A 57,671-nucleotide genomic window follows, 5' to 3' on the forward strand; every position below is an offset into this window, starting at 1 on the left:
CTCTCCTCATCCTGGGACAAGTGCTACAGCAAGGCCGCCACGGCCTGCAGCACACGCGGTTACAAGGTCATCGCCCGTTCTGGAGACACCGACGAAGAGCCGGGTGATTACCTCTTCGGCATCAACCCAGCCGGGTATACCAGCCGCAGCATGATCGTCATCTGCAAGTAAACAGAAAGGGCAGCTCGTGAGCTGCCCTTCTTTTATCTACTGCCCACCCCGACTGCTCACAATGCTGCTGTGCGAGCTTCAAGCCAAGCCAATGCGTCGCCTGACAGCAGGGGAGCAAGGCGCTCGCGAACCGTCGCGTGGTAGCCGTTGAGCCACGCCAGTTCATCCTTGGTGAGGCACTCGGTGAGCAGGCAGCGTGCATCGATAGGGCATAACGTCAGGGTCTCGAAATCGAGGAAATCACCGAACTCACTTTTGCCCGATGCCCGGTTGACCACCAGGTTCTCGATGCGCACCCCCCAAGCGCCAGGGCGATAGGTCCCTGGCTCGATGGAACTGATCATCCCTTCCTGCATAGCGGTCTGCGGCGCGGTAGCAGCCTGATAGGCAATGACCTGCGGCCCTTCATGCACATTCATGAAATAGCCGACACCGTGCCCGGTACCATGGCCATAGTCGACCTGATCCGCCCAAATCGGCGCCCTCGCGATAGCATCGAGCAAGGGCGAAAGAATACCGCGCGGGAATGTGGCGCGTGACAGAGCGATCATACCCTTGAGCACCCGAGTGCAATCCTGCTTCTGCTCAAACGTCGGAGTGCCCACCGGAACCATCCGCGTGATGTCGGTGGTTCCGCCCAGATACTGCCCTCCCGAGTCGATAAGCAGCAAGCCATTGCCTTCAATGACCGCGTGAGATTGCTCGGTGGCACGGTAATGGGGCATTGCACCATTGGCATTGAAAGCTGCAATGGTCGAGAAACTCAGCGAGACGAAGCCGGGGCGCCGTGCACGCGCAGCACTCAGTTGTTCATCGATGGTCAGTTCGGTGATGGGTTCCTTACCTTGACTCGCCTCAAACCAGGCGAAGAACTCACACAGCGCTGCGCCATCCTGCTCCATGGTGTGGCGTATATGGACCAGCTCATCTTCACCCTTGCGTGATTTGCTCAATGTGGTCGGGTTCGGCCCTTCAATCAGCGAAACCTGGGGGCCTAGGTTCTTGAGCAGGCCACAGGTCACGCGCGCAGGATCGACCAAAAGCCGGCCGCCGGCAGGTACCTGTGACAGCGCTTCGCCGATCTCCGAATAATCACGCACCTCGATACCATCGGCTTCCAGTACATGGCGCAAATGCGCGTCAAGCTTTCCAGCGCCAACGAATAAAGCGGCGCGCCGCTGGCTGATCAACGCAAAGGAAACGAATACCGGGTTGTAGGAGACATCACTACCGCGCAAATTGAACAGCCAGGCGATGTCATCCAGGGTCGCAATGAAGTGCCAGTCTGCGCCCTTCTCTTCCATGGTGCGGCGCAACTGGGCAAGCTTTTCCGACCGACTGACTGTGGCGTGAGGCGGCAGGTGCTGATACACAGGGTTACTCGGCAGCGCAGGGCGCTCTTCCCAAACCTCGGCAAGCAAATCCTGGCTGGTTACCAAGCGAATGCCGCGCCCCCTGAGGCGCTCCTCGAGCTGGCGCGCAGACGCCAGCGCCATGACCGCCCCATCCACGGCCACTGTTCCTTTGGCCGGGACATTGTCGCCCAGCCATTCCAGCGCACCCGGCTTACCCGGCTGCAGCTTCATGAGTTCGATGCCGCTACCCGCCAACTCCTTGATAGCTTGCTCCCAGTAACGGCTATCGGCCCACACCCCTGCAAAATTTGCAGTGACCACCAACGTACCCACCGAACCATCGAAGCCCGACAGCCACCGCCGCCCCTGCCAATAGCCCGGCAGGTACTCAGAAAGATGAGGGTCGGCTGAGGGCACCAGCAGGGCATCGACCCCCTCCCTGGCCATTACCTCGCGCACACGCATCAGGCGCTCGGGAACCCTCTGCTCACGGGTGGTATGAACGTTCATTCGCACTCCTGCGGTAACATCTTGGTTGATCCAGATGCACGATAATGGAACAGCCAACCTCACCCTGCAATCGCGACGACTGACTCGCGGCCTGCAAGCCATCGTTGCGCGTGCAAAGGAACAGCGGTTCCTGCCACTACGAACCATCGATCGCTTCCACCTGAACTTCCCCAAACCATGGGCTTCACAATCAGTACATTCATTGCAGACAGGCTGATGCCCATGCCCAGCACCTGCGAATCAAAAGCGGGGGTCGTCCTCCTCGATGCTCGCGATCACACCCCTGAGCACGAACACGCAGTGCACCTGAAGCTGGCTGATGGCCTGGCCGAGCTTCTAGGGTGCGCGCGAGCAACCCCTGATCTGCCACCCAAAGCCGCCGACCACTATTACTACCTACCCACTGAAACCCTCATCGACCCGCAACGTTATGCCCACCTCGGCATCCGAACGGAACATGACCTGTTCGGGGGCTTGGTCAGTCATCCTTATATGGCAACCAAAGCGATCTCCCACCCGCTGCCTGCCAATGCCACCTTCCCCCCAGGCTGGACTGACGACTTCGCCCGCCAGGCCAGCGATGCCCTGCTGTGCGGTTACACCGTATTCAGCAAAGCCGATGCCCGGCGGGCCGCGCAGTTACTGCTGCGCGATGGCGCAGTACGGCTCAAGCCGGTGCTGGCATGCGCGGGGCGTGGGCAACAGGTGATCGTTCAACTGGATGAACTGGAACCATTGTTGGCCAACATTGATGATCAGGGCCTGGCCTTGTGGGGGCTGGTGCTGGAGGAGGACCTCAGTGAAGTGGAAACCTTCAGCGTTGGCCAAGTGCGTGTCGCCGGCCTGACCTGCAGCTACCTCGGCACCCAGCAGTTGACCCAGGACCACCAAGGTACCGAGGTATACGGAGGCTCCGACCTGCTGGTGGTGCGCGGCGACTACCAGGCCTTGTTGCAACTGCCACTGGAGGACCACCTGCGCCTTGCCATCAACCAGGCCCTGACCTATGAGCATGCAGCCGAGCAGCACTTCCCAGGCTTCATCGCCTCCCGGCGCAACTACGACATCGCCCGCGGCAAAAACCCTGAGGGCCACCTGCGCAGTGGCGTACTTGAACAATCCTGGCGTTTGGGTGGGGCCAGCAGCGCTGAGCTGCTGGCCCTGCAGGCCTTTGCCGATGACCCGGCACTGCAACGGGTGCGAGCCTCCACCCATGAAATATTCGGTACACCCAACCTTCCCACTGACGCCACCCTCTTCTATCAAGGAAACGACAGTGAACTCGGACAATTCTGCAAGTACGCGCGGATTCGCGAGTATGGCCATTCAGAGTGAAACCGTCGAACTGCAGGTCGACGACGACAGCATCGCCGGTACCTTGGTCAGCCCCGGAAGCAAGATGCCCGGGATCCTTTTCGTACATGGCTGGGGCGGTAGCCAGCAACGCGACCTTGCACGGGCCCGGCATATCACAGGGCTCGGTTGCGTGTGCATGACCTTTGACCTGCGGGGCCACGAAAAAACCGAAAGCCAGCGCCTTACGGTTACACGCGAGCAGAACCTCAAAGATTTGCTGGCTGCTTATGACCGCCTGGTCAGCCACCCCGCGGTGGACAACAGTGCGATCGCCATCATCGGCAGCAGCTATGGCGGCTACCTAGCCACCTTGCTGACCCTGCACCGCCCAGTGAAGTGGCTGGCTCTGCGCGTACCTGCGATGTACTGGGACGACGAATGGGACAAGCCCAAACAGACCCTGGACCGTCAGCGCCTGAAAGCCTACCGCCAGCGCCTGCTTGGCCCAGGTGACAATCGCGCCCTGGCTGCCTGCGCGGGGTTCGCTGGCGATGTGCTGCTGGTCGAGTCGGAACAGGACGACTATGTGCCGCACACCACGCTGATGAGCTACCGTTCGGCTTTCGTCAGCGCCCACTCGCTTACCCACCGCATCGTCGACGGCGCCGACCACGCACTATCGAGCGAGCAAAGCCAGAAAGCCTACAGTTCGATCCTCGCATCGTGGATCAGCGAGATGGTGATAGGCGCGCGCCTGGACCGCTATCCCCACTATGCCCCTTGGTATGCCTGAGGCGCGCCGACCTGGCAGTGCAGGCCACCGTCGACACCCCGCGCCAGGCTTCGTAACGCCTGATAAGCGGCAAAGTTGACGCTGCGCGCCTGATGTCGACGCACGATTTCGAGGAAGGGCTCTTCGACAAAAGACGCAGTTGCCGCTACCCAAGCCTGTCGTGATTGCCACTGTAGACACTGCAATACGCGGCTACCGTCATCGCTGGCCTGGATGCTGACTTCTTGCAGTCCCTCAAAACGCGAGGCCAGCTCCTCAGCGCGAATTACCAATGCGTGGGCAAGTGCCTCCTGGCGGGTGGCAGGCACTTCATATTCGATCATCTGGGTGAACCACAGCGGTTGCGGCATGGCCAACATGGGCAGTCTCCTTGCTCCGGACGCTTGCAGCGCGATGATCGGCAGGGTAAAACCTCCAGTTAACTCAAGGTCAAGAGCTTTTTCGCATGCCCAGACATACGCCGACCACCCACGAAAAGCTGCTCAGTGTCGGCCAACTGGCCGCGCGCAGCGGTGTGGCGGTAACAGCTCTGCACTTTTATGAAACCAAAGGCCTGATCCAGAGTTCCCGCAACGCCGGCAACCAGCGCCGTTACCCGCGGGCGATGCTGCGCCGCGTGGCGGTGATCAAGATGGCTCAGCGCTTGGGCATCCCGCTGGCCAACATCGCCAGGGCCCTGGCGACGCTACCAAATGATCACATTCCTACCGCCGAGGACTGGCGACGATTGTCCGAAGGCTGGCGCGAAGACCTCGATCGGCGCATTGGCGAAATGATCCTGTTGCGCGATCAACTTGACGGCTGCATCGGCTGCGGTTGCATGTCGCTGAAGGACTGCCCGCTTCGCAACCGCCAGGATCACCTCGCCGGCGAGGGGCCCGGGCCGCATCTGCCCTGAACTACGCATTCATCCCGCGCACCGCCTATAACTAATGGCACCCGATGCTACTGACCCAGGAGGCAACATGAGCAAGCAGGCGCTGATCATCATCGACATCCAGAACGACTATTTCCCGGAGGCAAGTGGCCCCTGGAAGGCGCCAACCCGGCGGCCGACAATGCGGCAAAGCTGCTGGCCGCGGCACGCCAGCGAGGCGACCTTGTGGTGCATGTGCGGCATGAGTTCGAAAGCGAAGACGCGCCGTTCTTCGCTCCCGACACCCAAGGCGCTGCGATTCACGCAAAAGTCCAGCCGCTGGAAGACGAGCCCGTCGTGCTCAAGCACAAGGTGAATGCATTTCTTGATACCGATCTCAAGCGCACGCTCGATGACCAAGGTGTAAAAACACTCACCATAGTCGGCAGCATGAGCCACATGTGCGTCGATGCCGCCACGCGAGCAGCAGCTGACTTTGGCTACGATGTCACGGTGGCGCACGATGCCTGCGCCACCCTGCCTCTTGAGTTCAATGGCAAGCAAATACCGGCAGCCCAGGTGCACGATTCGGTGATGGCTGCACTCGCGTTTGCGTACGCCAAAGTGGTGAAGACCGATGAGCTTCTGAAAAACTGACCGTTCAAATTACCACGTTGCGTACGAAGCGCGTCGGCACGGCACCATCGTTGCGGTAGGCATAGCGGCAGTTACTGGGAAATACATGGAACTGACCGACGTGCAGGCAGTGCTCGATCTGCTCGATGATCAGCGTCAGTTGCCCTTCAGCCACATAGATCTGCTCGCTCCAGCCCTCGGCATCGGCTTCACTGGTGTAACACTCACCCGGCGCCAGGGTCCACTCCCAGATCTCCACCTCTCGCCGAGCGGTGCTGCTGGCCAGCAGCACCGCCTTGCTCTGGGGATGCTCACCGGCCCAGGCCAGTTCGTCGATGCGGCTGGTATCGCGCTGGTCGGGCGCCTGGATCAGCCGGCTGAAGGCAACCCCCAACGCTTCAGCTATAAGGTCGAGCGTAGTCAGGCTGACGTTCTTCTCACCGGCCTCGATCGCCACCAGCATGCGCCGGCTGACACCTGAGCGCTCGGCCAAGGCACTCTGGCTCATCCCCACTGCATTGCGCAGACCACGAACGTTGAGGCTCACATGCTGGAGCACCGAAGCACGGTGCGCGGAATCTTTGTGCACTATATTGCTCACTTTTAAAGGTTGCGCAGTATACTGCCCACTTTGCGGCGATTGTGCGCTGCCACTTCCGAGTAAGCAAGACCATGAGCCAACCGATCAACCGCCAGCAGACCACCGTATCCTTGCGCCTGAGCAAGGCCGAGGTGGTACTGGTGTTCATCACCATGCTGTGGGGCGGCACCTTCGTGCTGGTGCACAACGTCATGACCGTGAGTGGCCCGATGTTCTTCGTCGGCCTGAGGTTTGCTGCAGCCGCCTTGTTCGTCGGCCTGGTCTCGATACGCGCGCTGCCCGGGCTGACATTCACCGAATTGAAGGCCGGCGCGCTGATTGGTGCGACCATCATGCTCGGTTATGGTTTGCAAACCATGGGCCTGCAAACCATCAGCAGCAGCCAGTCGGCCTTTATTACTGCACTGTATGTGCCCTTCGTACCGCTGTTGCAGTGGCTGGTGCTTGGCCGTCGGCCAGGGCTGATGCCAAGCCTGGGAATCTGCCTGGCGTTCCTCGGCCTGATGCTGCTCGCTGGCCCCGAGGGCGGTACCCTGCGTTTCAGCGAAGGCGAAATCGTGACCCTGGTAAGCGCCGTGGCCATTGCGGCCGAGATCATTCTGATCAGCCGGTATGCCGGGCAGGTCGATGTGCGCCGCGTCACCGTAGTGCAACTGGCCACCGCCTCGCTGCTGTCGTTCCTGATGATCGTACCGACTCAGGAGCGCATCCCCGACTTCTCCTGGCTATTGTTGCTAAGTGCACTGGGCTTGGGTGCCATGAGCGCAGTGATCCAGGTGGCGATGAACTGGGCGCAGAAATCGGTATCGCCAACCCGCGCCACACTCATCTACGCCGGCGAGCCGGTGTGGGCTGGCATCGTCGGCCGTATCGCAGGCGAGCGTCTGCCCGGTGTGGCACTCATAGGCGGCCTGATGATCGTCATCGCCGTGGTGGTCAGCGAACTTAAAGTTCGACGCCTACGCAATGAAAGCGAAGAGCTCGAGGTAGAGGGCGAACGCGAAGGCGGGCTGTAAAGTAGTGAACGGCAGCTATGCTCTGTAAAAAACTGTTATAAAAAAACAGCTTGTCACACCCTGTTTGTATGATTCTGCGACAGCTTGCGTGTTGGTGATCAACTGCACGGCACGTATGATCCTTGGCAAACCTTTCCAGAATAGAACGCTATGTCCTTGATAGTGCTACTGCTTCTGCCGTTCTTGGGCAGTTGCCTGGCAGCTGTGCTGCCGCACAACGCACGTAACGCCGAGTCCATCCTGGCTGGGCTCGTGGCCCTGGTCGGCACCGTCCAGGTAGCACTGCTGTACCCCCAGGTTGCCCACGGCGGTGTCATCCGCGAGGAGTTTCTCTGGCTGCCCAGCCTGGGCCTGAACCTGGTCCTGCGCATGGACGGCTTCGCCTGGCTGTTCTCGCTGCTGGTACTGGGCATAGGCACCCTGGTGTCGCTGTACGCGCGCTACTACATGTCGCCACAGGACCCGGTACCACGCTTCTTTGCCTTCTTTCTGGCGTTCATGGGCGCCATGCTCGGCCTGGTGATCTCGGGCAACCTGATCCAGCTGGTGTTTTTCTGGGAGCTGACCAGCCTGTTCTCGTTCCTGCTGATCGGCTACTGGCACCACCGCGCCGACGCCCGACGCGGCGCCTACATGGCGTTGATGGTTACCGGCGCCGGCGGCCTGTGCCTGTTGGTCGGCGCGTTATTGCTCGGCCATGTGGTGGGCAGCTATGACCTGGACAAAGTGCTGGCTGGCGGCGAGACCATTCGCCAGCACGCGCTGTATCCAGTGCTGCTGCCCCTGATCCTGGTCGGAGCATTGAGCAAGAGCGCGCAGTTCCCCTTCCAGTTCTGGCTACCTCATGCCATGGCAGCACCGACCCCGGTTTCAGCTTATCTGCACTCGGCAACCATGGTGAAGGCCGGGGTGTTTTTACTGGCCCGGTTGTGGCCGGTGCTTTCGGGCAGCGAGGAGTGGTTCTGGATCGTCGGTGGCGCGGGGGCCATAACCCTGCTGCTGGGGGCCTTCGCAGCGATGTTCCAGAATGATCTCAAGGGCCTGCTGGCTTACTCGACCATCAGCCACCTGGGCCTGATCACGCTTCTATTGGGTTTGAATAGCCCACTCGCCGCAGTGGCCGCCGTGTTTCACATACTCAACCATGCCACTTTCAAGGCCTCGCTGTTCATGGCCGCCGGCATCATTGACCACGAAAGCGGCACCCGTGACATCCGCCGCCTCAGCGGGCTGATCCGTCTGGTGCCCTACACCGCGACCCTGGCGATGGTGGCGAGCGCCTCGATGGCCGGCGTGCCATTGATGAACGGTTTCCTGTCCAAGGAAATGTTCTTCGCCGAAACCGTGTTCATCAGCTCCACCGCTTGGGTCGAGGCCGCGCTGCCGGTAATAGCCACCTTGGCCGGCACTTTCAGCGTTGCCTACGCTTTGCGCTTCACCGTTGACGTGTTCTTTGGCCCTGCCGCCCAAGACCTGCCTCACACACCTCACGAGCCACCACGCTGGATGCGCGCGCCAGTCGAACTGCTGGTGCTTACCTGCCTGGTGGTGGGTATTTTCCCTGCCCAGTCGGTCGGCCCGTTACTGGCCGCTGCAGCCCTTCCAGTGGTGGGTGGTACTCTGCCGGAGTACAGCCTGGCCATCTGGCACGGCTGGAATGCCCCGCTGATCATGAGCCTGGTGGCCATGAGCGGCGGCATCGTGCTCTACCTGCTGCTGCGCAACCAGTTGCGCCGAGGGCGCTTCCCGTATCCACCCCTGCTTGAGCATTTCAATGGCAAGCGCCTGTTCGAGCACGGCCAGGTGCACCTGATGTTACTGGCCCGGCGCATCGAGGGGCTGCTGACCACTCGCCGCCTGCAGGCGCAACTGTTCATGCTGGTGCTTGCCGCCTTCCTCGCGGGGCTCACACCAATGCTGTACAGCGGCCTGAGTTGGGGCGAGCGCCCTAAAATCCCGGGCTCAGGTGTGTTCGTCGCCCTTTGGCTGATCGCTATCGCCTGCGCCATTGGCGCCGCCTACCAAGCCAAGTATCACCGTTTGGCCGCCTTGATCATGGTTGGCGTCTGCGGCCTCATGACCTGCATCACCTTCGTATGGTTCTCCGCACCTGACCTGGCGCTGACCCAACTGGTCGTCGAGGTTGTCACGACGGTACTGATCCTGCTCGGCCTGCGCTGGCTGCCGCGGCGTATCGAGGGCGTCTCACCGCTGCCCGGCAGCCTCGACCGTGCCCGCATGCGGCGCGTGCGCGACCTGCTGCTGGCAATCCTGGTCGGCGGCGGCATGGCGCTGCTGTCCTACGCCATGCTGACACGACCAACGCCGAACGACATTTCCTCGTTCTACCTGAGCCGAGCCTTGCCACAAGGTGGCGGTACCAACGTGGTCAACGTGATGCTGGTTGACTTCCGCGGCTTCGACACCCTGGGCGAGATCACCGTGCTGGTGGCCGTCGCCCTGACCGTATTCGCCCTGCTGCGCCGCTTCCGCCCACCCAAGGAGAGCATGCAACTGCCAGCTCAGCAGCGCCAGCTTGCACCCGACGTGGTCACCGACCTGATCAACCCGCGCCATGCCACCGACACAGCTTTGGGCTTCATGATGGTGCCTGCGGTGCTGGTACGACTGCTGCTGCCGATCGCCCTGCTGATCTCGATGTACCTGTTCATGCGGGGCCACAACCAGCCTGGCGGTGGCTTTGTCGCTGGCCTGGTGATGTCGGTGGCATTCATCCTCCAGTACATGGTCGCAGGGACCCAATGGGTCGAAGCCCAGATGAGCCTGCGCCCACTGCGCTGGATGGGCACCGGGCTATTGTGCGCAACACTGACAGGGGTCGGCGCCATGCTGCTGGGCTACCCGTTCCTGACCACGCATACCGCCCACCTGCACCTGCCAGTGCTGGGCGATGTGCATGTGGCCAGCGCACTGTTCTTCGACGTGGGCGTGTACACCGTTGTGGTCGGCTCGACCCTGCTGATCCTCACAGCCCTGGCACACCAGTCGGTGCGAGCCTACCGCCCGGGTAATCCGTCCAAACCCAGCCAAGCAGGAGCCGCCTGATGGAAGAAGTCATCGCAGTCGCCATCGGCGTACTGGCAGCATCGGGCGTGTGGCTTATCCTGCGCCCACGGACCTATCAGGTGATCATGGGCCTGTGCCTGCTGTCGTATGGCGTCAACCTGTTCATCTTCAGTATGGGCAGCCTGTTCATCGGCAAGGAGCCGATCATCAAGGAAGGCGTGACACAGGACCTGCTGCACTACACCGACCCACTGCCCCAGGCGCTGGTTCTGACGGCCATCGTCATCAGCTTTGCCATGACCGCCCTGTTTCTGGTGGTGCTGCTGGCATCTCGCGGCCTGACCGGCACCGACCACGTGGATGGCCGGGAGCGTGATGAATGAGTGAGATGAGCCGACTGATCATCGCCCCCATCCTGCTGCCGTTGCTGACCGCAGCAGTGATGCTGATACTGGGCGAGAAGCACCGCCTGCTCAAGGCGCGCCTCAACCTGCTGTCCACCTTCAGCGGCCTGGTCATCGCCGTCAGCCTGCTGCTGTGGGTGCGCGTCCAGGGCCAGGCGGAATCGATCGGTGTGTACCTGCCGGGCAACTGGCCCGCGCCTTTCGGCATCGTGCTGGTGGTTGATCACCTGTCGGCGCTGCTGCTGACTTTGACCGGGGTCATCGGCATCAGCGCCCTGCTGTTCGCTCGCGCCCGCTGGGACAGCGCCGGCGCCAGCTTCCACGCACTGTTCCAGATCCAGCTGATGGGCCTGTATGGTGCCTTCCTGACAGCCGATCTGTTCAACCTGTTCGTCTTTTTCGAAGTGCTGCTAGCGGCCTCTTATGGCCTGCTGCTGCACGGATCGGGGCGAGCGCGGGTGCGGGCCGGCCTGCACTACATTGCCATCAACCTGTTCGCTTCTTCGCTGTTTCTGATTGGCGCCGCGATGCTTTACGGCGTAACCGGCACCCTCAACATGGCCGACCTCGCGCTGAAAGTACCGTTGGTGCCCGAAGCCGACCGTGGTTTGCTGCACGCGGGCGCGGCAATCCTGGCCATAGCCTTCCTGGCAAAGGCCGGCATCTGGCCGCTGAATTTCTGGCTGGTTCCGGCCTATGCCTCGGCCAGCGCACCCGTAGCCGCATTGTTCGCCATCATGACCAAGGTTGGCCTGTACGCTGTGTTACGGCTCTGGTCCCTGTTGTTCTCGGGTCAAGCCGGTGCATCGGCGCATTTCGGCGGGCAATGGCTGATCTATGGGGGCTTGGTCACGCTTGCCATCGCAGCCGTGTCGATACTTGCCGCACAACGCCTGGAGCGCATGGCAGCACTGAGCATACTGGTTTCGGCAGGCACCCTGCTTGGCGCGATCGGCTTTGCTCAGCCAGCCCTGACCGGAGCAGCGTTGTTCTATCTGGTCAATTCAACCCTGGCACTGTGTGCATTGTTCCTGCTCGCCGAGCTGGTGGAGCGCTCTCGCTCGGCCAATGAGCCACCACTGGAGGACGAAGAAGGCAGCATGCCCTCGCCACTCGAGTCGTTGCACCCACCTAAAGGCATAAACCTCGACGATGAGCAGAAGGCAGTCATAGGCCAGATCATTCCCTGGACCATGGCGTTCCTGGGCCTGAGCTTCATTGCCTGTGCGTTGCTGATCATCGGCATGCCACCGCTCTCCGGCTTCGTCGGCAAACTCAGCTTGATCAGCGCGCTGTTCAACCCACTGGGGTTGGGCGTGCCGGCCGAGCAACCACTGTCAGCAGCCGGCTGGGCGCTGGTAGCCCTGCTCATCCTGTCCGGCATGGCCTCGTTGATCGCTTTCGGCCGCGTGGGCATCCAGCGCTTCTGGAAGCCTGAAGAGCGGCCCTCCCCCGCGCTGCGACACTACGAATGCCTGCCGATCGTCATTTTGCTGGGCCTGTGCATCATGCTCAGCTTCAGAGCCGAGCCGCTGCTACGTTACACCCAGGACACTGCAGCCAGCCTGCAGACCCCTGACACCTACATCAGGGCCGTAATGGCTGTACAGCCTATCCCTGGCCCGACCACGCTCGACGCACAGGTGCAGCCATGAGCCGACTTTTCCCCGCACCGCTGTTGTCTGTAGCACTGTTCATACTGTGGTTGCTGCTGAACCTCTCGGTCAGCCCGGGTAATCTGCTGCTCGCAGCCGCGCTTGGCTTTCTGGCGCCACTGCTGATGGCACCGTTGCGCCCCCAGCACGCCCAAGTGCGCAGGCCGCTGGTGATAGCGAGCCTGATTGGCCGGGTGGGTATCGATGTCATCCAGTCCAACCTGCAAGTAGCCCTGCGCGTGCTGCGCGCCGGGCAACATCCGCCTCGCTCTGCCTTTGTCCATATCCCGCTGGACCTGCGCGACGCCCACGGCCTGGCGGCACTATCGATGATCACTACCGTAGTGCCCGGTACCGTCTGGTCAGAACTGGCCCTGGACCGCAGCGTCCTGTTGCTGCACGTGTTCGACCTCAAGGATGAGAACGCTTTTATCGAGCACTTCAAACACACCTATGAACGACCGCTGATGGAGATTTTCCAATGACAGGCCTGCTAGCCTATGCAGTGCTCGCCAGCTTGTTCATCTTCGCCTTGGCCATGGGCCTGACGCTGATCCGGTTGTTTCGCGGCCCCTCCGCCCAGGACCGGGTACTGGCACTGGACTACCTGTACATCCTGGCCATGCTCATGATGCTGGTATTGGGAATCCGCTATGCCAGCGATACCTACTTTGAAGGTGCTCTGCTGATTGCGCTTTTCGGCTTTGTCGGCTCGTTTGCCCTGGCCAAGTTCTTGCTGCGTGGTGAGGTAATAGAATGACCGAAGTTCTTGAACTACCGCTCTGGCTCGAGCTAGTTACCGCTGCCCTGCTGCTGCTCGGCAGCCTGTTCGCGTTGATCGGGGCCATTGGCCTGCTGCGCCTCAAGGATTATTTCCAGCGCATGCACCCACCAGCACTGGCCTCGACCATCGGGGCCTGGTGCGTTGCCTTGGCTTCGATCATCTACTTCTCATGGCTCAAGCAAGGCCCTGTACTGCACGCTTGGTTGATCCCAGTTCTACTGTCGATCACATTACCGGTCACTACGCTACTATTGGCCAGGGCGGCACTGTTTCGCAAACGCATGTCCGGGGAAGCAGTACCCGAAGAAGTCAGTAGCGGCCAAGCGGGGGGCAATTGATGTGCGGCACGCTCATTCCTGGGTGATCCGCTGCAACTCCCGGCGCACCATGGCGACGTAGGGAGGCGGGCCTGATTGATAGAGCTGGGCCGCCACCCAAGTCAACCAGGCGGCCTGCATCTCATCGCGCCGCGCCAGCAAACGTTCTGCCTGAGCCACGGCCATGGCCTTATGTTGTCGATGGAACGCGGCACGGCTGCCATCCGCCTCCTGCCCCTCGTTCATTCACTCGCCTTGAACGTGGTCAACTCGCCCTTGCGCCATTTTGCGACCTTACCGGTCACGGCCTTGAGCAGCTTGCCAAGGCCCTCTTGGACTTGCTGTTGAGCCGCGAACACCAGCATTACGCCTTGGCCTTCACGGAACACGATACCTTCACCCTCCGGCACCGAGACAAAGGCATAGTCCCCCACGCCGTAGACGTTCAGTTTGATCTCACGAAAGCGCATTTCCAACTTGCCGCCTTCACGACTGGGCAATACGGCAGCACGAAAGTGGTCACCCACCTTCAATTCCAAACGCTGCTTGTCATCGACCACCAACGCACTCTCGGTGTCGATTTCGGCCATATAGAGGCCTTCAGGGTTCTGCTCGGTGACATAAACGAAGCGGCCCTGAAACAGCTTGGCCAACTTACCGCGCAAATCGCCAAGGGCGAACAAAGCGTGGGTATCCAGAGTACTGACTGCCAATGAAGTAATCCTCAAACCGGTAACATCCGCCCCCACTCACCACCGGTGAGGCACGGCCCTTTCATTTCGATAGGCGAAAAGAGTAATGAAGCGATGTGCATAACGTCTGTGCCTTCTGGCTATACAGCATGGAGGAAACTTTACTCCTGCTTGCCAGACTTTGCCCAAATGGCGGGTTTAGGCACATTCCCCAACCGGGAAGCGTAATGCCCTACAACTATTCCGTCAGAAAAGATGCGATAGATAACGCCAGGCCCTTCGGCAGAACGGGCTCTGCAATCCATCAGCGCATTACTGGGAAAGAAATATGCACGAAAACACAGAAACACGTCGAGAGGCAAAGCGCATTTATTCTCGCTCCATACCGCGTTACGTCGTCATACCTGCCGGCATCGAGTTCTTCCACGTCACTGAAAGCGCTACCGGCAGAGTAAAGGGGTTTCGACGTCGTCACCATGAAGCCTGCGAACTGGCCCGTAGCCTCGAAAACTGAACCACAGTCAGGCAGCGCGGCCTTTCTCCAGCTGTTTAAGCCAGGCCGCCTGACACTCCAGCGCCTCACCACGTGTTGCATACGCAGTGCCGCGACGCTCGCCATTCACCAGCACCACCCAACATACTCGGCGGCCCAGCGCCTGCAGGGTAGCGGGCACACCTGAGCCAATCATCACGGCCACATCGACTCGGCTATTCATCATTCCCTCCGGAATTTACTTAGCAACCTAACGATAGAGCCATGATACGCCCGCCAACACGCCGGAGAAAGCCAACATTGGTACAGCAGTATTGCGCCAGCAGCAACAAAGTGGCCGGTACAAGGTAGCAAGCGCAAAAAGCCCCAAGGATCGCTCCGTGGGGCCTGGCACACAACGCTCGGTCAGATCTGGCGCTGGTGGCGATCGAGCTGCTCGTGGCGCTCCTGGGCTTCGATGCAGTACTTGGTGGTCGGGCTGATCAGCAGGCGCTGCAGGCCGATCGGCTCACCACTGTCGTCACACCAGCCGAAGCTTTCGTCAGCGATACGGCCCAAGGCCATTTCCAACTGCGGTAGCAGGCGCTGGTCACGCTCGATGGCATTTACCAGCCAGTGACGTTCTTCTTCGACCGAGGCCACGTCGGCAGGATCCGACGGGGTATCCAGGCTTTCGATAGTGGCACGGCTCAGCTCGATGCGTTCATGGGTTTCTACTTTCATCGCCTGCAACAGGCCAGTGAAGAAGGCCAGTTGTTCAGCGTTCATGTAGTCATCGGCCGACATGGCCAGCAACTGTTCCTTGGTCATCGATTTCTCTATGAAAAAATGTGCATTTGGGCGATTCGTGTGTCGCCGACACCTGGGCATCGGCACCAGAATTCTTCAAGCGCCAATCGGCACTCTTTTGCAGGGGGCGGCAGTCTAAGGCCCCTCGTCGCAAGGGGCAACACCAATGACGGGGTAATTGAGCGAAATGACGTGGTTTGCGCCTGACGGGGGCGGTTTGCCGATTCGCGGTACTGCTGGCAGTACATCTGTATAGCCCCGACCCATCCCTCAGACGGTTTCATGGCGCCCTTCTCACACAAAGATCCCAGCCATGACGCCCTCTATCAGACTCCCACGCAGCCCCACATTGCCTTGCGCCGTTGCCGACAGGTTCGCAAGCCGCCCCACTCTGTTCGAAGTGGCTGCACGACTGTTGGTCGAGCACTGGCATGACTATGGCCTGGATACCCGCCTCGACCCATTGTCCCTGCAATTGGCCAGTTTCGGGCAGGTGGAGGATACAGCCTACATACGCCCTTTGTACCAGGTGCTGGTAGAGCGCTATTGCCGGCGCGAAACACTCAACCTGACTGCAAAGCAGGACGTACTCTGTCGCAACCATATGGTCGACCCGTCTCACCCCGTTCCGGTTGACCTACATGCGCTCGAAAAGCTCTTGAACGACTGCGGGCCCATCCTACTGGATACCTACCGCAGCGCGATCATTGACTACTGGTGCGACGCAGACAACCAAGGGGAAACCCCTTGGTTGTGGCTCGCCCGGCACCTGCAGGGGCTGCTGCGCAGTGCCGCCGAACAAGCCAGCGCCGAGGACCGGCTGGTCGCTGCAGAACCAGCACTCAAGTCCTTGTCCAAAGGAGCGGCCGGGCCTGCCGACCTGCTCACCCTTTCCAGCAGCCAAGGCATTTCCATCAAGACACTGGCATGCAACTTTTCCGCCGACTGGCAGCAAGACCCCTTCCTCGCCAGCGCTCTGCTGATCGAACGTGCCGAGGCACCTGGCCAACAGCCCTTTACCCTGTTGTTTACCCCAGTGGGGCGGCTACTGTCGTTTTCTTCGCGCGCACAGTTGCTGGAGGGCATCGCTCGGCACTGGCCAACAGTCTTGGCCAAGTCGCCGCCAACCGTGCACCTGGGCACTCCCGAGGGGCAGTTGTTCCACGCCCAAGCCGCAAACCTGCTGCAGCAACAACTGGAAGGCATGGACCTGGCCGCCTCTGCCTTCAATGACCAAAGCAGCGCGCAGCAGCTTGCCGACGCCCTGGATCGCCTCACCTCCATGGCGCATATATGCAGCATCAAAGACCAGGCCCGCCAGGAAGCGCTAGCCAACCAGTTGCCACGCTGGATACAGAATGCAGCGCCCCTGGCCTTGATCGTTTATAGCTCGATGCTTAGGGATGTCGCTCGTAACACCTTCCAGGCCGAGGGCAGGACTTGGTTGAGCGGCGTGCCAAACGCACAGGCGTTTGCCTGCGAGCGCCTGGCCGAACTGATCCGCCGTGATCACCCGGAGTCCACCTTGGTTCCAGCAGCTGTGCGCGTGATCAATCATCAGGTTACCTCGACTGGGATCCCGCTTCCTGGCGAAATATCCAACGGTGGGGCCATCAAACCTGTCAGCTTTACCCTGGCACAGCTGGCCATCGCCAATCTAGGGCTGCTCCGACCTGGCGAAGTCACATTGGAAACCACAGACGGTCAAGCCATACCTGGCTGGCTCGACACGCTGGCACTGCGCGCCCTGATAACCGAGGCGGACATTGGTGCCACCTACCCTGCGCGGTTACGCGCGCTGCTGCTCGATGACGTGAAGACGCGCGCCAGCCGCGAAAGACTGTTCGCAAAACAGCTGAGCACACAACTGCCAACAAAGATCATGAGCAGTTACCTTGAGCATGGTCGGCCCACGCCGACGGCAGTGCTGGCAACGGAGCAGGTCTTCGCGCCCCTGCCCAACGAGCACAGCACGTGGGTATTGCGGCCCTTGGGTCTGCTGCGAACGATGGACGCGGCCGCCGATCATCCGCTCAACACCTGGCTCATCGAGGATGACTCCCTGAAATGCACACGTTGCCTGCTGTACCGCCCCCTGCACAGCGAGCCAGTAGTGGAATACGCCGACCGCACCGCTTTACTGGTGGCTATCGGGGAGGCCGGCGAGCTGCAGGATGATGTGCTTCATCGCCTGCCTGAGCTGGACCAGCGCATCTATGCCCACGGTGGCTTCAGGGAACCACACCTGTTCCACCCTCTGGACGATGACTGGGCGGTACCGTGGGGCAAGCCAGCACCCGTTACCTTGTCGCGCGAAGCCGCCATAGCCAATCCTGCGCGTGTCATTTACCAGGCCTGCGTGCTGGAGACCCTGAGCAACTTCAAGGCGCAATCGGCAAGCAGCGCGCAATCCCGCTGGCAGCGCTGGGAGGAACTGGGCTGGTTGCTGCTCAACACCGTATTACCGTTTGTCGAAGGGCCGCTGGCCGAAGCAGCCTGGCTGGCTCAGATGGAAACTGCATTCGCTCGCCTGTTTGTTGCCAGTGATCAAGCCGGGGCAGATAACCACACGGGCGACTGGATCCAACTGTTGGTCAATGTTGCTTTTCTGATCTTCACCCATACCATGAAGCGGCAGGAACTGGATCACCCGCTGGACGCACTTCATGCGCCTGGCCAACCTGATGTATCAGTATCGGTTCCTGTGGTGCTTACCCGCCCGACTCCGGCACAACTCGACTTCAGTTGGGCTCAGCCCACGCTCAGGCTTGACAACAACCAGGCCCGAGCGCTTGCCGCCCTGCGTTCAGATGTATCACCAACGGCGCTCGGCTCGCCGACTCCGAGTGGACCGATGCGTGGCTTGTACGTGCATGGCGGTCACCTCCTGGTGCAGATCGAGGCCGCGGTGTTCAAGGTTCAGTTGGACACGACGCTTGACCAGTTGCGTATTGTTGGCGGCGAGAAGGATGAGAAACCAGGACCATTGCTAAGACGCGACGAGGCGGGGCGCTGGCAACTGGACCTGCGCCTGCGTCTGCGTGGCGGCATGCCGCCTTCCAAGCGGATCGCCCAGCTTCGGGAAGCGCGTAAACAGAAGACTCAGGAGATGATCGAACGCGTGGCGAACGACTCTAAGAGCATCGCAGACCAATTGCCTTATCTGGACAAATTGCGCGATCTGGCAAAGCGTTCAGATGAACGGAGGGTGCTACAAAACTGCCTCGCCAAATTGCAGGCCTTTGAAACGTTGGTAAATGAACATATTCAGCGCTTTGAGCAACTGAATGAACTGGCGCCTGTGGCCGACTACAAGTCCAAGCGCGCCGGCACGCTCTATCATCACCTCAATTGCCAACTGCAAGTCAGTGATGTGCTAATGCGCCTATACAAACCCGAGCGAGCTCATCTGTTGGACATGATCGAGCACAAAAGCAAGGAGACACCGCAGGACCAGGCCATTCTTGCAACGCGGCTGGGTAACTTGGCACCACTGATCGATAGCCTGTTCGACAACGCCACCGCGTTCAATCTGACCCTGGAACAGCTACGGCAGCTGGCCAGCCCTTCGCTACCCAGTGCAATGAAGATGGTGGAAAAACTGCAGCAGTTGAAGCAAACCCCGCAAGGCAGATCGTCGCCCTTGCACTGGCGCCTGATGCGCATCGAAAACTGTATCAACCGCTTGGCGCTGGAGCCACTGGACGATGCGGGCCAATACTGGCTCAACCGTACATGGGGCAACCTGGAGTTGGCCATCGGCCAGCAGTTGCAGTTGAACAAACGGATCAACGCCAGTGACGAAGCCAAGCGTCGCTTGCTGGAAAATATCGTACAGCATCTGCAAAGTGCCAAACGCCAGGGGCTGAACCTGCAAAGTCAGTTCGACGAGCCTGCGATCCCCCCGGCCTTGATTACTTTACGTAGTGATATCAGGGAGTTGACCACAAACACGGTCAGCGAGCTCGCAGAATACCCCGAGCTGCCCCAAAGTAGCTCCGTAAGGCAGCTCAGCCAGCATTTGCCCGGCCTTATCGAAACCCGCGATGATGGGTTGCTGCTGGGCCAACCGCGTACCGACGACAACACCATCATCGATATTCCTGGCAGCGATGACGGCGCGGTTGTACGCAGTTACAAGCGAGAGAATGAGCAATGGCTGCCTACTCCTGCAGAGCAGCACAGGCCGGGGCCTCAGCCCCCCAGGAAGCTCAAAACACTGTTCAAGGAAAGCAACAAGCGCCTGGCCAGCGCCAGAAAGAGCCTGGCCGTCATGCAAGGCATCAGGGCCGACACCTGCCTGCCAGTGGAGATCGAGGAGATACTACTGCAGCATCGCGATGAACTTGACCGTCAACGCGCGGCGATCGAGCTGCGCTTGACCCGCGACAACCAGACTGACGAAAGCACTCACGGTGAAGATGCCGCACTGATCATAAAAGACATCGAAGACGTGTCGGCTACGCTGACGAAGCAGGCGGTCGAGCAGCGAACACGTGTAGCGCTTTTGCAAAAGCCACGGATGGGTGAGCTAAGCTTTTTGCTCGAACATCATCAGGTACTAATCCGTAGCACTGGACCTAGGCGGCAACTGGCAAAGGTTGCAGGGCGGCCTGCTGATTACCTGCAAGAATACGCCATCAGCCATGATGGCACTGACCTCTGGTTCGCACATTTCCATTATCCGGACATTGATGCGGAGCGAACCGCCTACACCGCCGGGCATCTGAAAGCGGCAGAACAGCGCTATGCACAGGGCCGCCTCATAAAGGACGCGTCCGGGCCTGCGGTCGAGGTGTACCGCAGCCCGATCGACCTGGCTGCGGCCAAGCAGTACTTCTTCAACCATTAGCCGTGATCTCCGGCAGGGGCAGTTTCGCTGCACCTGCCGGCACTGGTCAGCAGTCCTTGAACTGCGCATCACGCTTGGCAATGAAGGCAGACATACCTTCCTTCTGGTCTTGAGTTGCAAACGCCGCATGAAACACCCGACGTTCGAAGCGCACGCCTTCACTGAGAGTGACTTCAAAGGCCCGGTTGACGCTTTCCTTGACCATCATGCTCACCGGGATCGACTTGCCAGCAATGGTGGCAGCCACCTTCAATGCCTCCTCGACCAGTTCGGCCTGTGGCACCACGCGCGCAACCAGGCCTGCACGCTCCGCCTCCTCAGCCCCCATCAGACGCCCCGTCAGGCACAGTTCCATGGCCTTGGCCTTGCCCACGGCCCGGGTAAGGCGCTGGGTACCACCCATGCCCGGCAGTACGCCCAGATTGATTTCCGGCTGCCCGAACTTTGCGTTGTCGGCCGCCAGAATGAAGTCGCACATCATCGCCAGCTCACAACCACCGCCCAACGCAAAACCCGATACCGCAGCGATGATCGGCTTGCGGCGATTGGCAATACGATCGGCATCACTGAACAGGTCATCGACGTAGATCTGCGGGTATTTGAGCTCGGCCATTTCCTTGATATCGGCACCGGCGGCAAAGGCTTTGGCAGAACCGGTCAGCACCACGCAGCCGATATTCGGGTCACGCTCGAGCTGGTCCAGGGCCTGGTTGATCTCACTGACGATCTGCGCGTTGAGCGCATTGAGCGCCTGGGGCCGGTTAAGGGTAATCAGGCCTACCTTGCCGTGGATATCCAACAGGATGGTTTCGAATGCCATGCAGACTGCTCCTTCAAAGATTGCGCGCAATGACCATGCGCTGAATGTCGCTGGTGCCTTCGTAGATCTGGCAAACCCGCACGTCGCGGTAGATCCGCTCCAGCGGGAAGTCACTCAGATAGCCATAACCGCCTAATGTCTGCAAGGCATCCGAACAGACCTTTTCGGCCATTTCCGAGGCGAACAGCTTGGCCATCGACGCTTCCACCAGCGCAGGGCGCCCGGCATCGCGCAATGCTGCGGCGTGCAGCACCATCTGCCGTGCCACGGCGATTTTGGTAGCCATGTCCGCCAAGCGGAAGGCTACCGCCTGGTGCTCGATTAAGGGTTTACCGAAACTGCAACGTTCCTTGGCGTAGTCACGGGCCACTTCGAACGCAGCACGGGCCATGCCCACCGACTGCGAGGCAATGCCGATACGCCCGCCCTCAAGGTTGGCCAGGGCGATCTTGTAACCCTGCCCCTCCTCGCCCAGACGATTGGCAACTGGAACGCGCACATTGTCGAAAACGATCTGGCAGGTGTCGGATGCGTGCTGGCCGAGCTTGTCTTCGACCCGCGCCACCTGGTAACCCGGTAAGTCGGTGGGCACGATGAAGGCGCTGATACCACGCTTGCCTGCCTCTGGGTCGGTGACAGCGAAAACGATCACCACACCGGCGTTCTGCCCGGAGGTAATGAACTGTTTGCTGCCGTTGAGCACATAGTGGTCGCCATCCAGCCGCGCACGGGTTTTCAGGCTGCTGGCATCGGAACCGGCCTGGGGCTCGGTGAGGGCGAATGCACCGATCATCGACCCGCTGGCCAGCGGTGCAAGGTACTGCTGCTTTTGCAGCTCGCTGCCGAACTTGAGGATGGGCACGCACCCTACCGAATTGTGCACACTCATGATGGTCGAGCAGGCGCCATCGCCAGCAGCGATTTCTTCCAGGGCCATGGCATAGGCCACGTAGCCGGTGTCACTGCCACCATACTGCTCGGGTACCAGCATGCCGAACAGGCCGAGTTCGGCCATCTCCTGGATCGCTTCCCAGGGGAAGCGGTGTTCCTTGTCCCATTGTTCGGCAAAAGGCTTGAGGCGTTCCTGGGCAAAAGCCCGGACCGCATCGACGATCTGTTGTTGCTCGTCAGTTACCAACATGGTTCACCTCAATACAGACATTCGACAGCCATGGCCGTGGCCTCGCCACCGCCGATGCAGATGGCCGCAACGCCGCGGCGTAGGTTGTTCTGGCGAAGGGCCGACAGCAGGGTTACCAGGATCCGCGCGCCCGACGCGCCGATCGGGTGCCCCAGGGCGCAGGCACCGCCATGAATGTTGACCTTCTCGTGAGGCAGGTCGAGTTGCTTCATGGCGGCCAAGGTGACCACGGCAAAGGCTTCGTTGATCTCGAACAGGTCGACCTCGGCCAGATTCCAGCCAGTGCGCTTCATCAGTTTGTCGATAGCGCCGATAGGCGCCGTGGGGAACAGTGCCGGCGCGTCGGCGAAGGCAGCGTGCCCATGGATCACAGCCAAGGGCGTCAAGCCGCGCTGCTGCGCCTGGGAGCGGCGCATGAGCACCAGTGCCGCAGCGCCGTCGGAGATTGAACTGGCGTTGGCGGCAGTTACGGTGCCGCCCTCACGGAACGCCGGCTTGAGTTGAGGGATCTTGTCCAGGCGCGCCTTGGGAGGCTGCTCGTCGTCCTTGACCAGGCGCTGTTCCTTGCCTTCGCTGACCTGTACCGGAACGATCTCGGCGCTGAAGCGGCCTTTGCTGATCGCCTCTTGGGCGCGGGTCAACGAGGCGATGGCGAACTGGTCCTGGGCTTGGCGGCTGAACCCGCCGGCCTGGGCGCAGTCCTCGGCAAAGGTGCCCATCAGGCGGCCCTTGTCGTAGGCATCTTCCAAGCCGTCCATGAACATGTGGTCGATGATCCTGCCGTGGCCCATGCGGTAGCCGCCACGGGCTTTGTCCAGCAGGTAGGGCGCGTTGGACATGCTCTCCATTCCGCCCGCCACGACTACATCGGCAGTGCCGGCCAGTAGCAGGTCATGCGCCATGATCGCGGCCTGCATGCCAGAGCCGCACATCTTGTTGAGGGTCGTGCACGTGGTGTGCTTGCCCAGGCCGGCGCCCAGCGCAGCCTGGCGCGCGGGGGCCTGGCCCAGGCCTGCCGGCAACACACAGCCGAACAGCACCTGCTCGACACTGGCGGCATCCAGCCCGGCACGCTCGACCGCAGCGCGAATCGCTGCAGCGCCCAATTGCGGCGCGGTAAGGCTTTTCAGGTCGCCTTGCAGGCCGCCCATGGGCGTGCGCACGGCGCTGACGATGACAATCGGATCATTGGCGAGGGTCATTAGGGTCTCTCCTTACTTGGCAGCCATGCGCAGCGCACCGTCGAGGCGGATCACCTCGCCGTTGAGCATGCTGTTCTCGATGATGTGGCGGGCCAGCGCCGCGTATTCGCCTGGCCGCCCCAGGCGCGGCGGGAACGGCACCCCGGCGGCCAGGGAGTCGCGCACTTCCTGGGTCATGCCGGCCATCATCGGGGTTTCGAAAATACCCGGGGCGATGGTCATCACACGAATGCCGTAACGCGCCAGCTCGCGGGCAACCGGCAATGTCAGGCTGGCGATGGCGCCCTTGGAGGCGGCGTAGGCAGCCTGGCCTATCTGACCGTCATAGGCGGCGATCGAGGCGGTATTGATGATCACCCCGCGCTCGCCGCTTTCGTCGGCAACGCCTTCGGCCATCGCAGCAGCGGCCAGGCGCAGCAGGTTGAAGCTACCGACCAGATTGACGTTGATGACCTTGGCGAAACTGGCCAGGCCGTGTGGCCCTTGTTTGCCCAGCACTTTTTCGGCACCGACGATGCCCGCACAATTGACCAGCCCGTGCAGGCTGCCAAAAGCCGTTACAGCGGCATCGACGGCGGCCTGGGCCGCTTGCTCGTCGCTGATGTCGGCGACCGCAAAGCGGGCGTTGTCACCCAGCTCGCGGGCCTTGGCCTCGACGGCCTGGGCATTGAGGTCAACCAACATGACCTTGGCGCCGGCCTCGACCAGCATCTGCGCGGTGGCAGCCCCCAGCCCGGAAGCTGCGCCGCTGACGATAAAGTGTTTGTTGGCGATGTGCATGATCGGGTTCCTTTCAGGCGCGGGCAGGGGTGGCCTGTTGCGCTTGTTGTTTGGCAACTTCCTGATTGCGCAGGATGAAGCGTTGCAGCTTGCCGCTCGGGGTCTTGGGCAGCTCGCTGACGAATTCGATTTCCCTGGGATAGGCGTGGGCATACAACCGCTGGCGAACGTGCTGGCGCAGGGTCTCTTCCAGCTCGACACTACCGTGCACACCGCTGGCCAGCACCACAAAGGCCTTGATCAGTTCGGTGCGCTCCGGGTCCGGTTTGCCGATCACTGCGGCTTCGATCACCGCCGGGTGCTCGATCAGTGCGCTCTCCACATCGAACGGCCCGACGCGGTAGCCAGAGGTGGTGATCACGTCGTCGCTGCGGCCGACGAAGCTGATGCTGCCGTCGGTGTTCAACTCGACGGTATCGCCGCTCAGGTAATACTTGCCGACGAAGGCCTTGGTGGGCAGGCCGTGATAGCCACCGAACCAGCAAAGCGGCGACTGCTCCCGATCCACTGCCAGAATGCCAGGCTGCCCGGCGGGCAATTCGGCGCCCTGCTCGTCCAGCACCACGATGCGGTGACCTGGGATGGCGAAGCCGGCAGACCCTGCCCGCACGGGATGCTCAAGGCCGTGGTGGTTGCACAGCACCATGCCCAGCTCGGTCTGCCCGTAGTGGTCATGGATGGTCACGCCCAACTCATCGGCGAACCAGCGGATCACCTCGGGGTTGAGCGGTTCACCGGCACTGCTGACGACCCGCAGGCGGCCCTGGACCGGCGTTGAGAACGCCTTGCCAGCGCCGATCAGCAAGCGATATGCGGTGGGCGAACCTGCCAGGTTGGTGATGCCCAGCTTGTCGATCACCCGCGCGCAGCTTTCGACACTGAACGGGCCATCGTAGAAGGTGGTGGCGTGGCCCAGCGACAACGGCCCGGTGACCGCGTAGTAAAGGCCATAGGCCCACCCTGGGTCGGCCAGGTTCCAAAAGTTGTCTTGTGGCTGCAGGCCAATGGCATCGCGCATGTAGCCCTGGAACGCGACGATCGCGCGTAGCGGCACTTCCAGGGGTTTGGCAGGGCCAGTGGTGCCCGAGGTGAACATCAGCAGGAAGGGATCGTCGCCCGAGCGCATGACTGGCTCGCAATCGGCAGGGGCGGCATCGAGCAGGCGCTGGAAGTCCAGTTCACCCTCCTCAGCGCCGACGATGATCGGCACGGGGCACACGGCCAGATCGTCCAGCTTGGCGCGGTTGCCACGGTCGGTGACCACCACCTTGGCATGCGACTGCTCCAGGCGGTGCTCGATAGCTTTGGGGCCAAAGGCAGTGAACAACGGCTGGTAAACAGCGCCCAGGCGCCAGGTGGCGAGGATGGTCACCAGCAACTCGGGGGTGCGTGGCATCAGCCCTGCTACCCGGTCACCGGCCTGCACGCCTTGGGCCCTCAGGACATTGGCAAAGCGGGACGCCATGGCTTGCATCTGCCCGAATGTGTAGAGCCTGCCATTGCCCTCGCGGTCCTCGTAGACCAGGGCGATACCACCTTGGGCCACATGGCGGTCACAGCATTCGACGCAGGCATTGAGGGCTGCAAGACTGCCGTGCAGGCCCATTGCGGCCTCGGCATGATTGAATGAAAGGACGGCGTCGCCATACTCGCGCATCGTCAGACTCCTGGGTTCTTATTGTTGGAGTGCACCATTGGTCTGACGATGTTCGCGCCGCCTGCCTACCTGGGCAATGGCCAAAGCTGTCAATCTGAATGAGCGTTTTGGCCGCGTGGCTTCTCAGCCTTCGCGATGCGCCAAGCGCCCGCCGGAGCATTGCTGGTGCAGGGCCGGTTTACACCTGCAGGAAGACACTGCGGTAATGCCCCGGATTGCACCCGAACCATTTGCGAAACGCCTTGTAGAACGAACTGCTGTCGGCAAAGCCCAGCCTCTCGGCGATTTCGCCAAGCCCAAGCTGCGGCTGCGCCAGCCAGGCAATCGCCAACTCGCGGCGAATACTGTCTTTGAGCGCCTGGTAGTTTTGGCCCTCCTCGCTCAACCGGCGCCGCAAGGTTGACGCCGACATGCACAACGTTGCCGCCAGTTGCTCGGCAGCAGGCCACTGGCTGGGGGTTTGCTGGCTCAGCGTCTGGCGGATACGACGGGCCAGGCTGTTAGGGTCGCGATACTTCACCAGGATGTTGCCAGGTGCCTCTGCCAAAAAACGCTGAAGCTCGTCCTCGCTGCGGCGCATCGGCATGTCAAGGCAGTCCCCGGCGATGATCATGCGGGTCAAGGGGCGTTCGAACTGCAGGTTTTCCGAGAACATCACCCGGTAGTCATCACAGAAAGGCGGCTCGGCGCACCGCAAGTCAATCGCAAGGATCGGAATACGCCGCCCTCCCAACCAACAGGCGACGCCGTGGACGATCATCCAGAAGGTGAAATAGGTGAACGCACGCCGAGGCTGAGCATTGGGTTCAACGATGACGATTTCGGCCAGGCTTTTCTGGCGCACCAGTACCGGTTGCAGGTCCTGCAGCATCAGCGAAAGAAACGCCAACGCCGTTTCCACGCCAGCCTGCAGGGTGGGCTGGGCCATGCTCGCCCGACACAGGAATGCCAGGCTTCCGGTACGCAGCCCACGCGGGTCCATGGCGAAGAATTCATCGTTGCAGCGTTGCGCCAGCAAGCGCCAAAGCCGGGAGTAGGCCTCGGCGCTGACGCGCGCATCAGCCTGGTCGAGTTGACCGATGTCGATGCCGGCCTGCGCCAGCAGGCCGGCATCCGGCTCACCCGCCGGGCAGGTCTGCAACAGGGCTTCGCGCACCAGTTGCATGGAGATGGTGTCTTTCTCGCTCATCGGCCCTCCTGGCTGTTGCGTGCCGCCCATGTTAGGCCCGCATGGAAAAAACACCAGCCTTGGATTACAGGCTGGCAGCCAGGGCCAGGAACGCCTGAATCAGCCGCAGCTCGCGGCGCCGCTCCAGGCACCCCACCAGGTGCTGGTTGCGCAAACCGTGCCCGGCCAGCGGCCGCGCCACCACACGCGGGTCATTGGCCACCTCGGTCGAGGAAACGACACCAATCCCCAGCTCCGACGCCACTGCCTCGGTGACTGCCTCACGGCTGTCCAGCTCCAGCAGCACCCTGGGCCTGACCGACGCCTGGTCACACGCCTTGTCGAAGGTACGCCGGGTGGTCGAACTGGGTTCGCGCAGCACCATGATCTGCTCATGCAAAGCAGCCAGTGGCAAGTCACCCTGCCCGCTGGCCCAGGCATGGCCTGCCGGCAGCAGTGCGCACAAACGCGACTCGCAGAGGTTTTGCAAGTAAAGGCCCTTGCGCGGTTCGATTTCGGTCAATACGGCCACGTCGGCATGCTCTGACAACAAGGCGGCCAAGGTCTCCTGGGCATTGCCCAGGCGCAGGTTGACGGTGATCCCCGGGTAGCGTTCACGCAATAGCGCCAGCATCGGCATGACCCGGTGCGGCCCATCTGCGGCCACCTCCAGGCGGCCGGTGAGCAGTTGGCGATTGGCCTCGAGCATCGCCTGCGCCTCTTCGGCCAGGCCGAACATCGCCCGGGTGATGGCAGCCAGGCGGGTACCCTCCTCGGTCAGCTCGACCCGCCGCGCCGTGCGCCGTAACAGGGTGATCTGGTAGTGCTCTTCCAGCGCCTTGACGTGCCCGGTCACCGCCGGCTGGCTGATGAACAGGCGCGCAGCGGCACGGGTGAAACTGCCCTCACGGGCGACGGCGTCGAAAGCGCGAAGCTGGAACAGGTTCATATTTATCGGCCTGACTTATGGCTGGCATAACAACAAACAATTTGATTGATAGCTTAGTCAATTGCAACCTAGCCCCCGTAGTTTCAGCGCCAGCTTTTTCGGCTGACCACCTGCAGCTTGTGAGGAACCACGCAATGAGCAACGCCCCGATCCTGCTGACCCCCGGCCCACTGACCACCTCCCTGCGCACCCGACAAGCCATGCTAATGGACTGGGGCTCCTGGGACCGTGATTTCAACCAACTGACCGCCAGCGTCTGCGAGCAACTGCTGGGGATCGTCGACGGCAGCGCCAGCCACCACTGCGTTCCCCTGCAAGGCAGCGGCACCTTCGCCGTGGAGGCCGCCATCGGCACCCTGGTACCGCGCGATGGCAAGGTACTGGTGCTGATCAACGGCGCTTACGGCCAGCGCCTGGCGAAAATCTGCAAAGTGCTGGGGCGCAACTTCAGCACCTTCGAAACCGCCGAGGACCAGCCGACCACCGCTGCCGACGTCGACCGCCTGCTGGCGGCGGACCCCAGCGTGACCCACGTGGCGCTGATCCACTGCGAAACCAGCACCGGCATCCTCAACCCGCTGCACGAGATCGCTCAGGTGATCAAGCGCCACGGCAAGCGCCTGATCATCGATGCCATGAGCTCGTTCGGCGCCCTGCCGATCGACGCCCGCGAAATCCCCTTCGAGGCACTGATCGCCGCGTCCGGCAAATGCCTGGAAGGCGTCCCCGGGATGGGCTTCGTTTTCGCCGAGAAAACCGCACTGGCCGCCGCCGAGGGCAATGCCCACTCGCTGGCCATGGACCTGCACGACCAGCACGCCTACATGGCCAAAACCGGCCAATGGCGCTTCACCCCGCCCACCCATGTGGTTGCTGCCCTGCACGAGGCGCTGCAGCAGTACGCCGAAGAAGGTGGCCTGCCGGCGCGCCACCAGCGCTACGCCGACAACTGCAAGACCCTGCTCGACGGCATGGCCGCCATCGGCCTGCGCAGCTTCCTGCCAGCCGACATCCAGGCGCCGATCATCGTCACCTTCCACGCCCCGAATAACGCCCGTTACCAGTTCAAGGACTTCTACGAACGGGTCAAGGCCAAGGGCTTCATCCTCTACCCCGGCAAGTTGACCCAGGTCGAGACCTTCCGCGTCGGCTGCATCGGCGTGGTCGGGCCGGACGGCATGCAAGCCGCTGTGAATGCCGTGGCCGACGTGCTGCGGGAAATGGAAGTACTGGACATCTGACCCTCTGCCCATCCGATTTCAGGAAATAGCGCACATGAACTACAGCAACCCCACCCAGCTGCAAGCCGCCATCCTCGACTGGGCCGGCACCGTGGTCGACTTCGGCTCTTTCGCCCCGACCCAGATCTTCGTCGAAGCCTTCGCCGAGTTCGACGTCCAGGTTTCCATCGAAGAAGCCCGCGGCCCGATGGGCATGGGCAAGTGGGACCATATTCGCACCCTATGTGACGTGCCGGAAATTGCCGAACGCTATCGCAACGTGTTCGGCCGCACGCCGACCGACGAGGACGTCACTGCCATCTATAACCGCTTCATGCCGCTGCAGATCGAGAAGATCGCCGTGCATTCGGCGCTGATTCCCGGTGCTCTGGACACCCTCACCGGCTTGCGCCGGGACGGCCTGAAAATCGGCTCATGCTCGGGCTACCCGAAAGTGGTGATGGACAAGGTGGTGGAGCTGGCGGCCCAGAACGGCTATGTCGCCGATCATGTGGTGGCCACCGACGAAACCCCGAACGGCCGCCCGTGGCCGGCACAGGCACTGGCCAACGTGATCGCCCTGGGCATCGACGACGTGGCGGCCTGCGTCAAGGTCGACGACACCGTGCCGGGCATCCTCGAAGGCCGCCGTGCCGGCATGTGGACCGTGGCTCTGGTGTGCTCGGGCAACGCGCTCGGGCTGACCTGGGAGGGGTACCAGGCGTTGAGCGCTGAGAAGCTGGAGAGTGAGCGCAAGCGCATTCATGCGCTGTTCGCAGGGTCACGCCCGCACTACCTGATCGACACCATCAATGAACTGCCCGAGGTGGTCGCCGATATCAACCGGCGGTTGGCCAAGGGAGAGATGCCGCAGGCGTTCTGACCGATCTGTGTTGCAGCTTTCGCCGGCAAGCCGGCTTCCACAGCTACCCCGCCGTTTTCACGAACGGTGGGGTAGCTGTGGGGCCGGCTTACCGACGACAAGGCCGGCTCAAACCGCCCGGTTCAGCTTCACCCAGGAGGCAAACTTGTCGATGAAACCCTGCAGAAACGGCCGGGTCTTGTCATTGAGCTTGCCACTGTCCTCGAAAAGGCTAGCCGCCCCACCGATATAAGCTTCGGGCATCTGCATGCACGGCATGTCGAGAAACACCAGCGACTGGCGCACGGCATGGTTGGCCCCAAACCCGCCAATGGCACCGGGCGAGACGCTCACCACCGCCGTAGGTTTGCCACCCCAGGCGCTTTGCCCATAGGGACGTGAGCCCACATCGATGGCATTTTTCAGGCAGCCCGGTACAGAGCGGTTGTACTCCGGGGTGACGAACAGCACCGCGTCGCTGCGCCGGATCTCGTCGCGAAAGCGCCTCCACGGCTCGGGCACACCCGCAGCCTCGACATCCTCGTTGTACAGTGGCAGATCGCCGATTTCGACGATTTTCAAGGCAAGACTGGACGGTGCCAGCTCTGAAAGGGCACGGGCCACCTTGCGGTTGTACGAATCCTTGCGCAAGCTGCCGACGACGACCGCTACCGAATACACCTGGCTCATGGCGATTTCCAACCTTTGCTGGGTTAAGAGACGTTGTAGTTATAGATGACCATTGCTCGGCGCTTAGGTTTTTTTCCTCCACCAGAAAACTTCCAGGTACCATCCACGGTCTATTCCTGCAGACATTTCCTACGCAATTCAGAGGTTTTCACTTAAATGGCAGCAGTAATGGTCGGCCAATTCCACGCCCGTGACGCCGAAGGCCGTATCTACCCCGTCCACGAGTTCCAAGAGTCCACCCTGCAGACCGACGGCAGCGTACAGGGCGCACCGGTCACCACCTATCGCCTGGCCATCGGCGACCGAGTCAACCACTTGGGTGAAGACCGTTTTGAACTGGTACAGACCGGCGTCGAGATCATTCGCATTCCTTGACGCAATCGACCGTATAGCTTCCGGCTTCGCTCTGCAGGCCGTGCACATCGGCGACAAAGCCGGGAAAACCGCTGTTGAAGGCGCGGGCAAACGCCAGGTAGTCGAGGATCGAGCGGGTAGCTTCAGTGAACCGCTCCCCCGGCATGATCAAGGGTATGCCCGGCGGATAGGGCACCAGCATGACTGCCGCGACACGGCCGAGCAATGCCTCTATCGGCACCGCTTCCACCTCACCGCGCACCATATGGTCATATGCCCGGGCCGGGCTGAGCGCCACTTCCGGCAAGCGACTGAACAACCCTTTGAGCTGCTTGGCCGTGGCATTGACGCGATAGCAGTCATGCAGCTGGTTGCACAGGTCGCGCAGGCCGATACCGTGGTAGCGTGCCGTGTCGACTGCAACGATGCTCGGCAGGCACTGGCTTAACGGAGTATTGCCATCATGATGGCGTTTGAACTCCAGCAACTCGGTCAGCAGCGTGCTCCACTTGCCCTTGGTAATGCCCATCGAGAACAGCACCAGGAAGCTGTAAAGGCCGGTCTTCTCCACCACCAACCCGCGCTCCCAGAGAAACTTGCTGACCACTGCCGCCGGAATGCCCTGCTCGTCCAACACGCCGTCGGCACGCAACCCCGGCATCACCAGGGTGACCTTCAACGGGTCAAGCAGCACATAATCGCCCGCCAATTCGCCAAAGCCATGCCACTGCGCCCCAGGCTGCAGCAGCCAGTCCTGCGCAGCGAGCTGATCGACGCCTTCTGCCCCAGGCGGCTGCCAGATACTGAACCACCAATCGGTGGCCGCGATATGTGCACGCAGGTTAGCCAGGGCGCGACGAAAGCTCAGTGCCTCGTCAAACATCTCTTGCAGCAGCGAACGCCCCGCGGGCCCCTCCATCATGGTCGAAGCCACATCCAAAGAAGCCAGGATGCTGTACTGCGGTGACGTCGAGATATGCATCATGAAGGCTTCATTGAAGCGATCTCGGTCCAGTTGCCGCTGGGCGCCGTCCTGTACATGGATCATCGACGCCTGGCTGAAGGCCGCCAGCAGCTTGTGCGTCGAGTGCGTGCTGAACACCAACGGGCTGCCCTCGGTGCAGGCCGTACCCATCGCATAGCGCCCCGTGAAGAACTCATGAAACGCCGCGTAAGCGAACCAGGCTTCATCGAAGTGCAGCACCTGCGCGCTGCTGCCCAGAGCTTGCTTGATCAGCCCGGCGTGGTAGCACAGCCCGTCATAGGTTGAGTTGGTCACCACCGCCAGCTTGATGCGCGGTTCGCGCCCCTTGGCCAAGGGGTTGGCCAGCACCTTGGCCTGGATCGACTCGGCGCTGAATTCGCTGAGCGGGATCGGCCCGATGATGCCCAGTTCGTTGCGCTCGGGGCATAGGTAGATGGGAATGGCGCCGGTCATGATGATGGCATGGACCACCGACTTGTGGCAGTTACGGTCCACCAGCACCAGGTCATCACGGCCGACCATGGCATGCCAGACAATCTTGTTGGCGGTGGAGGTGCCATTGATCACGAAGAAGGTATGGTCGGCGCCAAAGTTGCGCGCCGCCCTGGCTTCGGCCGCTGCCAAAGGGCCAGTGTGATCGAGCAGCGAGCCCAGTTCCGGCACCGAGACGGACAAGTCCGAGCGCAAGGTATTCTCGCCGAAGAATTGATGGAAGGCTTGGCCCACCGGGCTTTTGCGGTAGGCCACGCCACCGCCATGGCCGGGTGTGTGCCAGGAATAATTGGACTGCGCGGTGTGCTGTACCAAAGCCTTGAAGAAAGGCGGCAGCAAGCCGTCGAGGTAGTTGTGTGCGGCACGTGCTACCTGGCGGGCGAGGAACGGCACGGTGTCCTCGAACAGGTAAAGGATGCCGCGCAGCTGGTTGAGCTCGCTCATCGCTTCGGCGGGAGCGTTTTCCAAGGTGACCTGTTCGCCCAGGGCGAAGATTGGCAGGTCAGGAGCACGCTGGCGGGCCAGGCGGATCAACTCGGCCATGTTCTGCAACAGGTGAGTATTGTCGCCAATGCCTTCGGCGGCGATCAGCATGCAGGCCAGGCCGTGGTGGGTGGCCGCGACCAGACGGGCTTCGGCATTGTCTGCCGCGGCGAGAATGGCGAAGCCGTCCTGACGCAGTTCATCGGCAATCCCCCGCACGCGCTCGCCGGCAACGCTGTCGGCCTTGATGGCACGGTGGACGATGAGGATGGGGAACTTGAGGTCCTTGTACATCAGGCTGCAACCTCCGAAGGACAGAGCGTCTTTCACAGGGTAGTAGAGCCTGGTGCTGTCAGTACGGCCCTGTCGCAGGCACGCCGGTGCCTACGCGAATTTGCAGTTCAGTAAAGAGCTTGTGGGAGCCAGGTTGCGGCGATAAGGCCAGGGCAGACTCAGCATCAACCGGCAGGCGTTTCGGTCAATACCTGCCACATCGACGGCCCGCCCGCCGACTTGGCGATAGCCGCCAGGCGCTCTGCATGCGCCTCCAGTTCCTCGGCAGTGGCCATGATCACCCGCCCAGGCGCACGCCCGGTAATCCGGCGGATCTCGCTGCCACCGCTGCCCTGCCCTTCATTGTCGCCGTCCGCCCCATTGCCAGCCAGCGAAAGGCTGGTCTGGCCACCGGTCATTGCCAGGTAGACGTCAGCCAGCAGCTCCGAGTCGAGCAACGCGCCGTGCAGCTCACGGCCGGAGTTGTCGATATCGTAACGCTTGCACAGCGCGTCAAGGCTGTTGCGCTGCCCCGGGTGCCGGGCGCGGGCCAGCAACAGTGTGTCGAGGATGGTGCAGTGCTGCGAGATGTCGGCGCGGTCGCGCTGGCCGAGCAGGGCGAACTCGTTGTTGATGAAGCCGACGTCGAACGCCGCGTTATGGATGACCAGCGTGGCACCCTGAATGAATTCGAAGAATTCCTCGGCCACATCGCCGAAGCGCGGCTTGCCGACCAGGAACGCGTCGGTGATGCCGTGGACATTGATCGCGCCCTCGTCACTCTCGCGGTCCGGTTGCAGATAGACGTGGAAGTGCCGACCGGTCAGGCGCCGGCCAATGACTTCGACGCAGCCGATCTCGATGATCCGGTGGCCTTCGCTGACCGGCATGCCGGTGGTTTCGGTATCGAGAATGACCAGCCTGACTGGACCTGATGTGTCAACCAAAACGTTATCTCTCGTCTAAAGTTCCTTGGGTGCAGTGTATCACTGAGCAATACCCCTCCAACAGCGATTCCGCTGTGTAAACAGGTGGTAGTCAACCTCAGTACACCGAGGAAAATGTAAATCATGACCTTTACCCTCAAAACCTACATCGGCCAGCGCGGTGAGCGCTTTTCGCTTCTGTTCAGCTCTGAGGATCCTGGAGCCCCGCTGTTCTACCCTTGCGCATTCATATCTCGACGGGTGAGGGACACAAGCACACATCAAACTCAAACCACCACTCTTAAGGGGATCCAGCGGCTTATTGAATGGGAGCGTGATCGAAAGGTCTGCCTAGAAGAGAAGTTAAGCCGGGGCGTGACATTGGCACCCTTTGAGATTGATGATCTAGCTGGCCACGTGCGCGGCTGCCGGACCGCAAAAAAAGGTGAAGTCATCAGTTCGCAGAAATTTAACGGATACTGGTCAAGCATCTGCAAATATATCGATTGGCTCACAGATGAATTACTACCAAACCGTAACAGCCCTCACATGCGAATGCTAGTTGAAGAACAATCCCGCCAATTAAACTCAAAAACAAGAAAGCAGACGGCGTCAAGAGCCAGACAAAACCAGAAAATTCTTAGCACAAACATCTCATCAACCGAGCGCACGCAATTGCTAATACTTTTTGAAAGCTCCTTGGACAGCCACCATTCCGCACACCTTCGTCACGACAGCCATGCAAAAAAAGGTGTGCAATTACGCAATATAGTCATGCTTAGAATCTTGTATGAGACCGGAATGCGGCGCGGCGAATTACTCTCTCTCAAGCTAAAGAATTTCGTGGAGGCAAGCGGTGGTGAAGGTGCGTACTTATCCATCGAGCGAAATCATGATGACGAGTTTGATAGGCGAGCTAACCAACCGGTAGCCAAGACTCTTGGGCGCGATGTTGCTATTTCTGAAGATCTCGAGTCCCAGATAATGAAGTACATCACCCAATATAGAGCAGAACTAAACAATGTAGGCCTAAACCCCGACTCTTTTATCTTTTGCGTACACCGTTCTGGAAAAACCCAAGGCACCCCTATTACAGTAAATGGATTTAATTCTGCCCTCAATCAGTTAAAAAACAAACACCCTGCATTGGGCAAATGTCAGCCCCATGCATTCCGTCACGATTGGAACTACAGATTTTCACAAAAAGCCGACGACCTCGGCATGTCGGAAACTGAAGAAATAGAAGCCCGCGAACAGCAGATGGGTTGGGTCCCCGCCTCTTCGATGGCTAAAGTCTATAACCAACGTCACAGGCGTGAGAAAGCACTTAATCTTGCGAGAAAAATCGCTGAAGATACGAAGAGGCCCAACAAATGAAAAGTCTAACCGCCAAATCTAGACTCAACGGCCGAACTGCTACCAACCTTAGCCGCAACACCGATGCGGCCACGCATTCAGAAAACATAAGAATAAACTCAATCCAAAGCGCCAAAGCCTCACTGGCTATTGATTTGAACGCCACAGCTAACCCTAAGCATAATACCAGGCTCTTCTGGAATGGAAACGTGCTGATCAGTCTCGAGACAACCAACACAGACTGCACACTTTTACTAGCCCCCCTCTCCCACGAAGTGAGAGAGTCATTTAAACAAGCAATTATACATTACCGAACAGACGGCCGACTAGGCATAAGCAGCATCCGCGCAATCATCAGAACATTACGAACGGCAGCCAAAGCCCATCCTACAGATATCATCGACACTAACTGGATTGCCAAAAGCTTAAAAGAAAAACGATTTCGCAAAAATAAAACGGCGATCCGACTATTTCTCGAATATTGGAAAGACAGACACCCTCACGCAATAACATCAGAAGCACTCAACCTTCTTGCTCAAGTACGTTCTGGCGCTTCCAGATCTGACAACGTGAACTCAGACGACCCAGAAATTAGCTGGCTTACCGACGAAGAGTTTGAAGACACACTTCAAACCACCTGGACACACTATGATGAAACAGGAGATGCTCAATCAGCACTGCTACGTCTCCTATCCCTCCAGTACGCTAGACGTCCCAGCCAGCTAAGAGACCTTAAGTTTTCTGATCTGAAGACTGGCTCCGGAAAAAACCATACAGATGCTATCGAAAACGAAATACACTTCCCTGCACGCAAGGAAAAATTTATCGACACCGAATTTCGAGGCGGCAAAATTGAAGAACACCCTATTGCGGATCATCTCTGGCATCTGCTACAGATTCAGCGCAATAAAATCCAACTTTGCTTTGAGAGCGTTCTCCATACGAAACTATCAGATAGCCAAGTGCAATTATTACCGATCTTCACAACTATCCGGAGAATTCTAAAAGCATGTAGGACCTTAGAAAATATCTTGCATCTAGACCCTGTTAGCAATTTAGGTGATGAGCTTTTTCACTTGGACCCTGACCGCATCTGCGGTGCAATTGCTTTTAAATACGACCTAACCATAAATCGCGACTCTACGAAGCCACCCACTCTTCCCTTAAGTCAGAGAACTGGAAAACCCATCCATATACACGCCATTCGATTGCGCCACACTCGTATTCGCCAGCTTGCACGTCAGGGTGTCCCTCGTGCGATCCTGTCTCACTGGCTTGGACACATTTCCGACCAAGCACTCAACTCCTACTATAACGACCCAAGCGAGCAAGCCCGCCAGATCGATGAACTTTTGGCTCCTATGCTGACCCCTATAGCTATGGCTTTCACTGGGACGATCATCACTACCGATGCAGAAGCAACCCACCCCAATGATCCTCTCAAACGTCTCGACTTCGCTAAAGATGGACTGCTTCATAATCTAGGACGCTGCGGGAAATTCAGCTTCTGTGCTACCACGTCAATTCCTATTCCATGCTACAGGTGTCGTAACTTTGAACCTTTAGTAGATGCACCACACGAAGAGGTTCTTGAGGCCCTAAGATTCCGTCAAACTCAAGAGCAGGCGTTGATCATAAAATCAGGCAGCATGCGAAATCTTCTTATACCAATCGACCTCTCAGCCGACATTCGAGCCGTCGAACGTTGTATTGCCCAATGCAAATTGAAACGAGAGGACTGAAATGCTTGCGAATCTCATGCTCGTCAGCTTCAACCCAAATCCAGAGTCTAGTGCTAGCACCAACCTCAAACAGTTCGTTGCTTACTGCCGCGATGAGCTTACATTATGGAGCGACAACGACTGCTTTAACTGGGAGAGCAGTATTTGGCTAGACACTTATTACAAAAGGCGATTTCGCTTTACAAACCTGGCTAACAGCAAACTTCACCCAAGAAAAGAGGCAAAATCAGACCAGCTTCTTCATCCAGAACTAATTGACGTTATAAAAGCGTGCCTACGCTATCGACACAGCATCAGGCCTCACGGAATAATCAGCCGTGAATTACAGGCGTTCAGGGCTCTTGAGCAAGCAATAGTAGAAGACATGCCTCAACCCAACATAATCTTACTCAATGAACGTCACTTCCGCCGAGCTGTAGAACTTCTCGAGGACTGCAGCTGCAGACAGAGCACGGTCTCTTCACTTCTGCAGATGCTCGCATTTCTATCTGAGAAACTAATTCTACCTGCAGAGGTTATTCGCTGGCAAAACCCGTACGTGGGTGACAGGTCATATAGCAACCTGAGGGGGAATAACGCACCAGCAGCCGTTAAGCGTCAGAAGGTCGTTAACCAAGATGCACTTTTCAGTATCGCTGACGTTTTCAGTCGACCGCTGTCCAACCTAGACGACAGCGATATCATGATTACTTCCACAACAGCTCTACTGCTCTCTGCACCTATGCGGATTGGTGAGACCCTGAGATGGCGCACGGACTGCTTAAGATCAGAAATCGACAAGAACGGTGTCACTCAGAAATATCTTGCCTATTATGTACCGAAGACTCAGAGTTATGCGCGAAAGCCGATTCCAGCGACGATGAGCGAGGTCGCCATAGAGGCAATTGAACGTTTACGCTCAATTACGGAAGAAGGACGCCGATTGGCGCGATACATGGAGTCGTGCCCTACAAAATTTTACCGACATTCCCAGTGCCCAGATGTGCCTGATGACCAGGTACTTACTCGACAACAAGTAGCTCAAGCACTTGGATACAGGGAAGCGAACGTCGCCGTGGATTTCATCAAAAAACACACGGGCAAAGCTAGTCTTACCGGCTTCACTCTCGACAACCTATGGCAGATGGTTTTAACTGAACACAAAACTCTAAACCCACATTTCCCTTACCAGACGCCTTTAAAGGGAGCTACGCCTCTAAAAATGAGTGAGTCGCTCATGTGCTTCCGCCGCAAGCAATTTGGCGCGCACCACAGAACAAGCCCCGTCCTTCTTGCTCCCTTTAACCCTGACTACTACCGAAAAAGGTTAGACGGAACGGTTAGACGGGATCGGAAAAATCAGCGTCCGATTTGTTTTTTTGCGAAGCATGGCCTCGACCTGTTGAAGCTCAATTCCCATAGTCTGCGTCATTTCTTGAACAGGCTAGCCAAACTGGGTGGTGTATCAATTGAGACTATTACTGAATGGAGCAGCCGAGCCACCATCCAGCAGACTCGCACCTATCTGCATGAACCCGCAGAACAAAGTCGAAATCGCGCCGCCCTCATCCATGGTACCAAGCAAGAGCATCAGCCTCAGCCACCAATCACTGAAGAGGAAGCAGAAAGTTATGGCAGAGGCCCCTACCACCGCAGCAAATATGGATTATGTCGTCGTAGCTGGCGAGCAGGGCCGTGCAACAAGTTTGCCGACTGTACCAACTGCAGTGAACTGCTTGCATGCAAGGGCGATAAGATTGCCCTAGAAGCGATTAAATCTGACCTGGAGAATATGCAGCGTACGCGAGATGCCGCTGAGCGGGCAGTGTCAGCAGGAGAGCGCTCAGGAGGGATGTGGCTCGCTAAGGCCGAGCCACAGATAATTCGTCTTGCGGATCTGATCAGGGTGTTAGAAAACCCTGAGATCCCCGACGGTTCTCCTATACAGATTCAAGGTACGGACTTTAGTCACGAATCCACATTAGTCAGGGAAAAAGCACAAGAATCAGGCATACAACTACTCGATAAAGATCGCTTGGCTATTGAATACGGACAAGACCTCATTGACTGCTTGAGTATGCTTACAAACTAAACCCCAAGGAAAATCCAATATGCCAAAAGTCATTACAGACAAACAAACTCGCGAAATCTGTCGAATGATCCACGCCTGGGACTGTAATCAACATAAGCTCGATTGGAACACGATATGCTTGGGTGCACAGGAAATTCTGCATTGGCCGACACCTCCCACCCGGCAGGCGCTCAACAAAAAGCCGACCATAAAGCTCGCATACCAGGCAAAAAAAGAGGTAATACGCCGCGAGCTAGAGCAAGCAGCGAGGTTGCCTCGCCCAAAAACCATCAAAGAAGGTGCCGAGCGCATCCTGCGGCTAGAAAATGAAATTGAACATCTTAAAATTCTCAATTCTAAACTGGCGGAGATATTCAATATAATTGTTTACAACGCCTCATTGGCAGGCCTCAAAAAACACGACCTGATGAAGCCGATGCCTACCACGAAAGAGCCACTGTAAAGGGCCGAGTTTGAAAGGCTTAGTGATTTGGCAAAACTGCGCTCGACAAAGGCCCTAATAGAATTGAAGTCTAGCCGGAAGCGTTCACGATATCCGAAACCACTCAACGCCCAATCGTTCAGGAATGGCCGCCGCCTGAAGCCACTGCTTTCATGGTCACCAGCAGCCAAGGCAACATCGCCAATGTCATTCGTAACTAGATCCCGCTACCGAGCGCCGCTGGCATCAGATTTGTCAGTTTTAATACTGCTCAAAGCAACCACCCTAAGGCTAATCGAAAAGCTCAAAATGGGTGTTCTGACGGATGATCGCGCTCCCGTCACCAGCGGTGCGGCATAATGAGTCCTACCCAGCAGGCCACTGAGCCAGACAAACACAAACCCTCCAGACGGAGCCGGCCTAGCTTACCTTAGGTTAGATGTGCAGATATTAGAAAGCTCCGAAAGCCTTGATATGACCGGGCTGTAGCGAAAATTTCGTCTTATTCTTGCACATTTTTTTGCAGTTTTTCCGTGCGATAAAAGGTGGCACGCATCCACTCAGTTGTTCGACCAAGAGATACGAATTTCCCTAGAGTACGCCAGCCGACAGCCTCGATCGTCATTTTCACCGAAGCCGTCACTGAGGAGTTGGAGGAACGCTCAAGCAAGCCAGCTCTCAACCACATCGGCACCGTACTGTTTTTTCCAATCTTTGAGCAACTTGTGGTTACCACCTTTAGTCTCAATGATCTCGCCATTATGCGGATTCTTGTACTGCTTAACCTGACGGGCACGACGGGGGGCTTTCTCAACAGATGCTGGCAGAGCAGCACGGCGGTTAGCATGCGGATCCAGCAAATTGATTATGTCCCGAAGGCTGTAGCCATATTTGGCCAGCAGATCACGCAATTTGGTTTCAAATTCGATTTCTTTCTGAAGCTCGGACGAGCCCTTCATCGCTTCCAGCTCAGCCAACTGTGCGGCCAATTTTTGCTCAAGCTGACGGAACTCTGCCAGACGGGACATAAATACTTCCTCAATACCAGATGAAATTTTGGATCACTTTAATACATTTAGGGACACTCTACTCAAGTCTTCTCCAATAAATGATCGATTTTCTCACATTCCAGAAACGCAAGCGCTGCCCTTTTCGCCCCTCGGCGATCACGGAAGCGAAGGCGCAGATGATTTAAGCGGACAGAGGTATGGTTATAGGTGACTTTGGCGACCAAGGTCATTTGAGCGCGGAAGTCACCCTAATCACCCGTTCCGCGAGCAGGCCTGAAGAGGCCCGTCGTCAGACCGCGGACCACGTGATCGTGGTCACCGCAGTTGAAACCCCGCCGCCTGCTGGCCCGCAAACAGCTATATGAGCCGCCGATGCGGCTCATAGCACTGCAAGCGTTTTTCTTCGCTGGGTGAGGCTATTCGCACTCTCGCCTGCTGGTTCCACAGGCAACCAGCTCGAATATGGGTTTTCGGTGTATTTACTGCGGCTTCACACAGCCTGGGTCGGAAGCGGCCAACTGGAACACCCAGCATGCCACCATAGTGACAGCATACTATTTCTACGTGGGTTGGCTGAAAAGATGGGGTAAGCTGGATATGAAGGTCACTCTCGTGACACCCAACGATGCGCGATAGTTTCAGTATTGCACCGGTCAACCTACTGCATCAGCTAGGGGATGATGGGTAGGCTTCATACTGCCGCCGGAAAACCGCCCTCTTCTACTCGATAACACCACCGTTTGCAGTAGCCTGCAGACGGCCCTACAGCGCTCGTCAGGCGGTGAATGGCCTCCGGGCTTGCAGCCTGGTGCGCTTTGCGCTAGCGTAGCCGGACGTCGCTACATGGTCGACGGGCTGCCCACCCTTTATAGGCCTCGCTGGCCGCAGCTAACCGGATCGAACCATGCTCATCACTGTAATCTCTTGAACTGAGCCTTTCCGGGCATCGGGGATGGCGGGTGGGCGTCTCCGATGTCGCTCCTACTGGAGCAACGGAGAAAACTCATGGTTCCAAACACTCCACACGAATCGATTAAAGTCCAGGCCAAGCGCCTGCGCGACCTGTTCAGTATCGACCTGACCACCGCCAAGTACGTATTGGCGCGCGGGCCGTATGGCTGTGCCGACTGGTCGGATCTATGCGCCCGCCTGAGTGAAGAACTTCCACTTCAGAATGCTCTGCAACTGGCCGAGCTACCTCAATCCTCCATTGCTGCCGCGTACTTGGCAAAGCATCTGCGCCGCTTAGCCTCCTCGGTCAGTCAACTGATCCTCACCAACCGCAACCTGCCTGAGCTCTGTGAAGCACTGCGACAAGTCTTCGCAGTCCCGGGCAACCCGGTAACATTGGCGGATGTGCTGCAGCCAATCACGCCGACAGCGTGGCAATCCACCGCCCTCAGTCCGGATCCGCTGGCCGTAATTCAAAGCCGGGTCTGTATCAACGGCGTAGAATTGCAGTTAATAGGAACCCGTATTTTCTGGCCGCGGCTGTTTACCTTTGACGCTGAAATCACAGTAGTGGCACGCACGGCTGAGCCAGTTGGTGATGACCTTAAAATCATGTGGGAGGTCGCGCCGTGGTATCAAGCCAGCCGCAACTACCTACTCGAATATCAGCGAGGTGATGACTGGGACGATCTGCCGGAGTTCGCCGAACCGCACATTGCCGAGAGTCCTCGCATGTCGCAGCATCGCCGCTGGCTTGCTCAGTGCCTGAAATGCTGGTCGCAAGAGTGCCACTATAACGACGAGGGTGAGGAATTCATTCCGTTCCTGTACCAGGACCACGCTTATCTGGTGTTTGGTGTGCCCTGCTCAGAACAGGCTACCTCCTCCTTGCGCCGCCAGTATGTCCAATTTTCAAAGGACGACAGTCATTGCTATCAGGTGATTTTGTTCGACGGTCAACTGGTGCAGATCGAAAAGCTGACACCCCCCAATTCCTCTGACCGGCACGAATGGGAATACGCTGACTATCACCAAGCGCTGTGTCACAGACTGCTGAGAGGCGCAGCCGCTGCCGGCTGGACTACCGCCCCCACGAGTGGCTGGGATGACCTGCTGTGCATTTCCCCCGCCAACCATTTCAGCCTGGAGTGCGAGTTGCGGGTGGAGATCAAGCCCGAACCAGACGAAACCCTCTGCACCTTGCAGACCGATAACCAGGACCTAGCCGTGGAAGTGCTGGAACGTGTGTCCAAGGGCCGGTTCATTCAATATGAGCACGCTGAACTGGGTGATAGCTATGCCATGCGTATCGATCTGCCGCCGCAGTCTGCCCGCGCAGACCTGAGCTTGTCACTGGATTTTATCGAAGAGACCGTCTTCCAAAGCGCACATCTGATCGGCCGACGCGTGACGCACACCGATGAGCACGGATCCGCGCTTTACCTCGAGCTCAAACCCGCCTTGCTCAAGCTGGTGCAACGCCAATCACTGAAGGTCCTGAAGAAGGCTCTCTGTGAAGGGCAGATTCTGCGCGTCCAGGGCCTACCCGAGCAACTGAAGGAAGCGCCCGTTGTACCGCCCGATGCATCAGCACGCGAACCCTCAGACACATGGGAATCCAATCCGCTGGCAGAACCACTCTTCGATGGTGAAGGCCAGCTGCTTTTCCGCGCCACCCACTATCAACGCGATAACTTCTAGCCCTAGGCTCAGCGATGTAGCCTACGCTACATCGCTGAACAATCGCTCCCGCTCCATTCTCCGTTGACGAACACTGCTCGCGAGGTCGGCTCGACAGCCTCAGACTCGGCGCGTCAGGCCAATCTAGCCTTAAGCTGCGCGAGCGTGGCTTTTCACCTTGCCCAAGATTCTTTTCATCCAAATTGGACTGACGCACCAAAACCGAGCGCTGGGAGCATGGCTGGAGGAGCGGATAGGTGACAGTAGGTATTAGGGATTCAAACATCTTGGATGTCGACCAACCGGCGATCGTGTCCCACGAAGTGGTGTAACTCATCATGGCTCTTGCCATTGAGTTCGCCGCTTAGTTGATTACAGCTGACAGCTTGGCTTGTGGATTATCGCTGACCGCTTCGAAGGCCTCCAACTGCATGTAACGTCTTTGCAGGCACCACTCGTCGTTCTGCTCCAGCAGCATCGCGCCTACCAGCCGTGTGATGGCCGGATCGTTGGGGAAAATCCCCACGACATCGGTGCGGCGTTTGATTTCAGCGTTGAGCCGTTCAAGCGGGTTGGTGCTGTGTAACTGCTGCCGGTGCGCCTTGGGAAACGCCATGTGAGCCAGCACTTCATCCTCGCAGCCGTCCATGAACGTCGCGATCTTCGGGTACTTTTCGCGCAGTTGATCGGCGACCAACCGCCATTGCTGATGGCATTCGGCACGGCTGTCCTGGGCGAAGACCGTGCGCAGCAGCGCCGCTACCATGGTGCGCTGACCTTTGCCGACGTGGGCCATGGCATTGCGCATGAAATGCACACGGCAGCGCTGCCAGGTCGCGTTGAACCCCTTGGAAACAGCCGCCTTGAGCCCTTCGTGGGCGTCGGAGATGACAAGCTTCACGCCCCGCAAGCCACGTCGCATGAGGCTGCGCAGGAAGTCTGTCCAGAACGGCTCAGCCTCTGACGGCCCAACCCGCATGCCCAGGACTTCGCGGCCACCGTCGGTGTTCCACGATCGCTGGCTTACCGGCGATGGGCCGCAAAGCGGCCCCAAATCGATATACGGCCACGGCGATTATTACGGCGACCGAGACGATGCGCCCGGCCTCCCGCACCTTGACGTAGGTGGCATCGATCCAGAGATAGGGCCAGTCGCCTTCAAGCGGGCGATCAAGGAAGGCGTGAACGCGCTCATCGATCTCACCAGCTAGCCGTGACACCTGGCTTTTGGAGATGCCGGTCATGCCCATGGCCTTGACCAGCTCGTCCACCGAACGCGTTGAAACGCCTTGGATGTAGGCTTCCTGGATCACCGCCGCCATGGCCTTCTCGGCGGTACGTCGGGGTTCGAGGAAACCAGGAAAGTAGCTGCCTTGGCGCAGCTTCGGGATCTTCAGGTCAACGTCGCCGGCGCGGGTTTGCCAAAGGCGATCACGGTAGCCATTACGGCTATTTGTCCGGTCTGGGCTTTTGACATCGAAGCCCGCGCCGCACAGGCCTTCGACATCGAACTCCATCATGCGCTGGGCAACGAACTGGATCATTTGCTTGAGCAGATCAGCGTCTGCCCCTTTCTCAACCAACTCGGTCAATGCGATAGTGGGCTTGGTCATCGTGGTTTCTCTGGTGAGTGTTTGGTCTTCGCAAACTCAACGTTAGCCAAGAACCACGATGACCATCCTCTTTCGCCCGTAGGGCGCCTTCGGCTGGTTCAGTTACACCACTTCCCGGGACACGATCCAGAGAGCGGCAGCGGTACCAGAATCTGTGCCTCTGAGACTATCAGCCATGCGCCCACTGATGGTGCTGTACCCATTGAAGCCGTAGGGTGAGGAAGCCCTGCCAGGAAATGGGCGTCCTGCGACCCAAAGGGCTGCACTATTCCAGTGATACGCATCGACGCAGTTCACTCGCCATCGAGACCATGATTACGTACGCCGAACAGGAGCAGCCAAGACTGACTCCGTCCATCGAAAGACATCTTGCATGCTAGCATTCTAGTGATGCATGATGTGTTCATAAATACAAACAAGCGGTGCCCATCATGGTCAGCATTGCGTGCAAAGCCCCCTCTACCTTCACGTCATTCCTCCACGTGAAGCGATCCTCCAAAGGCCGCCATCATGGCAGGTCTTATCCGAATCGTTTTCGCAAGCAGTTAAGTCCTTTCGCTTTCTTGAGCTAGAGGTGTCTCCTGTTTTGTGCCCACGGCCTCTGGCCCAATGAAAATAAGGAAAATAGAAATGAGCATGATGAAAGCTGCCCGTCTGCATAAGGTTGGTCAGACCTTCCAGCTCGACTCGATCGAGGTCCCGAAACCACGTGCACACGACGTAGTTGTTGAGGTGAAGGCTTGCAACTTGGTGCCTAACCTTCGCAATGTCATCGAGAGCTACTCCACCTGGTTCCCCTACCTCCCGCTTCCGAAGCTGCCGGCGGTCTACGGTTTGGACGCTGCTGGCATCGTTAAAGAGGTGGGTGAAGGCGTGCACGGCATCAAAGTCGGAGACCGCGTGTACGTGAACCCCGGCCGTAGCTGCGGCTCCTGTCATGCCTGCTTGCGCGGTCAGCATATCAACTGCACCGCTTTCACCTTCCAGGGCTACTTCGGGTTTGGCCCAGGCTCCCAAGAAATCTTCGAAGATTATCCCTACGGCGGGCTATGCCAATACATGACCGCGCCGGCGTCGGGCTTGGTCAAGCTCCCTGAAGCTATCTCCTTCGAACAAGGATGCCGGTTTGGCTATCTAGGCACCGCCTATTCGGCCCTTCGCAAAGCAGGCGTGTGCTCTGGTCAATCTGTGCTGATCAGTGGCGCCACCGGTACGCTCGGACTTGGAGCTGTCCTGCTTGCCCTGGCGATGGGGGCTACAAAAATCTTCGCAATGGCTCGCAACCGCCAATTGTTGGAGCGCGTTCGCGCTCTCGCTCCAGATCGGATTTTCACGATTTCCGTCGGGGATGAGCCACTGGGTGATTGGGTTCGTAAGCACACCGATGAACTCGGTGCTGACGTCTTCATTGATGCGGTGGGCCCTGGCGCTCCTCACGAACTTACCGTTGACGCAATTGGTGCCCTTCGCCGCGGCGGCCGCATGGTGGATATCGGGGGTATGTCTGAGGACCTGCCAGTACCGATGTTCAAACTCATGTGCTTCCAGATTAGCGTGATCGGCTCCCTCTGGTTCACTGTGGCAGAAGGTCAGGACATGGCCGAAATGGCTGCCGCTGGCACCTTGGACCTATCGGTATTCGACCAGGAAGTATTCGCCATCGAACAGGTCAACGAGGCGATGGATGCGATAGCAGATCGCAAAGGCGGTTTCACCAACGTTGTAATCAATCCCAGCCTGACCTGAAACGCAGCGCCGCTCGATCGGGCGGCGCTCAGTCGGAGATCCAACATGAAAGTGAGACGAGTAGTTGCAGGCACGCAGAATGGTAAAGCTGTATTCCTAGCCGACGGTTTCGCGCCTCAGACCCATGAGTACAAAAATATTCCAGGATTCGCTACTTCTTTAATATGGCAAACGGTGGCATCTCCGTCCCTTCCTGAAGCATTTGACGATCCAGTTCAAGCCAGCTCTTCACTGCTGCCTCAGCCTGGAGAAACCAAGTGTCTGGCGGTGAGCTTCCCGCCTGACTCAGTCTTCCAGTCCTCGGATTTCAATCCCGAGGAGGCCCATGCTGAGCAGCAACGCCACCTGCTTGGACTGTATGAATGCTTCGACCCTGAGCGACCAGGCATGCACGCATCTCCGACAGTCGACTACGGCATTGTGGTCAAAGGCCCTCTCATTCTCGAACTGGACGACGGCCAGATCAGGGAGCTCGCGAGCGGAGACATCGTGGTGCAGCAAGGCAATATACATGCTTGGCGAAACCCCGGGACCGAACCTGCGTTGGTTACATTCGTCCTGATTGGCGCCCACGTCCTGCGGTAAAAAATTACATAGGATAATAACAATGAAAAGTTATGTAACACGCGCCGGCGTTGCTAGCGCGTTCGGATGCTCTTTGCTCGTTTCTTCGCTATGTTACGGTACTGAAAGTGGAGATACCGTTTGGCCGCTAGGCGTACAGACCGTTCTTCCGGCAATCCTGCCCCCACCAGGTGAAACCTCTTTGTACAGTTATACCGCCTACTACAAGGCGGATAGCTTTAAAGACAACAGTGGCAAATCCTCTGTCCCAGGGTTCAGCTTGGAGAATTTTGTTCAAGCTATTCGTGTGGTGCACACGTGGGACGTGAAATTCGATAGCGGCGTTACTCTCAGCAGCGGAATCATCGGGTCAGCGAACAAGATCAAGGTTGAGGCATTCGGAAACAGTGATACAGACTCCGGCTTCAGGCAGCTGTACCTTACCCCTCTATATGTCGGCTACTCGCCTTCCGAAAACTTGCACTTGCTAACGGGATTCAGTGCCTTTGTCCCATTGGGAAACTATGACGGTAATAAGTTAGCGAATAGCCCGCCAGGCTATGCGAGCTATACTCAGGAATTTGACCTAACCTGGTTCCCCCACCCTAACTGGGAGGTCTCGATTGCACCGACCTTCACCATCAATGCGAAGAACGACGACACCGACTATCGCTCGGGCAACGTGTTCAACGTCGACTACCTGCTTGGCTACAGGCTGCAGTCCAATCCCAAGGTTCAGCTGGGTTTGGTGGGATATTACACCAAGCAGGTCACCGATGATCGCTACGACCATGGTGACCTCGATGATGGGAACCGGCTGAGTAAATTCGCCGTTGGCCCCCAAATCTTCTATGCGTTTGATCAGAAGTCAGGGGTCGTGCTCAAGTGGATGCGTGAGACCGCGGTCAAGAACGGTCCCAAAGGCGACTCTCTATGGCTTGAGTTCGCGTTCCCGCTATGAGGCTAGCTTCTCAGCCTCAGGCATTTTAGATACGACATCCTTCGCCACACTGTGAATATGGCTCGCAGCCGCATTGGCTGCAGCCTTTTTGTTCCTGGTTTTAAGCGCTGCAAGAATCTCATCATGCTCATCAGTAGCAGCCCCCAAGTGCACTTGGAAGCCGCAGGTTTGCACGATGAAAAAGTCGGATAGCTCGAAATTTGCTACTTGGCGTGACGAGAGTATTGGCGATTTCGCCATTGAGTGCAGCACGCGATGGAATTCTACGTTCAAATTCCGATAACTGTCGGCAGCATCGCTGTGAGCTGGATTGATGCTTCTAATTTTGTCGTTGATCTCGGACATACGCAGCACATCATCAGGGGAGCCACGCTCAGCAGCAAGCCCTGCGATAAGCGCTTCGTTGTTCGCAAACATTTGGTAGAAGTCATCAACTTCCAAACGTGTAGGGTGCACAACCTCACATCCAACCTGGGCAGTGATCACGACAAAGCCCCTCTCCTGCAGGCTGTTCAGTGCGGTCATGATTGGCTGACGACTGACACCCGTTTCCTCGCTGATTTCCTTTACCAGGATTTTTTCACCGAACGCATATCTACGATTCAGTAGGCGTTCCAAAATGTGCTGATAGATAGCGGTCTTCTTGTTTGCCACTTGCATCGGTGTGATCTTCCTAGGACTGAGTGCGCGATTCAACATTTCGCTAACTGGCTTGCATACTAGCATTTCGGATAGTAAACCAGATTTTCGCACCAATCGCTTCGTCATCCGTCGCGACCCATTCCCAACGCGTGAATCCATACGACGATGAGCGGGCATCTCTAAGCTTGCATGCTAGCATTCTAGCGTGCATGATGATCAGGCAGACAAAAACAAATCTACCTGCATGGCGCTGCCCCTCTGCCGTAAGGCATTGAGGAAAGCGCTCATGCCGTCCCAGTGCGAGGCGGCCTGCACTGGGGCACGACGTAAAGGTTTCGTATCGATGAACGCTTACCTGCATTGCCTATCGCACACGCCCCTCATTGGGCATTTCGATCCGCCCAAGAACGTGCTCGATGAAGTAGATGAGGTGATCCGCGCCGCCCGTGCACGCATCGCCGCTTTCGATCCTGAGCTCGTGGTGCTTTTCGCTCCAGACCATTACAACGGCTTCTTCTACGATGTCATGCCCCCTTTCTGCCTGGGCATGGCGGCAGAAGCCATCGGCGATTTCGGCTCGCTCGCCGGCACCCTGTCTGTCCCCAAATCCATCGCTGAAGCTTGTGCTGAGTCTCTGCTGAGCAATGGCATCGACATGCCTGTTTCGTATCGCATGCAGGTCGACCACGGCTTCGCTCAACCGCTCGAATTCCTTCTCGGCGGCCTGGACAAGTATCCGGTCTTGCCGATCTTCGTGAACTGTGTGGCCCCGCCTCTGCCTACCTTCGAGCGAGTCAGATTGATGGGTGATGCGGTCGGTCGATTTACGCGCACCCTGAACAAGCGGGTGCTGTTCCTGGGATCGGGGGGCCTTTCACACCAACCTCCAGTTCCGGAGTTAGCCAAAGTCGATGCCCGGATGGCTGATCGGCTCATGGGCAGTGGCCGCAACCTGCCAGAAGACGAGCGCACCGCTCGCACCCAACGCGTGGTCATCGCAGCTGAGCGATTTGTCGAAGATCAGAACACCCTCCACCCGCTGAATCCCGAGTGGGATCAATACTTCCTCGACGTTGTTGAGCAGGACCTGTTGAGCGATCTGGATCAGCTCCCCAACGCACATCTTTCCGAATTGGCCGGCAAATCCACGCATGAGGTCAAGGCCTGGGTCGCTGCGTTCTCAGCGCTCGCTGCCCACGGCGCATACACCGCAACTGATCGCTACTACCGAGAGATCCCGGAGTGGATCGCAGGCTTCGGCTCTATCAGTGCGCACTCTCAGCGCTAACAACCTTCACGGAGAATCAATCGTGACTGCAATTACTGAAAAAGACACCAGCAAATTCGTTCGCGTCCAAGACGGCGAGCTGGATCTGAATATTCATTACAACGACTGCGGTGAAGGCAAAGAAACGGTTGTCATGCTGCACGGTTCTGGCCCTGGTGCTAGCGGCTGGGCCAACTTCAATCGCAACATCGAGCCACTGGTAGAGGCTGGCTTCCGGGTCATCCTCATGGACTGCCCTGGCTGGAGTAAAAGTGATTCGATCGTCAGCACAGGCTCTCGCTCCGATCTTAATGCCCGTGTTCTGAAAGGTTTGGTCGATAAGCTGGACCTGGACAAGGTGCACTTGCTCGGCAACTCCATGGGTGGCCATACAGCCGTAGCCTTCACGCTGACTTGGCCTGAGCGCGTAGGCAAACTCGTGCTTATGGGCGGAGGCACCGGCGGGGTCAGCCCATTCGTATCAATGCCGACTGAAGGCATCAAATTACTCAACGGCCTGTACCGCGAGCCAACGATCGAAAACCTCAAGAAGATGATGAACATCTTCGTCTACGACACCAGCGACCTCACCGAGGAACTGTTCCAAGCGCGCCTGGACAACATGCTGGCTCGAAAAGACCACCTCGAAAATTTCACCGCGAGCCTCGCTGCGAACCTCAAGCAGTTCCCTGACTTCAGCCATCGCCTCGGCGAGATTCAGGCCGAGACCCTCGTAGTTTGGGGTCGCAATGACCGCTTTGTCCCGATGGACACCGGCCTACGCCTGGTTGCCGGCATCCCCAACTCTCAACTGCATGTCTTCAACAAATGCGGCCACTGGGCCCAATGGGAACACGCGGACACGTTCAACCGCATGGTTCTCGACTTCCTCACCCACTGATCGAGGTCACGATGAACATTACACAAGAGACCCTTGAGCGCTTGGCGGCTGATCTGCGCAGAGCTGAAGGAAAGGGCGAGCCTGTTGGACCACTGCGTGACGTGATCGGCGCCACAAACGTGGAAAGTGCCTATGCGATTCAACGCTTGAACCAAGCCCATGCCATCGCAAATGGACAGCGTCTGGTTGGCCGCAAGATTGGATTGACCAACCCCAAGGTCCAGGCCCAGCTGGGCGTAGACCAGCCGGACTTCGGCTGCCTGTTTGCAGACATGGCGTACGGCGACAACGAAGTGGTTCCGTTCGAACGTGTTCTGCAGCCCAAAATCGAGGCAGAAATTGCACTGGTTCTGGAACGCGACCTGCCTAGCGCTTCCACAACTTTCGCAGACGTCATCGCCGCAACTGGCTGGGTTCTCCCGGCGCTTGAAATTGTCGGCAGCCGCATTGAGGGCTGGAACATCAAATTCGCCGACACCGTGGCTGATAACGCATCAAGCGGGTGTTTTGTCCTTGGCGGCCCTGCACAGCGCATTGATGGCCTAGACCTGCGCGGCGCAACGATGCGGCTCTCTAAAAACGGTGAGGTCGTCAGCTCTGGCAGTGGTGCCGAATGCCTGGGTAATCCGCTGAATGCAGCTGTTTGGCTCGCTCGCACAATGGCTGAGTTTGGTGAACCTCTCAAAGCAGGCGACATCATCCTCACAGGTGCCCTGGGACCGATGGTCGGCGTAAGCGCAGGTGATCATTTTGAAGCCGAAATCGAAGGCCTTGGCCGCGTCGGCGTGTCGTTCAGTGTCGAGTGATGGAGATCTAGAAATGACTACAAAACGCAAAGTCGCCATTGTCGGCTCCGGAAACATCGGCACCGATTTGATGATCAAGATCCTGCGCAATGCCAAGCACCTGGAAATGGCCGTGATGGTTGGTATCGACGCTGCTTCTGATGGTCTGGCCCGCGCAGGCCGAATGGGCGTGGCTACCACTCACGAAGGTGTCGCTGGCCTGGTCAAAATGCCAGAGTTTGCTGACATCGATTTCATCTTCGATGCTACCAGTGCCGGTGCTCACGTCAAAAACGACGCCATGCTGCGTGAGTGCAAGCCAGGCATCCGGGTGATCGACCTTACTCCGGCAGCTATCGGCCCTTACTGCGTACCAGTGGTTAACCTCGAAGAACACGTCAACGCGCAGAACCTGAACATGGTCACGTGCGGCGGCCAGGCAACTATTCCAATGGTCGCTGCAGTATCGCGTGTTGCCAAAGTGCATTACGCAGAGATCGTCGCATCAATTGCCTCCAAATCGGCGGGCCCAGGCACCCGAGCGAACATCGACGAATTCACTGAAACCACCTCGAAAGCCATCGAAGTCATTGGCGGCGCAGCCAAAGGTAAAGCCATCATCATCATGAATCCGGCTGAGCCTCCTCTGATGATGCGCGACACCGTCTACGTGTTGTCTGAAGCAGCGGACCAGGATCAGGTTGAGGCCTCCATTGAAGAAATGGTTGCCGCAGTGAATGCGTATGTCCCCGGCTACCGCCTCAAGCAGAAAGTGCAGTTTGAAGTCATCCCTGAATCTGCCCCACTGAACATTCCCGGCCAAGGCAAATTCAGTGGCCTGAAGACCTCTGTTTTCCTTGAGGTCGAGGGTGCTGCCCATTACTTGCCATCGTACGCAGGCAATCTCGACATCATGACTTCTGCTGCGTTGGCTACCGCCGAGCGCATGGCACAGTCGATGAGCCAAGCCTGAGGAGCGCAGATATGAACGGTAAAAAGCTCTACATTTCGGACGTGACCCTGCGTGATGGTATGCACGCTATTCGTCACCAGTACTCACTGGATCAGGTCCAGGCAATCGCTCGAGCACTGGATGTCGCCAAGGTCGATTCGATCGAAGTAGCCCATGGTGACGGCCTTCAAGGCTCCAGCTTCAACTACGGCTTCGGCGCACACACCGATATCGAGTGGATCGAAGCTGCCGCCGACGCGGTGAAGCACGCCAAGATTGCAACACTGCTGCTCCCAGGGATTGGTACTCTACACGACCTCAAAGCGGCCTATACCGCAGGCGCTCGCGTCGTCCGTGTCGCCACCCATTGCACCGAGGCAGACGTCTCCAAGCAGCACATCGAATACGCCCGTAAGCTCGGCATGGACACGGTTGGCTTCCTGATGATGAGCCACATGCAGACCCCCGAAGGCCTCGCGCAGCAGGCAAAACTGATGGAAAGCTACGGTGCCACCTGCATTTACGTCGTCGACTCCGGCGGCGCGATGAATATGGATGACATTCGTGAGCGCTTCCGCGCAGTGAAAGGGGTGCTTGATCCGGCCACTCATACCGGTATCCACGCACACCACAACCTGAGCCTCGGCGTAGCCAACTCGATCGTCGCCGTGGAGGAAGGCTGTGACCGCATCGACGCGAGCCTGTCAGGCATGGGCGCCGGTGCTGGTAATGCCCCACTGGAAGTGTTCATTGCGGCAGCAGACAAGCTGGGCTGGAATCACGGCACTGACCTGTACGCCCTGATGGACGCAGCAGATGACCTGGTTCGCCCACTCCAGGATCGCCCGGTACGTGTTGATCGGGAGACTCTCGCGCTCGGCTACGCCGGTGTGTATTCGAGCTTCCTTCGCCATGCAGAAGTTGCAGCTGCGCGCTATGACATCAAAGCAGTAGACATCCTGGTCGAGCTGGGCAAACGCCGCATGGTCGGTGGCCAGGAAGACATGATCGTCGATGTCGCACTGGATTTGCTGAAGCGCTGAGGTTCGCAGACAGCTCCACGCAAGCTGTCTGCAGCAATCCCCTCCCGTCAGGGAGGGGGTCTATGAGACAACAATAAGAGAGACCACCCGACATGAATGCCTCGCAAAATCCCTACTGGCAGCACCTCCGAACACGCAGTGATCAGCCCACCTACTCACTCTTTTCTGAGTGATTACTGAGCTGATGTAGCTCCACATTACTGGCGTTACTAAAACCACAATCACGTGTTTTCTGAAGACCTTTCAAGGGCTTCGGAGGGGGTCGCTATGACTGACAAAACTGACAAGACCAAACTTTTCATCACCATCGCGCTTTGCTTCCTCGTAGCATTGATGGAAGGCTTGGATCTCCAAGCCCCAGGGATCGCGGCTCACGGCATGTCTGCCGACTACAGCTTGGATAAGCTGGAAATGGGCTGGGTCTTCAGTGTTGGCGTACTTGGTATGCTCCCAGGCGCTTTCATTGGCGGCCGCCTTGCTGATCGCTATGGCCGGAAGAAAGTACTCATCGTCTCGGTTGCACTATTCGGCATCTTCTCCCTCGTCACTACGGTTGCCTGGAGCTTCAGCGCGTTGCTGTTCGCCCGGCTCCTGACAGGCGTGGGGTTGGGAGCATCGCTGCCCAACCTGATTGCACTCGCCTCTGAAGCCGCTGGTGAGCGCATGCGAGGCACGGCAGTAAGCTTGATGTACTGCGGTGTACCGCTGGGGGCCGCGTTGGCAGCCGCCATTGGGCTGCTGGATTTCGGGGCTGGCTGGAAGCTCGTCTTCTACGTCGGCGGCGTGGTCCCTTTGGTCATCGTTCCCTTGCTGGTTCTCTTCCTGCCCGACGTGTACAAGCAATCAATTGCAGCCACCACCACGATCGAAGTTCCCTCCACCAAAGCCATCCTGGTTGAAGGCGGTGCACTGAAGAAAACCCTGCTCCTGTGGGTTAGCTTCTTCTTCACACTGATGGTCACCTACATCCTGATCAACTGGCTGCCAAGCATCCTGATTGGACAGGGATTCAAACCGAGCGAGGCAAGCGTCGTCGTATTGGCCATGCAGCTTGGAGCGGCCGTGGGTACGTTGATGCTCGGCGTTGCCATGGATCGCCTACCTATCTGGGCCATGTCGGCACTGGTTTATGGGGGCATTCTGATTTCCTTGGCCTGCCTGACCGTGGCGGCTTCACTCCCTACCATGATCGGTGCAGGATTCTTGGCCGGCATCTTCACAACGGGTGGCCAGTGCGTGCTCTACGCCCTTGCTCCTCAGTTCTATCCCGCCAATGGCCGGGCGACCGGGACCGGCGCAGCACTCGCTGTCGGTCGTATTGGTGCCATGACGGGACCACTCGTCGTAGGAAAAATGATGGTCCTGGGGGCCGGTGCGGGCGGCGTAATGTTGGCCTCGGCGCCGGGCATCGTTCTAGCGGCTATCTCGCTGCTTTATCTCTCGTCTCTGAAGAAGCGCCCTGAGCTGAGTGCTTCAGCGGTTTGACCGAAATTGCGTCATCACAAAAACAAAAAAGAAGACACGACATGAGCAAATCAACAACTATTGCATTCGCCGGGCTGCTGGCTATGCATGCTGCTTCACTCCAGGCAGCCGGGTTCGTGGAAGATTCGAAAGCTAAGGTAACGCTGCGCAACTATTACTTCGATCGCAATTACATCAACCAGACGCCGCAAGCTGCGGCGCGAGAGTGGGCCCAAGGCTTCATCGTCAATTTCAACTCGGGCTTCACCGAGGGCGTGGTCGGCTTTGGATTGGATGCTCAAGCCATGATGGGTTTGCGCCTGGACTCCTCACCAGACCGGGTAGGCACTGGCCTCTTGCCGTTCTCTGCCGCCACCAGGGAGCCCGCTAAGGATTACTCCGAGCTAGGGCTCACAGCGAAGATCAAAGTTTCCAAAACCGAGCTGCAGTACGGCACTGTGAGCACGTTCTTGCCGATCGCATTCGCAAGTCCAACACGGCTGCTGCCACAGACTTTCCGCGGGACCTACCTGCGCTCGCAAGACATCAGCAATTTGTCACTGCACGCGGGGTGGTTGGACCGAATCAACCTACGAGATTCAACTGATTACCAAAAGATGCGAGTTTCAGCGCCGAACGGACGTTTCAACGGAGCTGCGGAGTCTGATGCCTTCTATTTCTTGGGCGGCGATTACGCCTGGTCCAAAAACCTAACCCTCAAGTACTACTACGCAGAGCTGGAAGACATCTACGACAAGAACTACCTCGGTTTCGTCGACACCCGTGAGCTGGGTTCAGGACGGCTCACTTCCGACTTCCGCTTCTATGACTCCAAAGACAATGGATCCGCAAAAGCTGGGCAGGTAGACAACCGCAATACTGCATTGATGATGACCTACCAGCTCGGCGTGCATCGTCTCGGCGTTGGCTTCATGCAGCTGACCGGCGATACCGCTATGCCCTATCTCTTTGGTACTGAGCCTCTGGTGATAACCGAAGGCACCCTAAGCTCGGAGTTCCTAAACCCTAAAGAGAGAAGCTGGCAGGTCAAGTACGACTATGACTTCGCTGGGGTTGGCGTCCCAGGACTGAAGGGCATGTTGCGTTACGTCAGCGGGGACAACATTGATCTTCCGAACCTTGGCGGCGGCAATCTCAAAGAGTCGGAAAAAGACGTCGAGCTTTCCTATGTCATCCAGAGCGGTACCTTCAAAGATGTGGCACTCCGAGTAAGGCACGCTTGGTATCGAAATGATTTCGGTCCTGGCGCTACTCACCGTGATGACAATGAGCTGCGAGTGAACGTCGACTACACATTTGCTTTGTGGTGAAACGACGCGCTAGTGCCGTTTCAATCCGGGGAAGAAAAAGAGTGACGACATAGGAGTTGAGCATGACAGGTCGCAGCACACTAGGGATCTGGTTTACTTTTCTGTTTGGTGCGATCTGCGCGCTTGGCCCAATGTCAATTGACATGTCCTTGCCTGGGATTCCTAACTTGGAGCATGAACTGGGTGTGCAAGGGGGAAAAGGCTCGTTGACCTTGGCGATATTCCTCGCTGGGTTCTGCTCAACACCTCTTGTCAGCGGGCTGATCGCTGATCGCTTCGGTCGTCGCATCACGCTACTAGTCAGCCTATTATGCTACAGCCTCGCAGCTTTAGCCTGTTCACACTCCAGTGACTTCACGGCTCTGCTTGTGGCTAGAGCTTTCCAGGGTGCCGCTGCCGGTGCATGTGTTGCCCTTCCGTTCTCGATTGTCAGAGAGAGTCTTCCAGAACAGACAGCACGCACCCATATAGCCAGCTTGACGGCGGTTGTGGGTCTCGGACCATTGATCGCGCCATTGCTTGGCGGCGTGATCACTGATTTCTGGTCCTGGCGTACGGTTCACCTCGTACAGGCGCTGGCGGGGGCCGCCATTTGGCTTGGGCTCTGTTTAACCTATAAAGAAACACTTATACCGACCCTGCGTAAGCAAATCTCGTTCACCTCAGCAGTCATTCGATGCGCGGCATTTTTGAAGAACCTGGTTTTTTCCTGCTCATCAATCATCTATGCCGCTTGCTTTACCATCATGTTCGTATTCATCACGGCTTCGCCAAAAATTTTTTACGGTGATTACTCTGTAACGGGGCTTCAATTTTCATTGCTTATTTCTCTCATCTCAGGTGCCGCGTTTTTTGGCTCCTTGACCACCGCTGCCTTGAACCGTCGAGGCTGGACCGACAGAAGGGTCATGGTGATCGGCTG

General features: G+C 58.4%; 50 protein-coding genes and 2 pseudogenes (2 of these 52 running past the window's edge). 32 read left to right on the forward strand and 20 right to left on the reverse strand.

The genetic code is table 11. The annotated features are described in order from the left end of the window. Nucleotides 1–171, forward strand: partial view of a hypothetical protein gene (locus JOE27_RS07545; RefSeq protein WP_039602547.1) — the 3' portion only. The gene continues 111 nt to the left of window position 1, outside the view; 171 of the gene's 282 nt are visible here — the last part of the coding sequence; its start codon lies off the left edge, out of view; it ends in the stop codon at nt 169–171. A gap of 56 nt (nt 172–227) precedes the next feature. On the opposite strand, the gene JOE27_RS07550 is transcribed toward JOE27_RS07545, so the two are convergent. Then, nucleotides 228–2,036: an aminopeptidase P family protein gene (locus JOE27_RS07550; RefSeq protein WP_115274325.1), complete on the reverse strand. Its 1,809-nt coding sequence runs from the start codon at nt 2,034–2,036 to the stop codon at nt 228–230. 216 nt (nt 2,037–2,252) lie between these two features. Here JOE27_RS07550 and JOE27_RS07555 point away from each other — a divergent pair, with 216 nt between their 5' ends. Continuing rightward, complete coding sequence (locus JOE27_RS07555; RefSeq protein WP_115275506.1) at nt 2,253–3,371, forward strand: DUF3182 family protein; 1,119 nt, start codon at nt 2,253–2,255, stop codon at nt 3,369–3,371. Next, nucleotides 3,355–4,125 (forward strand): alpha/beta hydrolase, encoded by a 771-nt coding sequence (locus tag JOE27_RS07560; protein WP_115274324.1) that lies wholly within the window; start codon nt 3,355–3,357, stop codon nt 4,123–4,125. Before JOE27_RS07555 ends, JOE27_RS07560 begins: the two co-directional genes overlap by 17 nt. Here JOE27_RS07560 and JOE27_RS07565 read toward each other — a convergent pair. After that, nucleotides 4,104–4,484 (reverse strand): antibiotic biosynthesis monooxygenase, encoded by a 381-nt coding sequence (locus tag JOE27_RS07565; RefSeq protein WP_115274323.1) that lies wholly within the window; start codon nt 4,482–4,484, stop codon nt 4,104–4,106. The two genes, JOE27_RS07560 and JOE27_RS07565, sit on opposite strands and share 22 nt — an antisense overlap. A gap of 86 nt (nt 4,485–4,570) precedes the next feature. Here JOE27_RS07565 and soxR point away from each other — a divergent pair, with 86 nt between their 5' ends. Then, nucleotides 4,571–5,023 (forward strand): redox-sensitive transcriptional activator SoxR, encoded by a 453-nt coding sequence (soxR, locus tag JOE27_RS07570; protein WP_046785190.1) that lies wholly within the window; start codon nt 4,571–4,573, stop codon nt 5,021–5,023. Nucleotides 5,024–5,090: 67 nt separating this feature from the next. Further along, nucleotides 5,091–5,638: pseudogene (locus JOE27_RS07575) on the forward strand (cysteine hydrolase family protein). A gap of 4 nt (nt 5,639–5,642) precedes the next feature. Here JOE27_RS07575 and JOE27_RS07580 read toward each other — a convergent pair. Further along, nucleotides 5,643–6,206: an XRE family transcriptional regulator gene (locus JOE27_RS07580; RefSeq protein ID WP_046785192.1), complete on the reverse strand. Its 564-nt coding sequence runs from the start codon at nt 6,204–6,206 to the stop codon at nt 5,643–5,645. Nucleotides 6,207–6,289: 83 nt separating this feature from the next. Between JOE27_RS07580 and JOE27_RS07585 the strand changes: the two genes are divergently transcribed. The 7 genes from JOE27_RS07585 to JOE27_RS07615 all read left to right on the forward strand — a co-directional run bounded on the left by JOE27_RS07585 (nt 6,290) and on the right by JOE27_RS07615 (nt 13,442). Continuing rightward, entirely contained in the window at nt 6,290–7,234 is a 945-nt protein-coding gene (locus JOE27_RS07585) for a DMT family transporter (RefSeq protein WP_204918436.1), read from the forward strand. A 150-nt stretch (nt 7,235–7,384) separates the two neighbouring features. Further along, nucleotides 7,385–10,300, forward strand: a complete 2,916-nt coding sequence (locus JOE27_RS07590) for a monovalent cation/H+ antiporter subunit A (RefSeq protein WP_204918439.1) — start codon at nt 7,385–7,387, stop codon at nt 10,298–10,300. Next, nucleotides 10,300–10,644, forward strand: a complete 345-nt coding sequence (locus tag JOE27_RS07595; RefSeq protein ID WP_012315281.1) for a Na+/H+ antiporter subunit C — start codon at nt 10,300–10,302, stop codon at nt 10,642–10,644. Before JOE27_RS07590 ends, JOE27_RS07595 begins: the two co-directional genes overlap by 1 nt. Then, nucleotides 10,641–12,320 carry a monovalent cation/H+ antiporter subunit D gene (locus tag JOE27_RS07600; RefSeq protein ID WP_115274319.1) on the forward strand — a complete coding sequence of 560 codons (1,680 nt, stop codon included), beginning with the start codon at nt 10,641–10,643 and terminating at the stop codon, nt 12,318–12,320. Before JOE27_RS07595 ends, JOE27_RS07600 begins: the two co-directional genes overlap by 4 nt. Further along, nucleotides 12,317–12,805 (forward strand): Na+/H+ antiporter subunit E, encoded by a 489-nt coding sequence (locus tag JOE27_RS07605; RefSeq protein ID WP_204918442.1) that lies wholly within the window; start codon nt 12,317–12,319, stop codon nt 12,803–12,805. Before JOE27_RS07600 ends, JOE27_RS07605 begins: the two co-directional genes overlap by 4 nt. Further along, nucleotides 12,802–13,080, forward strand: coding sequence for a K+/H+ antiporter subunit F (locus JOE27_RS07610; RefSeq protein ID WP_012315284.1), 279 nt, complete (start codon nt 12,802–12,804; stop codon nt 13,078–13,080). The genes JOE27_RS07605 and JOE27_RS07610 overlap by 4 nt, the downstream gene beginning before the upstream one ends. Beyond that, the gene (locus JOE27_RS07615; RefSeq protein WP_046785197.1) at nt 13,077–13,442 is read left to right on the forward strand and encodes a Na+/H+ antiporter subunit G; all 366 of its coding nucleotides are present in this window, start codon (nt 13,077–13,079) and stop codon (nt 13,440–13,442) included. The genes JOE27_RS07610 and JOE27_RS07615 overlap by 4 nt, the downstream gene beginning before the upstream one ends. Before the next feature lie 12 nt (nt 13,443–13,454). On the opposite strand, the gene JOE27_RS07620 is transcribed toward JOE27_RS07615, so the two are convergent. The 4 genes from JOE27_RS07620 to JOE27_RS07635 all read right to left on the reverse strand — a co-directional run bounded on the left by JOE27_RS07620 (nt 13,455) and on the right by JOE27_RS07635 (nt 15,416). After that, nucleotides 13,455–13,667, reverse strand: coding sequence for a hypothetical protein (locus JOE27_RS07620; protein WP_115274318.1), 213 nt, complete (start codon nt 13,665–13,667; stop codon nt 13,455–13,457). Then, nucleotides 13,664–14,134, reverse strand: a complete 471-nt coding sequence (locus JOE27_RS07625) for a hypothetical protein (protein WP_039602828.1) — start codon at nt 14,132–14,134, stop codon at nt 13,664–13,666. Before JOE27_RS07625 ends, JOE27_RS07620 begins: the two co-directional genes overlap by 4 nt. Before the next feature lie 500 nt (nt 14,135–14,634). After that, the gene (locus JOE27_RS07630) at nt 14,635–14,829 is read right to left on the reverse strand and encodes a hypothetical protein (RefSeq protein ID WP_046785199.1); all 195 of its coding nucleotides are present in this window, start codon (nt 14,827–14,829) and stop codon (nt 14,635–14,637) included. 182 nt (nt 14,830–15,011) lie between these two features. Then, complete coding sequence (locus tag JOE27_RS07635; protein WP_043213866.1) at nt 15,012–15,416, reverse strand: TraR/DksA C4-type zinc finger protein; 405 nt, start codon at nt 15,414–15,416, stop codon at nt 15,012–15,014. A 1,087-nt stretch (nt 15,417–16,503) separates the two neighbouring features. On the opposite strand from JOE27_RS07635, the gene JOE27_RS07640 reads away from it, so the two are divergent. Next, a complete protein-coding gene (locus JOE27_RS07640; protein WP_204918444.1) occupies nt 16,504–20,247 on the forward strand; it encodes a DUF6543 domain-containing protein in 3,744 nt (1,247 codons plus the stop codon). A gap of 46 nt (nt 20,248–20,293) precedes the next feature. Here JOE27_RS07640 and JOE27_RS07645 read toward each other — a convergent pair whose 3' ends face one another. The 7 genes from JOE27_RS07645 to JOE27_RS07675 form a co-directional block, all read right to left on the reverse strand. Continuing rightward, entirely contained in the window at nt 20,294–21,067 is a 774-nt protein-coding gene (locus JOE27_RS07645; RefSeq protein WP_115274315.1) for an enoyl-CoA hydratase, read from the reverse strand. Nucleotides 21,068–21,080: 13 nt separating this feature from the next. Next, nucleotides 21,081–22,208 carry an acyl-CoA dehydrogenase gene (locus tag JOE27_RS07650; protein ID WP_125924904.1) on the reverse strand — a complete coding sequence of 376 codons (1,128 nt, stop codon included), beginning with the start codon at nt 22,206–22,208 and terminating at the stop codon, nt 21,081–21,083. 8 nt (nt 22,209–22,216) lie between these two features. Continuing rightward, on the reverse strand, nt 22,217–23,410 hold the full coding sequence (locus tag JOE27_RS07655) for an acetyl-CoA C-acyltransferase (RefSeq protein ID WP_046785204.1): 1,194 nt from the start codon (nt 23,408–23,410) through the stop codon (nt 22,217–22,219). A 12-nt stretch (nt 23,411–23,422) separates the two neighbouring features. After that, nucleotides 23,423–24,190: an SDR family NAD(P)-dependent oxidoreductase gene (locus JOE27_RS07660; RefSeq protein ID WP_115274312.1), complete on the reverse strand. Its 768-nt coding sequence runs from the start codon at nt 24,188–24,190 to the stop codon at nt 23,423–23,425. A 13-nt stretch (nt 24,191–24,203) separates the two neighbouring features. Beyond that, nucleotides 24,204–25,847 (reverse strand): AMP-binding protein, encoded by a 1,644-nt coding sequence (locus tag JOE27_RS07665; protein WP_204918446.1) that lies wholly within the window; start codon nt 25,845–25,847, stop codon nt 24,204–24,206. Nucleotides 25,848–26,025: 178 nt separating this feature from the next. Beyond that, a complete protein-coding gene (locus JOE27_RS07670) occupies nt 26,026–27,036 on the reverse strand; it encodes an AraC family transcriptional regulator (RefSeq protein ID WP_204918448.1) in 1,011 nt (336 codons plus the stop codon). 64 nt (nt 27,037–27,100) lie between these two features. Next, a complete protein-coding gene (locus JOE27_RS07675; protein WP_119687466.1) occupies nt 27,101–27,964 on the reverse strand; it encodes a LysR substrate-binding domain-containing protein in 864 nt (287 codons plus the stop codon). Between the two features lie 134 nt (nt 27,965–28,098). Between JOE27_RS07675 and JOE27_RS07680 the strand changes: the two genes are divergently transcribed. Further along, nucleotides 28,099–29,205, forward strand: a complete 1,107-nt coding sequence (locus JOE27_RS07680) for a 2-aminoethylphosphonate--pyruvate transaminase (RefSeq protein ID WP_119687467.1) — start codon at nt 28,099–28,101, stop codon at nt 29,203–29,205. Nucleotides 29,206–29,239: 34 nt separating this feature from the next. Next, nucleotides 29,240–30,067: a phosphonoacetaldehyde hydrolase gene (gene phnX, locus JOE27_RS07685; RefSeq protein WP_115274307.1), complete on the forward strand. Its 828-nt coding sequence runs from the start codon at nt 29,240–29,242 to the stop codon at nt 30,065–30,067. Between the two features lie 108 nt (nt 30,068–30,175). On the opposite strand, the gene JOE27_RS07690 is transcribed toward phnX, so the two are convergent. After that, complete coding sequence (locus tag JOE27_RS07690) at nt 30,176–30,736, reverse strand: NADPH-dependent FMN reductase (RefSeq protein WP_046785211.1); 561 nt, start codon at nt 30,734–30,736, stop codon at nt 30,176–30,178. A 156-nt stretch (nt 30,737–30,892) separates the two neighbouring features. On the opposite strand from JOE27_RS07690, the gene JOE27_RS07695 reads away from it, so the two are divergent. Beyond that, nucleotides 30,893–31,111 carry a hypothetical protein gene (locus JOE27_RS07695; protein ID WP_046785212.1) on the forward strand — a complete coding sequence of 73 codons (219 nt, stop codon included), beginning with the start codon at nt 30,893–30,895 and terminating at the stop codon, nt 31,109–31,111. Here JOE27_RS07695 and JOE27_RS07700 read toward each other — a convergent pair. Beyond that, nucleotides 31,095–33,344 (reverse strand): Orn/Lys/Arg decarboxylase N-terminal domain-containing protein, encoded by a 2,250-nt coding sequence (locus tag JOE27_RS07700; RefSeq protein WP_204918450.1) that lies wholly within the window; start codon nt 33,342–33,344, stop codon nt 31,095–31,097. The genes JOE27_RS07695 and JOE27_RS07700 overlap by 17 nt on opposite strands. Nucleotides 33,345–33,508: 164 nt before the next feature. Then, a complete protein-coding gene (gene dnaQ / locus JOE27_RS07705) occupies nt 33,509–34,213 on the reverse strand; it encodes a DNA polymerase III subunit epsilon (RefSeq protein ID WP_204920627.1) in 705 nt (234 codons plus the stop codon). Between the two features lie 180 nt (nt 34,214–34,393). On the opposite strand from dnaQ, the gene JOE27_RS07710 reads away from it, so the two are divergent. From JOE27_RS07710 to JOE27_RS07725, 4 genes are read left to right on the forward strand one after another with little or no spacing between them, the layout of a single operon-like run. Continuing rightward, complete coding sequence (locus JOE27_RS07710) at nt 34,394–35,626, forward strand: site-specific integrase (protein ID WP_204918453.1); 1,233 nt, start codon at nt 34,394–34,396, stop codon at nt 35,624–35,626. Beyond that, the gene (locus tag JOE27_RS07715; protein ID WP_204918455.1) at nt 35,623–37,347 is read left to right on the forward strand and encodes a site-specific integrase; all 1,725 of its coding nucleotides are present in this window, start codon (nt 35,623–35,625) and stop codon (nt 37,345–37,347) included. Before JOE27_RS07710 ends, JOE27_RS07715 begins: the two co-directional genes overlap by 4 nt. Before the next feature lies 1 nt (nt 37,348). Further along, on the forward strand, nt 37,349–39,418 hold the full coding sequence (locus JOE27_RS07720) for an integrase (protein ID WP_204918458.1): 2,070 nt from the start codon (nt 37,349–37,351) through the stop codon (nt 39,416–39,418). A 19-nt stretch (nt 39,419–39,437) separates the two neighbouring features. Further along, entirely contained in the window at nt 39,438–39,860 is a 423-nt protein-coding gene (locus tag JOE27_RS07725; protein ID WP_204918460.1) for a hypothetical protein, read from the forward strand. Nucleotides 39,861–40,501: 641 nt separating this feature from the next. Here the strand turns inward: JOE27_RS07725 and JOE27_RS07730 are convergent. Beyond that, entirely contained in the window at nt 40,502–40,867 is a 366-nt protein-coding gene (locus tag JOE27_RS07730) for a histone-like nucleoid-structuring protein, MvaT/MvaU family (RefSeq protein ID WP_135198404.1), read from the reverse strand. A gap of 987 nt (nt 40,868–41,854) precedes the next feature. Between JOE27_RS07730 and JOE27_RS07735 the strand changes: the two genes are divergently transcribed. Next, the gene (locus JOE27_RS07735) at nt 41,855–43,501 is read left to right on the forward strand and encodes a hypothetical protein (protein ID WP_204918462.1); all 1,647 of its coding nucleotides are present in this window, start codon (nt 41,855–41,857) and stop codon (nt 43,499–43,501) included. Between the two features lie 343 nt (nt 43,502–43,844). Here the strand turns inward: JOE27_RS07735 and JOE27_RS07740 are convergent. Continuing rightward, a pseudogene (locus JOE27_RS07740) lies at nt 43,845–45,093 on the reverse strand (IS256 family transposase). 630 nt (nt 45,094–45,723) lie between these two features. Between JOE27_RS07740 and JOE27_RS07745 the strand changes: the two are divergent. Genes JOE27_RS07745 through JOE27_RS07755 form a run of 3 tightly spaced genes read left to right on the forward strand, consistent with a single transcriptional unit; the run spans nt 45,724 to nt 48,364 of the window. Then, nucleotides 45,724–46,839: an alcohol dehydrogenase catalytic domain-containing protein gene (locus JOE27_RS07745; RefSeq protein ID WP_204918464.1), complete on the forward strand. Its 1,116-nt coding sequence runs from the start codon at nt 45,724–45,726 to the stop codon at nt 46,837–46,839. Between the two features lie 45 nt (nt 46,840–46,884). Further along, nucleotides 46,885–47,424, forward strand: a complete 540-nt coding sequence (locus tag JOE27_RS07750; RefSeq protein WP_204918466.1) for a cupin domain-containing protein — start codon at nt 46,885–46,887, stop codon at nt 47,422–47,424. 22 nt (nt 47,425–47,446) lie between these two features. Beyond that, nucleotides 47,447–48,364 (forward strand): transporter, encoded by a 918-nt coding sequence (locus tag JOE27_RS07755; RefSeq protein ID WP_232891669.1) that lies wholly within the window; start codon nt 47,447–47,449, stop codon nt 48,362–48,364. Here the strand turns inward: JOE27_RS07755 and JOE27_RS07760 are convergent. After that, the gene (locus JOE27_RS07760; protein WP_039591843.1) at nt 48,359–49,024 is read right to left on the reverse strand and encodes a GntR family transcriptional regulator; all 666 of its coding nucleotides are present in this window, start codon (nt 49,022–49,024) and stop codon (nt 48,359–48,361) included. The genes JOE27_RS07755 and JOE27_RS07760 overlap by 6 nt on opposite strands. Before the next feature lie 325 nt (nt 49,025–49,349). Between JOE27_RS07760 and mhpB the strand changes: the two genes are divergently transcribed. The 8 genes from mhpB to JOE27_RS07800 form a co-directional block, all read left to right on the forward strand. Further along, nucleotides 49,350–50,294, forward strand: coding sequence for a 3-carboxyethylcatechol 2,3-dioxygenase (gene mhpB / locus JOE27_RS07765; protein WP_135198400.1), 945 nt, complete (start codon nt 49,350–49,352; stop codon nt 50,292–50,294). A 22-nt stretch (nt 50,295–50,316) separates the two neighbouring features. Beyond that, complete coding sequence (locus JOE27_RS07770; protein WP_173880905.1) at nt 50,317–51,174, forward strand: alpha/beta fold hydrolase; 858 nt, start codon at nt 50,317–50,319, stop codon at nt 51,172–51,174. An 11-nt stretch (nt 51,175–51,185) separates the two neighbouring features. Continuing rightward, nucleotides 51,186–51,980 carry a 2-keto-4-pentenoate hydratase gene (gene mhpD, locus JOE27_RS07775; protein ID WP_173880907.1) on the forward strand — a complete coding sequence of 265 codons (795 nt, stop codon included), beginning with the start codon at nt 51,186–51,188 and terminating at the stop codon, nt 51,978–51,980. 13 nt (nt 51,981–51,993) lie between these two features. Continuing rightward, nucleotides 51,994–52,932 (forward strand): acetaldehyde dehydrogenase (acetylating), encoded by a 939-nt coding sequence (locus tag JOE27_RS07780; protein WP_135198484.1) that lies wholly within the window; start codon nt 51,994–51,996, stop codon nt 52,930–52,932. 11 nt (nt 52,933–52,943) lie between these two features. Then, nucleotides 52,944–53,954, forward strand: coding sequence for a 4-hydroxy-2-oxovalerate aldolase (mhpE, locus tag JOE27_RS07785; protein ID WP_135198398.1), 1,011 nt, complete (start codon nt 52,944–52,946; stop codon nt 53,952–53,954). Nucleotides 53,955–54,221: 267 nt separating this feature from the next. Then, entirely contained in the window at nt 54,222–55,439 is a 1,218-nt protein-coding gene (gene mhpT, locus JOE27_RS07790) for a 3-(3-hydroxy-phenyl)propionate transporter MhpT (RefSeq protein WP_135198397.1), read from the forward strand. A 41-nt stretch (nt 55,440–55,480) separates the two neighbouring features. Beyond that, on the forward strand, nt 55,481–56,749 hold the full coding sequence (locus JOE27_RS07795) for an OprD family porin (protein ID WP_135198396.1): 1,269 nt from the start codon (nt 55,481–55,483) through the stop codon (nt 56,747–56,749). A gap of 62 nt (nt 56,750–56,811) precedes the next feature. Further along, nucleotides 56,812–57,671, forward strand: the 5' portion of a protein-coding gene (locus tag JOE27_RS07800) for an MFS transporter (RefSeq protein WP_135198395.1). The gene runs 382 nt beyond the window's last position; only the first 860 of its 1,242 coding nucleotides appear in the window; its start codon is at nt 56,812–56,814; its stop codon lies beyond the right edge, outside the window.

It is taken from the genome of Pseudomonas sp. M5 (genome assembly GCF_016907075.1).
Lineage (GTDB): Bacteria > Pseudomonadota > Gammaproteobacteria > Pseudomonadales > Pseudomonadaceae > Aquipseudomonas > Aquipseudomonas putida_E.

Bases quoted from the DNA above. Each gene is read 5' to 3' on its own strand.
- JOE27_RS07550 (WP_115274325.1), bottom strand. From the start codon at position 2,036: ATGAACGTTCATACCACCCGTGAGCAGAGGGTTCCCGAGCGCCTGATG.
- JOE27_RS07555 (WP_115275506.1), top strand. From the start codon at position 2,253: ATGCCCATGCCCAGCACCTGCGAATCAAAAGCGGGGGTCGTCCTCCTC.
- JOE27_RS07560 (WP_115274324.1), top strand. From the start codon at position 3,355: ATGGCCATTCAGAGTGAAACCGTCGAACTGCAGGTCGACGACGACAGC.
- JOE27_RS07565 (WP_115274323.1), bottom strand. From the start codon at position 4,484: ATGTTGGCCATGCCGCAACCGCTGTGGTTCACCCAGATGATCGAATAT.
- soxR (WP_046785190.1), top strand. From the start codon at position 4,571: ATGCCCAGACATACGCCGACCACCCACGAAAAGCTGCTCAGTGTCGGC.
- JOE27_RS07585 (WP_204918436.1), top strand. From the start codon at position 6,290: ATGAGCCAACCGATCAACCGCCAGCAGACCACCGTATCCTTGCGCCTG.
- JOE27_RS07590 (WP_204918439.1), top strand. From the start codon at position 7,385: ATGTCCTTGATAGTGCTACTGCTTCTGCCGTTCTTGGGCAGTTGCCTG.
- JOE27_RS07595 (WP_012315281.1), top strand. From the start codon at position 10,300: ATGGAAGAAGTCATCGCAGTCGCCATCGGCGTACTGGCAGCATCGGGC.
- JOE27_RS07600 (WP_115274319.1), top strand. From the start codon at position 10,641: ATGAGTGAGATGAGCCGACTGATCATCGCCCCCATCCTGCTGCCGTTG.
- JOE27_RS07605 (WP_204918442.1), top strand. From the start codon at position 12,317: ATGAGCCGACTTTTCCCCGCACCGCTGTTGTCTGTAGCACTGTTCATA.
- JOE27_RS07610 (WP_012315284.1), top strand. From the start codon at position 12,802: ATGACAGGCCTGCTAGCCTATGCAGTGCTCGCCAGCTTGTTCATCTTC.
- JOE27_RS07615 (WP_046785197.1), top strand. From the start codon at position 13,077: ATGACCGAAGTTCTTGAACTACCGCTCTGGCTCGAGCTAGTTACCGCT.
- JOE27_RS07620 (WP_115274318.1), bottom strand. From the start codon at position 13,667: ATGAACGAGGGGCAGGAGGCGGATGGCAGCCGTGCCGCGTTCCATCGA.
- JOE27_RS07630 (WP_046785199.1), bottom strand. From the start codon at position 14,829: ATGAATAGCCGAGTCGATGTGGCCGTGATGATTGGCTCAGGTGTGCCC.
- JOE27_RS07635 (WP_043213866.1), bottom strand. From the start codon at position 15,416: ATGACCAAGGAACAGTTGCTGGCCATGTCGGCCGATGACTACATGAAC.
- JOE27_RS07645 (WP_115274315.1), bottom strand. From the start codon at position 21,067: ATGGCATTCGAAACCATCCTGTTGGATATCCACGGCAAGGTAGGCCTG.
- JOE27_RS07650 (WP_125924904.1), bottom strand. From the start codon at position 22,208: ATGTTGGTAACTGACGAGCAACAACAGATCGTCGATGCGGTCCGGGCT.
- JOE27_RS07655 (WP_046785204.1), bottom strand. From the start codon at position 23,410: ATGACCCTCGCCAATGATCCGATTGTCATCGTCAGCGCCGTGCGCACG.
- JOE27_RS07660 (WP_115274312.1), bottom strand. From the start codon at position 24,190: ATGCACATCGCCAACAAACACTTTATCGTCAGCGGCGCAGCTTCCGGG.
- JOE27_RS07665 (WP_204918446.1), bottom strand. From the start codon at position 25,847: ATGCGCGAGTATGGCGACGCCGTCCTTTCATTCAATCATGCCGAGGCC.
- JOE27_RS07670 (WP_204918448.1), bottom strand. From the start codon at position 27,036: ATGAGCGAGAAAGACACCATCTCCATGCAACTGGTGCGCGAAGCCCTG.
- JOE27_RS07675 (WP_119687466.1), bottom strand. From the start codon at position 27,964: ATGAACCTGTTCCAGCTTCGCGCTTTCGACGCCGTCGCCCGTGAGGGC.
- JOE27_RS07680 (WP_119687467.1), top strand. From the start codon at position 28,099: ATGAGCAACGCCCCGATCCTGCTGACCCCCGGCCCACTGACCACCTCC.
- phnX (WP_115274307.1), top strand. From the start codon at position 29,240: ATGAACTACAGCAACCCCACCCAGCTGCAAGCCGCCATCCTCGACTGG.
- JOE27_RS07690 (WP_046785211.1), bottom strand. From the start codon at position 30,736: ATGAGCCAGGTGTATTCGGTAGCGGTCGTCGTCGGCAGCTTGCGCAAG.
- JOE27_RS07695 (WP_046785212.1), top strand. From the start codon at position 30,893: ATGGCAGCAGTAATGGTCGGCCAATTCCACGCCCGTGACGCCGAAGGC.
- JOE27_RS07700 (WP_204918450.1), bottom strand. From the start codon at position 33,344: ATGTACAAGGACCTCAAGTTCCCCATCCTCATCGTCCACCGTGCCATC.
- dnaQ (WP_204920627.1), bottom strand. From the start codon at position 34,213: ATGCCGGTCAGCGAAGGCCACCGGATCATCGAGATCGGCTGCGTCGAA.
- JOE27_RS07710 (WP_204918453.1), top strand. From the start codon at position 34,394: ATGACCTTTACCCTCAAAACCTACATCGGCCAGCGCGGTGAGCGCTTT.
- JOE27_RS07715 (WP_204918455.1), top strand. From the start codon at position 35,623: ATGAAAAGTCTAACCGCCAAATCTAGACTCAACGGCCGAACTGCTACC.
- JOE27_RS07720 (WP_204918458.1), top strand. From the start codon at position 37,349: ATGCTTGCGAATCTCATGCTCGTCAGCTTCAACCCAAATCCAGAGTCT.
- JOE27_RS07725 (WP_204918460.1), top strand. From the start codon at position 39,438: ATGCCAAAAGTCATTACAGACAAACAAACTCGCGAAATCTGTCGAATG.
- JOE27_RS07730 (WP_135198404.1), bottom strand. From the start codon at position 40,867: ATGTCCCGTCTGGCAGAGTTCCGTCAGCTTGAGCAAAAATTGGCCGCA.
- JOE27_RS07735 (WP_204918462.1), top strand. From the start codon at position 41,855: ATGGTTCCAAACACTCCACACGAATCGATTAAAGTCCAGGCCAAGCGC.
- JOE27_RS07745 (WP_204918464.1), top strand. From the start codon at position 45,724: ATGAGCATGATGAAAGCTGCCCGTCTGCATAAGGTTGGTCAGACCTTC.
- JOE27_RS07750 (WP_204918466.1), top strand. From the start codon at position 46,885: ATGAAAGTGAGACGAGTAGTTGCAGGCACGCAGAATGGTAAAGCTGTA.
- JOE27_RS07755 (WP_232891669.1), top strand. From the start codon at position 47,447: ATGAAAAGTTATGTAACACGCGCCGGCGTTGCTAGCGCGTTCGGATGC.
- JOE27_RS07760 (WP_039591843.1), bottom strand. From the start codon at position 49,024: ATGCAAGTGGCAAACAAGAAGACCGCTATCTATCAGCACATTTTGGAA.
- mhpB (WP_135198400.1), top strand. From the start codon at position 49,350: ATGAACGCTTACCTGCATTGCCTATCGCACACGCCCCTCATTGGGCAT.
- mhpD (WP_173880907.1), top strand. From the start codon at position 51,186: ATGAACATTACACAAGAGACCCTTGAGCGCTTGGCGGCTGATCTGCGC.
- JOE27_RS07780 (WP_135198484.1), top strand. From the start codon at position 51,994: ATGACTACAAAACGCAAAGTCGCCATTGTCGGCTCCGGAAACATCGGC.
- mhpE (WP_135198398.1), top strand. From the start codon at position 52,944: ATGAACGGTAAAAAGCTCTACATTTCGGACGTGACCCTGCGTGATGGT.
- mhpT (WP_135198397.1), top strand. From the start codon at position 54,222: ATGACTGACAAAACTGACAAGACCAAACTTTTCATCACCATCGCGCTT.
- JOE27_RS07795 (WP_135198396.1), top strand. From the start codon at position 55,481: ATGAGCAAATCAACAACTATTGCATTCGCCGGGCTGCTGGCTATGCAT.